Origin of the sequence: Tabrizicola sp., from assembly GCF_016792905.1 — a bacterium.
GTDB lineage: Bacteria > Pseudomonadota > Alphaproteobacteria > Rhodobacterales > Rhodobacteraceae > Tabrizicola.
The window spans coordinates 57,672-115,342 of record NZ_JAEULP010000056.1; the positions used below are offsets into that span (position 1 = coordinate 57,672).

Below are 57,671 nucleotides of genomic sequence, written 5' to 3' on the forward strand. Positions count from 1 at the left end.
CCAACTTCCGGGCGGCCCGGGGTCTTCGGGAAAGGGACGGATGGAACAGCACAACCGCTTCTGGCGCATCGCGCTTCTAGGCCTGCCGCTGGGGCTGTTCGGGCTGTTCGTGGTCTGGCCACTGTTCAGTTCGTTCTACTACAGCTTCACCGACTGGAACGGATTTGACACCAACTACAGTTTCGTGGGCTTCGACAATTTCGCCAAGATCGCCACCGACCGTCTTTTCCTGCAGGCAGCGATCAACACCACGATCTGGATGGCGGCTGCAATCATCCTGCCAACGACTCTGGGATTGATGCTGGCTTTGCTTCTCGATTCCAGGGTGGCCGGGGCGCGGGTGTTCAAGAGCATCTTCTACCTGCCGATCTGCCTGTCGGCCGTGATCGTCGGCCAGATCTGGACCTGGATCTACCAGCCCGACTGGGGCCTTCTGAACACGATCATTTCCCAAATAACGGGCGAGAAGTTCAAGTACGCATGGCTGGCCAAGCCCGACACTGCGCTCTGGTCGGTGATCGTCGCCTGGTCCTGGCAGCAGACCGGGCTTGCGATGGTGATCTATCTCGCCGGGCTGACCGCCATTCCCGGCGATCTCCTGGAGGTCTGCGAGATCGAAGGTGCCTCGCCCTGGCAACGCTTTCGCCGGGTGGTGCTGCCGCTGCTTGCGCCCTCGACCGTGGTCGTGGTGGCGCTTTCGGTGATCAACTCGCTGAAAGGGTTCGACATTCTCTACATCATGACCGGCGGGGGCCCGTTCAACAGTTCGGACACGCTGGCGATGCACATGTACAACGAAAGCTTCAAGAAATACCTGATGGGCTATGGTTCGGCGATTTCGGTCGTCCTGTTCCTGATAGCGCTGGCGATCATCGGGCTCTATTTCCGCCAGCTGCGCAAGGTTGATCGCATCTATGGCTGAGCCCCTGCCCGTGACCCGCTTCAACCCATGGCCCACGACCATCTTCACCATCCTCAGCGCTCTCGCGGTGCTGTTCCTGCTGCCCACCCTCGGGGTACTGCTCTCCTCGATCAAGACCACTCGCGAGATTTCGATGGGTGAGCTCTGGTCCTTGCCCGCAAGCCTTTTCCTCGGCAACTTTGCCGAGGTTCTGGGCAACCCTGCGGTCCATCGCTACTTTCTGAACACCCTTCTGGTGACGCTGCCCGCAACCGCAGTTTCAATCACGCTCGGCGCGCTGGCCGGCTACGTCTTTGCCAAGTTGCCGTTCCGCGGCTCGAATGCCCTGTTCCTGGGGATCGTCGCTGGCATGTTCTTTCCGCCGCAGGTCATCCTGGTGCCGCTGTTTCGCCTGTTCAACGGGCTGGGGCTGATCGACACGCTATGGCCGGTGATCATCGTCCATTCGGCGCTTGGCCTCCCAATATGCGTCCTGATGATGCGGAATTTCTTCGCAACCGTCCCGAATGCCCTGCGCGAGGCCGCGATCATGGAAGGTGCCAACGAATGGCAGGTTCTGACGCGAGTCGTCCTGCCCCTGTCGTTGCCTGCGCTGGCCGTGCTCGCCACGCTGCAATTCACCTGGATCTGGAACGATTTTCTCTGGCCACTGATTTTCACCCAGTCCGACAACAAGCGCACTATCATGATCGGCATCGTCAACCTGAAGGGCCAGTACTCCGTCGCCTGGGGCGTGCAGGGCGCGCTATCTCTGGTTGCCAGCTTGCCCACGCTTCTCGTCTTTCTCTTCTTCCAGCGCTTTTTCATCAAGGGGATGACCATGGGCGCAGTCAAAGGATAACCCATGGCCCAGCTTCAGCTTGCCAACCTTCGCAAATCCTTCGGCCAGGTCCAGGTGATCAAGGGACTGGACCTCGCGATTTCCGACGGCGAGTTCGTCGTCTTCGTCGGTCCGTCAGGCTGCGGCAAGTCCACCACCCTGCGGATGATCGCCGGGCTTGAGGATGCCACCTCTGGCACGATCCTGCTTGACGGCGGAGACCTGACCCGCGCCCGCCCCGCCGACCGCAGCATCGCCATGGTGTTCCAGTCCTACGCGCTGTTCCCGCACATGACGGTGGCCGACAACATCGGCTTCGGGCTTCAACTGAAGGGAACCGACCGCGCAACGATCACCGCCCGCGTCGCCGAGGTGGCAGGGACGCTGCATCTCGCCCCCCTCCTTGCCCGCTACCCGCGCGAACTGTCCGGCGGCCAGCGCCAGCGCGTCGCCATCGGCCGCGCCATCATCCGCAACCCCAAGGTCTTTCTCTTCGACGAGCCTCTTTCCAACCTGGATGCCGCCCTGCGCGTGCAGATGCGGCTGGAGATTGCCCGCCTGCACCAGCGCCTTCGCGCAACCATGGTCTACGTGACGCATGACCAGGTCGAGGCGATGACGCTCGCCAACCGGATCGTGGTGTTCAACGATGGTCGGATCGAGCAGGTCGGCACGCCGATGGATCTGTACGAACGTCCGGCAAACCGCTTTGTCGCCGGGTTCATCGGCGCACCCTCGATGAACTTCCTGCCGGTCCGCACCAATGGGTCTCTGATCGACTGGCCGGGCATCGCGCCACTTGCGCTGCCCGCCGGGAAAGCACAGGTGGTCGAGCTGGGAATCCGGCCCGAACATCTGGTGGCGGTGGAGGAAGCGGACGCCGACATCGCAGGCGACATAGAGATCATCGAGCGGCTCGGAGCCGAGACCTATGCCTATGTCCGCGTCGCGGGACAGCCCGCCGATCTGACACTCCGCCTTCCCGGCGAAACCGGCCATCGACCCGGCAGCAGGATCGGGCTGAAACTTGACTGGTCCCGTGCGCACTGGTTCGACGCGGATGGGCGGGTTCTCTGAAACTGGTTCGGGCTCCAGGTCAGCAAGCCGCGCCACCCCGGCGCCCGGCAATGCGGCAGCCTTCGCCCCCGGCCAAACCGGCAGAGCCTGGACCATTCCGTTCCCGGGAGATGTGCTTACCGGCGAGACCTTTGTGCAGCAAATCAGATCGGGATGTTCAGGCTGTTCTTCACCCTCTTTAGCGTGAAGCTCGTATAGATCGACTGGACGTTCGGCAGTTCGACGAGCGCGTTCTTCACCGTTGCCTCATAGTCCCGGACGCTGGGTGCGATGACTTGCAGGACATAGTCGAACTCGCCACTGAGCGAGTAGCACTGCAGGATTTCGGGTACGCCCGCCACGGCATCCTCAAACGCTTTCAGGCGCTCACGCTGATGGTGGGTGATCTTCACAAAGCAGAAGACAAGAATTTCGTAGCCGACCGCCTCGGGGTCGATGACGAAGCGCCGGGTGCTGACCGCGCCTTCGGCCTGCAACCTCTGCAGCCGACGCCAGCAGGGAGAATGGCTCATGCCGGTAGCCTCGCCCAGTTCGCGCATCGTCAGGTCCGGTTGGGCCTGGATCACGCGCAGAATGCGCCGATCCGAATCATCAAGCTTCATTCGCACCCCTATCCGGTTACACTATCGTTCATGGGTTCCGTCACCGGCACCAGTTTTGAGAATCCTGCGCATCTGAAGGTACATTGTATCCATTCATATGCTAACAAGGTCAACATTAGCGACCTTGTCCTTCGCGTTTCGGACTAAACTTCCGATGAGCACTGCACGCGGATCTAGGGAGGGAGACGCGGATGGCCATCACGCTCGACGACAAGTATGTGGCGGAAGCCGGGTCGGTCTACCTGACCGGCACCCAGGCGCTGGTCAGGCTGCCGATGACCCAAATGCGGCGGGATCGGGCCGCGGGGCTGAATACCGCCGCCTTCATCTCGGGCTATCGCGGCTCGCCCCTGGGTACCTACGACCAGCAGTTGGCCAAGGCGAGGAAGTTCCTTGACCGGCACGATATCGTCTTCCAGCCGGGGTTGAACGAGGATCTCGCGGCCACCGCCGTCTGGGGCAGCCAGCAGGTGCACCTGTCGTCAGGCGCGCGCAAGGACGGTGTGCTGGGCATCTGGTACGGCAAGGGGCCTGGCGTCGACCGATCCGGCGATGTGTTCAAGCACGCAAATGCCGCAGGGACCGCGCCGCATGGTGGCGTTCTTGCCATTGCGGGGGACGACCATACCTGCAAGTCGTCGTCCATCCCCCACCAGTCGGATCATGCTTTCATCTCGGCGCTGATGCCGATGCTGTATCCCTCATCGGTGCATGAATTCCTGGAGATGGGCCTTCTGGGCATCGCGATGTCGCGTTATTCGGGCTGCTGGGTCGGCTTCAAGGTCATCTCGGAAACCGTCGAGATCAGCACGGTGGTCGATCTGGCGCAGGAAGGTCGGCAGTTCGCCCTGCCGCAGGATTTCGAGTTGCCACCTGGCGGGCTGTCCTTGCGCTGGCCCGACCCGCCCCTGGTGCAGGACGAACGCTTGCAAGAGCACAAGGGCTATGCCGCCATCGCCTTTGCCCGGGCGAACAGCGTCGACACGGTGGTCTCCGACGCGCCCAATGCCCGATTTGGCATAGTTGCCTCGGGCAAGGCCTACGAGGACGTTCGGCAGGCGCTGGCCGAGCTGGGCATCGGCCCGGAGGAGCGCGCCCTGATCGGCCTGCGCTTCTACAAGGTGCGGATGCCCTGGCCCCTGGAACCGGAAGGAATCCGCGCCTTTTCGCAGGGCCTGGAAGAGGTGTTGATCGTCGAGGAACGGCGCGAGATCATCGAGAACCAGATCAAGCAGCAGCTGTTCAACTGGCGGGCAGATGTGCGTCCGCGTATCGTCGGAAAGTTCGACGAGGCCGGGACACCGTTCCTCAGCCTGTCCGCCGGGCTGACCGTGGCGCGAGTCGCCGGTGCAATCGCGGAACGTCTGCTGCGACTTGACCTGCCCGAAGGGCTGGCGAGCCAACTGCGTCGCCGCGCCAAGCATCTGCACGAAGCCGAAGCGCGGGGCAGCGCGCAGGTACCGCCGATCGTGCGCCTGCCGCACTACTGCGCCGGATGTCCGCACAACACCTCGACGAGGGTGCCGGAAGGCTCGAAGGCCATGGCCGGGATCGGGTGCCATTTCATGGTGCAGTGGATGGACCGCCGGACCGAGACCTTTACCCACATGGGCGCTGAGGGCGTACCGTGGACCGCGATCGGAAGGTTCACCGACGAAAAGCACCGCTTCGTCAATCTTGGCGACGGCACATTCTTCCATTCCGGCCATCTTGCCATCCGCCAGTCGGTCGCGGCAGGGGCGAACATCACCTACAAGATCCTATACAATGACGCCGTGGCGATGACTGGCGGTCAGCCGGTGGATGGCGTGCTGACCCCGCCACAGATCACCCATCTGATGTATCACGAACGCGTGGCGCGTATCGTCCTGATGTCCGACCGGCCCGATCTCTACTCCGCCGCCGACCTCGCCCCCGGCACCAAGATCCGCCACCGCGACGAGATCGATGCTGTGATGCTGGAGTTGCGCGAGGTGCCCGGTGTGACCATCATCGTCTTCGAGCAGACCTGTGCTGCGGAAAAGAGACGGCGGCGCAAGCGGGGTATGCTGGAAGACCCCGGCCTGCGGCTCTGGATCAATCCGGAGGTATGCGAGGGCTGCGGCGATTGTTCGGAAAGGTCGAACTGCATCGCGGTCGAGCCGGAAGAGACCGAAATGGGCCGCAAGCGGCGCATCAACCAGTCAATGTGCAACAAGGACTATTCCTGCCTCAAGGGCTTCTGCCCGTCCTTCGTGACCGTGCGCGGAGGCAAGCTGCGAAAGCAGCGGTCCGAAAACGGCCCGGATATACAGACGCTGCCGGAACCTCTCCTGCCAGCGATCGAGCGCGCTTGGAACCTGGCGCTGGCCGGGGTTGGCGGCACCGGGGTGCTGACCATCAGCGCAATCCTTGGCATGGCTGCACATATCGAGGGCAAGATTCCGATGGTGCTTGATATGGCCGGGCTGGCGCAGAAAGGCGGCGCAGTGATGAGTCATGTCCGGGTGTCCCGGCCAGACCGTCCCGTGGCCGCCCCGCGCATCGCGGCCGGCAGCGCCGACCTCCTGATCGCGGCGGATGGCGTGGTAGCGGTCTCGAAGGAGTGCATCGTCCTTTGTGATCCGGACCGGACCCAGGCAGTCCTGAACACCCGCGTCACCCCGGTTTCCGACTTCATCCGCAATCGCGATTTTGACTTTCAAGAGGCGGCTGTCGAACGCAACGTGGCGCGGGCGGTCAGGTCGGACCGTCACTTTCTGGATTTCTCTGCGCTGGCGGCACGACTTACGGGAGATGAGATCGGGGCCAACCTGATGATGCTGGGCTATGCCTGGCAACAGGGGATGGTGCCGATCGGGCGCGAGGCCATCCTGCAGGCAATCAAACTGAATGGCGTGGCGGTCATGGCCAACTCCGATTCCTTCAACTGGGGCCGGGTTCTGGCGCATGATCCGGGCCATGTCCGACGCCTGACCGCCGCAGAGGCGCGGCCCGATCTCGAGACGATGTCCACAGAACGCATCGTGGAGCACCGCGCGGCCCATCTGCGGGCCTATCAGAACGAGGCCCTTGCCAACCGCTATCGCACCTGGTTGTCGAAGATCGACGAGGTTGCGGCACCGGCGCGGGTCGGTGCCAATGACCTGAAACGTCAGGTCGCAAGCGCCTATGCGCGCGTCCTCGCCTACAAGGACGAATACGAGGTCGCCCGGCTCTACTCGACAGCCAAGTTCCGGGCATCGCTGGACAAGGTCTTCGACGGCGACTTCCGCATCGCCTTCAATCTTGCCCCGCCGATGCTGCCCGGCAAGGCCGCGGACGGCCGCCCGAAAAAACGCGAGTTCGGCCCCTGGATCCTGCCCGTATTCCGCGTTCTTGCACGCCTGAAAGGCCTGCGCGGGACTTGGGCGGATCCGTTCGGCCACACGACGGACCGCAAGCTGGAGCGGCAGCTGATCGTGGACTACGAGGATGACCTGGCGCTGGTTGTCAGGAAACTGACCGCCGAAAATCTTCCGCTTGCCCGCGAATTGCTGTCCCTGCCCGAGAAGATCCGGGGCTATGGTCCGGTCAAGGAAGCGGCCTACCGCCAGCAGATGGCCCGACGCGCCGATATCCGTGTCGCGCTGGATCGCAACGGGCCCATGGCCATCGCCGCAGAATGAGGAGTTGGTGACATGTTCAACGCTTCGATGAAGTTCGACCTGGGCGAAGAGGTCAACGCGCTGCGCGACATGGTGCACGCCTGGGCGCAGAAACGGGTGAAGCCGCTGGCCGCAGGGATCGACAAGGACAACGACTTCCCGGCAGCGCTTTGGCGCGAGATGGGCGCTCTTGGCCTTCTGGGGATCACCGTCCCCGAGGAGTATGGCGGCGCTGGGATGGGCTATCTTGCACATGTGGTTGCGGTCGAGGAAATCGCCCGCGCCTCGGCTTCGGTCTCGCTCAGCTATGGCGCGCATTCCAACTTGTGCGTGAATCAGATCAAGCTGAACGGAAGCGAGGCGCAGAAGCGCAAGTACCTGCCCGGCTTGATCAGCGGCGACCATGTCGGAGCGCTGGCCATGTCCGAGGCCGGGGCGGGTTCGGACGTCGTTTCCATGAAGCTCCGGGCCGAAAGGCGCAACGGCTATTATGTCCTGAACGGCACCAAGTTCTGGATCACCAACGGGCCGGATGCCGATACCCTGGTCGTCTACGGAAAGACCGACCCCGAGGCCGGGTCGAAGGGGATCACCGCCTTTCTGGTCGAGAAGACGATGAAGGGCTTCAGCACCTCGAAGCATTTCGACAAGCTGGGGATGCGGGGGTCGAATACCGCCGAACTGGTGTTCGAGGATGTCGAGGTTCCGTTCGAGAATGTACTCGGCACCGAGGGCAAGGGCGTCCGCGTGCTGATGTCGGGCCTTGATTACGAACGGGTGGTGCTGTCGGGCATCGGCACCGGGATCATGGCCGCCTGCCTGGACGAGATCATGCCCTACATGGCCTCCCGCAAGCAGTTCGGGCAGCGGGTTGGCGACTTCCAGCTGATGCAGGGCAAGATCGCCGACATGTACACCAAGCTGAACTCGGCCCGGGCCTATGTCTACGCCGTCGCCCGCGCCTGCGACCGGGGCCAGGTCACGCGGGCTGACGCCGCCGCCTGTGTGCTTTACGCCTCGGAGGAGGCGATGGTGGTCGCGCATCAGGCCGTGCAGGCGATGGGCGGCGCAGGCTTCATGAACGAAACCCCGGTCAGCCGGTTGTTCCGCGACGCCAAGCTGATGGAGATCGGCGCAGGCACCAGCGAAATCCGCCGGATGCTGATCGGGCGCGAGATGATGGGGGCGATGAGCGCATGACGATCCTGTCCTCGGCCATTTCTCTGCGGTCGGAGGCCTTTCGGACGAACCGTGAGGCCAATCTTGCTGCGCTGGAAAACGTGCGCGCGGCCGCCGCCCTGTCGCTGGCGGGCGGGGGCGACAAGGCGCGCGAGTTGCACCGGAGCCGGGGCAAGCTTCTGCCGCGCGAAAGGATTGCCCGGCTGATCGACCCCGGCTCGCCCTTTCTGGAAGTCGGAACCTTTGCCGCCCATGGCCTCTACGACGGCGCCAGCCCCTGCGCCGGTCTGATCACCGGGATCGGCCGCATCGAGGGCCAGGAAGTGATGGTGGTCTGCAACGATGCCACCGTGAAGGGCGGCACCTATTTCCCGATGACGGTCAAGAAACACCTGCGCGCGCAGGAGATTGCCGAAGAAAATTGCCTTCCCTGCGTCTACCTCGTCGATTCCGGCGGCGCCAATCTGCCGAACCAGGACGAGGTCTTCCCCGACCGCGACCATTTCGGCCGCATCTTCTTCAACCAGGCCAACATGTCGGCAAAGGGGATTGCGCAGATCGCGGTGGTGATGGGGTCCTGCACCGCCGGGGGAGCCTACGTGCCCGCCATGTCGGATGTCACCATCATCGTGAAGGACCAGGGCACGATCTTTCTGGCCGGGCCGCCCTTGGTCAAGGCCGCGACCGGCGAGATCGTTTCGGCGGAAGATCTGGGCGGCGGCGATGTCCACACGCGGATCTCGGGCGTGGCCGACCTCTTGGCGAATGACGATCTGCACGCGATTGCCCTTGCACGACGTGCGGTTGCCAACTTGAACCGCCAGAAGCTGCCACAACTTGCCCGGCAATCACCCGAAGCTCCGCTCTACGATCCCGAAGAGATCATGGGCGTCGTGCCCGCAGAGCTGAAGACGCCCTACGACATCCGCGAGGTCATCGCCCGCATCGTCGATGGCTCGCGCTTCGACGAGTTCAAGCCGCGTTACGGAGCGACCATCGTCTGCGGCTTTGCTCATGTCATGGGAATGCCGGTCGGCCTCATCGGCAACAACGGGGTGATCTTTTCGGAATCCTCGCTGAAGGCCGCGCATTTTGTCGAGCTTTGTTCCCAGCGGAAGATCCCGCTGGTCTTCCTCCAGAACGTCTCGGGCTTCATGGTCGGCCGCTCCTACGAAAACCGCGGCATCGCCAAGGACGGCGCAAAGCTGGTGACGGCGGTGGCGACGACGCGGGTGCCGAAGATCACCTTCCTTGTCGGCGGCTCCTTCGGGGCGGGCAATTACGGCATGTGCGGCCGGGCCTATTCGCCCCGCTTCCTGTGGTCCTGGCCAAACAGCCGGATTTCTGTGATGGGCGGCGAGCAGGCGGCGGGGGTGCTTGCCACCGTGCGGCGCGACGCGATTGAACGGAAAGGAGGCCAGTGGAGCGCCGAGGAGGAAGCGGCGTTCAAGCAGCCGACGATCGAAATGTTCGAGCGCCAGTCGCACCCGCTTTATGCCTCGGCTCGGCTCTGGGATGACGGGATCGTCGATCCGCGCCACACAAGGCAGGTGCTGGCCCTGTCGCTGTCCGCTGCCCTGAACGCGCCGATCGAGGAGACGCGTTTTGGCGTCTTCCGGATGTGAGGGGGCCACGATGTTTGCCAAGATCCTGATTGCCAACCGTGGTGAAATCGCTTGCCGCGTCATCGCCACCGCACACCGAATGGGAACGAAAACAGTCGCGGTCTACTCCGACGCCGACGCGGGTGCCAAGCATGTGGAACTGGCCAACGAGGCGGTCCACATCGGCGGTGCGGCAGTTTCCGACAGCTATCTGCGCGGCGAGGCGATCATTGCCGCTGCGCTGCGCACCGGGGCCGAGGCAATCCATCCCGGCTACGGTTTCCTGTCCGAGAACCCCGGTTTCGTCGAAGCGGTCGAGGCCGCCGGTCTGGTCTTCATCGGGCCGCCCGCCAGCGCCATCCGCGCCATGGGGCTGAAAGATGCCGCGAAAAGCTTGATGACCAAGGCCGGGGTTCCAGTGGTCCCCGGCTATCACGGCGAAAACCAGGATCCCGACTTTCTGGCGGCCGCGGCGGATGGGATCGGCTATCCCGTCCTCATCAAGGCGCGGGCGGGCGGTGGCGGCAAGGGCATGCGCCTTGTCGAGAACCCCGCCGGGTTCCGCGCAGCGCTGGAAAGCGCGAAGCGCGAAGCGCAGTCGAGTTTCGGCGACCCCGCCTGCCTGATCGAGAAATACGTCACCCAACCCCGCCACATCGAGATCCAGGTCTTCGGCGACGCCCATGGAAACGTGATCCATCTTTTCGAGCGGGATTGCAGCCTGCAACGCCGCCACCAGAAGGTGATCGAAGAGGCTCCCGCGCCCGGCATGCCCGCGCAGGTCCGCGCCGCCATGGGACTCGCGGCGGTCGAGGCGGCAAAGGCCATCGGCTATCGCGGCGCCGGAACCGTCGAGTTCATCGTCGACGGGTCCGGCCCTCTGCGCGAGGACGGCTTCTGGTTCATGGAGATGAACACCCGACTGCAGGTCGAGCATCCGGTGTCGGAAGCCATCACCGGGCTCGATTTCGTCGAACTGCAATTGCGGGTCGCTGCGGGCGAACCGCTGCCGATCCGGCAGGAGGAACTGTCGATCGACGGCTGGGCGTTCGAGGCCCGGCTCTATGCCGAGGATGTTCAAAAGGGATTCCTTCCGGCGATCGGCAGGCTGGACCACCTGTCCTTTCCATCCGGCGTGGCCTTTTCGCGCGGCGCGGTGCGGGTCGACAGCGGTGTGCGCGAGGGGGATTCCATATCGCCCTGGTACGATCCGATGATCGCCAAGGTCATCGTGCACGGCGCCAACCGCCCTGCGGCGCTCAATCTGCTCGCGACAACCCTGAGCGAAGTCCGGGTGGCCGGCACTACAACCAATCTGGAGTTCCTGACCGCCCTGGCCCGGCACGAGGGATTTGCCGCCGGAGAGGTCGATACCGGGCTGATCGGTCGCGATCTGGCCAGCCTGACGGCAAGGCCGCCCATGTCGACGGCGATCCCGGCCTTGGCGGCGCTGGCGGCCCTTGGGTCGTTGAATGGCGACCGCGGAAATGATCCCTGGAACCTGCTGACCGGTTGGCGCGCATGGTCGGACGCCGAGGATTTCGTCACGCTCAGGCTCGGTGAGCAAGTGGTCCACATGCGCATCCTCCACCTTGGGCAGCACCGTTATCAGGCAAGTGCCGACAACCTCGACTGCACGCTGACCATCGCGCAAAGCCGCGACGGCGTCGTGCATTTCGACAGCGACGGGTTGCGCTCGAAAGCCGAGATCGTGCCTCGCGCCCGATCGATTTCCGTTTTCCATGACGGCTACTGCGACAAGTTCGAACTGGTTGATGACCTTGCCGTCGCAGAAAGCAAAGTGGCGGGCGGAGATTCGATCATGGCACCGATGCCGGGCCTTGTATCGGCGGTCCGGACGAAGGTCGGAGCCGTGGTTCGCACAGGCGATCCTCTGCTGGTGCTTGAGGCGATGAAAATGGAACACATCCTGACCGCACCCCGCGATGGCGTGGTTGCCGACGTGCTCGTCTCGGAAGGGGATCAGGTGACGGACGGGCTCCTGCTACTGCGGCTTGAGGCGCAGAATGGGTGAGCGGGTTACGGTGTTCGAGGTCGGGCCACGGGACGGGCTTCAGAACGAGTCGCGCGTGATTGACACGGCAGACAAGATTCGCCTGATCGACGGCCTCTCTGCCTGCGGCTTCACCCATATCGAGGCCACAAGTTTCGTCAGCCCGCGATGGGTGCCGCAGATGGCGGACGCGGCGGCGGTTATGGCCGGCATCCGGCGTGCGGCGGGAGTGTCCTACGCGGCACTGACGCCGAACCTGCAGGGCTTCGAGCGTGCGCTGGACGCCCGAGCGGACGAAGTGGCTGTCTTCGCCTCTGCCTCGGAGGGGTTCTCGCAAAGGAACATCAACTGTTCGATCGCGGAAAGCCTCGAGCGTTTCCGTCCCGTGCTCCTCCATGCAAGGGCGGCGATGCTGCCGGTGCGGGGCTATGTCTCCTGCGTGACGGATTGCCCGTTCGACGGGCCGGTCGCGCCAGCGGCCGTGGCGCGGGTCGCCGAAGCGCTGATCGACATGGGCTGCTATCAGGTCAGCCTTGGCGATACCCTCGGTTCGGCCACCCCAGAGACGACAGGAAGAATGCTGGACGCCGTTCTTGAGCGGTTGCCGGCCACACGGTTGGCAGGGCATTTCCACGACACACGTGGGCTGGCCCTGCAGAACATCGCCCTCTGCGTTGGTCTTGGTCTGCGGACGTTCGACAGTTCGGTCGGCGGACTCGGCGGCTGCCCCTATGCGCCGGGCGCACAGGGCAATGTCGCGACCGAGGCGGTCGTCGCCATGCTTCACAATCGGGGCTTCGAAACGGGCATCGACGTCGAGGCGCTGGCCGAGATGTCACGATTTGCGCAAGACCTGCGGAGACCGCTATGAACTGGAAGACCCTGGATATCCGGACTGACGAACGCGGCGTCGCCCAGGTCAGGCTGAACACCCCCGAAAAGCGCAATGTCCTTTCCGCTCGGATGATTGCCGAGCTGACCGAAATGGCAGGCACCATCGGCAATGACAGCAGGACCCGGGCCATCGTCCTTTCCGGGGCGGGGTCCACATTCTGCGCCGGCGCAGACCTGACCTGGATGAAGGCCCAGATCGAGGCCGATCGGGCACAGCGCATGCGCGAGGCGCGAAAGCTTGCCGAGATGCTGCAGGCCATGAACACCATTCGTGCCCCATTGATCGGCCGCTTGCAGGGCGGAGCTTTCGGTGGCGGGATCGGCATGGCCTGCGTCTGCGACGTGACATTGGCCGACACCACGACCAAGTTCTGTTTCTCGGAAACCCGACTCGGAATCATCCCGGCAACGATCGGGCCCTATGTCCTGGCCAGGATGGGTGAGGGTAACGCTCGCCGGGTCTTCATGTCCGCCCGCGTTTTCGACGCGGTCGAGGCCGAACGCCTTGGAATCGTTTCCCGGGCAGTTGCAGGAGAATATCTCGACCAGGCCGTCGCGGCGGAAGTGGCGCCATATCTTCACGTCGCGCCGGGTGCCGTCGCCGCGGCCAAGAAACTGGCCCGCGATCTCGGACCCCGCATTGACGCCGAGGTCATCGACGACACGATCCGCCGCCTTGCCGATGCCTGGGAGGGACCCGAGGCCGAGCACGGAATTGCCGCCTTTCTGGACAAGCGTCCGGCCAAGTGGGCAGCGCCAATCCGTGGATGATGCTTCACGCAAATGAACGCGGCAGCTTTCTGTGCTTGGATGGACCGCGCTGACCAGGCTGTTGCGACCGCTGCATCGGTATTCTGAGCCGCGCGAAAATTGGTCTCTTCGTCCGCGGACGTGTGAGATGGCCCAAGCGTGCAGGAGGGCGTAGCAGGCCGCCTTACCAGGGGTCGACCGAAACTCCATGCCGCCGGGCTTCTGCTACGCGTGGGGGCAACCCTTCTTGACCCGGGTAGTTGGTGACGGCACCGCTTTCGATCAGAGCGACCGTACCCGCGACAGCCGAAGCGCGACCTTGTGGTGAATAGAAATCGCCACGCACCTGAATGGTCGCCGCAAGGAAGCGGACAAGGCATGCGACATCGGCTGGGTCGGGTCGGTTTGGCGTGGACCAAAAACCTTCAAGTGGTCCCTGATGGGTGACGCCCGGAATGTCGTAGGTCGCTATTCCAAGGCATTTCACCGGGCAACCAACTTGCAGCGCATGCAATCCGACGGTGCTGTTCACAACGATACACCCCATAGCGCCGCCCAGAAGGGCCCTGAGATCGCCACCGTCGATGAAATCGACTCTGTCCGCCAACCCGGCCTTTGCAGCGAGTGACAGAGTGACGGCCCGCCAGTCCGTCAGACCGTTGTCCATTGGGTGAAGTTTGACCACCAAATGCGAATTGCCGGGAGCATCAGCGGCGAAAGAGGCAATCACCTCCTGCAGCACGGGCCTGAGCCCACCATATCGGGAGTTTGCGCGGATCTGGTAGTCGTCTTCCATCTGCAAGGCCAATACGAAGAACGGATCGGCCTCGACAAGTCGCTCTCGGATGACGGCATTGGCATGGCGGGCATTGCGCGCCGCTCTGAGGTTTCGCGGAATGTAGGAAAGATACTCGACAATCGGATGGTGGGCGCGATCCGACACGAAATGCGGGAAAAATGGTCGGAAGATCGCGTTGCCAAGATGATACGCCACCTCGGCCAAAGCTTCTTGCCAGTAGGGGTGGCTGTAGCGGGGCCTCATGTCCGGCGTGGGAAGCGTCGCGGCATGCGCGCGAATGACCTCTAGCCGGTCGGGAAAATGCGAATGGACCGACTGGCCGCCAAGTTCGACGGTGATCCAGTCGGGGCGCAGGTACCCAAGCTCATAGGACAAAGGCGTGATCCCGCGACGCCTTGCCACCCGCTGCGCAACGACGTGATAAGGGTGGCGATCGGCGAAGTAGACCAGAAGATCAATCGCCTCCGTCACGACCAGCCGGTCAAGCCATGCCTCCCAGTCCTGCAGGCTGCCACGATAGCAGATCGCCCCGGCGCCACGCCAGAACAGCCAGTCGCCGACATTGAGCGTGACATGCCGGACCGTGTGTCCACGCCTTGCCAATTCCTGTCCAAGGTCCCGCGAAAAGAAGGATGGATGACCTTGCAGGAACAAGACCTTCATCGGCGTCACCCGACGGCCCCTTGCCGAAAGGGATATGATGCACCGGCATCAGTCATGTGCCTGGCCAAACTCCTGTGCCCAGCGTCCGCGGCTGCACAGCGCAGGCATCGCCTCCTGCCATCGGGCAGCGGCGCGCTTGCCTTCAAGTTGATAGCGTACAGTCAGGATCAGGGCGCGCACTGTGAGAAGGATCAAGAGTATACGTCTTGGGCGCAGGTGAAAGCAGCGGGTCGCGGCGGGATCGAGCGCACGCAGATACGACCGACCGAAGATAGCCAACGGCTCGGGTCGTCCCCTGAAGACAATCGTCGGTTTTCCCGTGCTGGGCACCAGAATGATGCGCAGGAAGATAGCTGCGAAGGCAACCACTTGGCCCGCAATGCCGACCCTGTACGACAAGGGCTGCACGAGAGGGAAGCTTTTCGGTCCGTGATCTGTCCAGACCTCTGGGGCAGTAAGGGCTTGCACACGGTCGCGCACGATGCGGTTTCTCAGTGCGCCATCGATGGCGAAAGTGACATCCGGCCCCGCAAGGTAGTCCTCGATGGCTATCAGGCAGGACAGACCGGCGCGGTAGCGATGGACCAGCAAATTGAACATGGTCCATCCCAATACCGTCAGGATTCCGGGAAGTCGGGCAAACCCGGGATGGAAAGATGCCATGATAAGCAAGTTTCGCAAATCATAATAAATTGCGAGGCCGACGTGCTTGTAGAGAATCGACGCGTGCCAGACCCCCAGGCCAGGAAGCGGCACGAGAGGAATGCCTGCCTCCTTGAGCCGAAGGCCATAGTCCACGTCGTCATTGTGTAAGAAGAAAGGTGCGGGCAAACCGGCCTGGCGTATCGCAGAGACCGGCAGGACGCAGAACCACCACCCGTTGTAGTCCACTTCGAAACTGTTGTTCCACAGTTCAAGGCACTTGCGGTTTGCCAGAGAGGCACCATTGCCAAATGGATGAAACTGCCAATCCTTGCCGACCATCGCACCAGCTTCATGCAGGCGCAGGCGATCCTCGAGATCAATCGACTGACCTCCCAGCGCGATGTCCTTTGCGCAGTAGCAAAGGAAGCGGATTGCCCTTTGCACGACACGGGCATCAACTCGGATGTCGTCATCCATAATGAGGTGATGGGTAACAGGCTCGGCGGCATCAAGCGTTTCGATCATGGTCCGGGCAAAACCACCGCTGCCGCCACGATTGGGCTGGCGAATAACCCTGATTCCAGCGGTCTTGTGAAGACTGGTCAGGATCGGATGACTGAAGGATTTCCCCTGATTGACCAGGATGATCCGACGCAAGGCCGGTTCTGTCCCCAGAAGGGGGATCAATTCGGCCACTGTCTCGGCAAGCAAGTCTTCGCGATTGAAGGTGCAAATACCAATCGAAAGGCTGACGTCGCGCAGCGGCGGGCAAAGCGTGACGAAGCTGAGTTCGTCGATCCTGCAAGTGTCCAACGCCGTCACCTCGACGTGCAAGCGGAGAATGTCCGGAGCCGAGCATCGGTCCCATGCCCAAATTGGCGTGCGGAATTCCGGATGGTCGTCCGGCACCAGACAATCCAGGAGAGTGACACGTTTTCCACCCGCGCGATGACCGATGACGCGAAGCGCCAAGCGCCCGGTCGCCCTACAGCGGAGGCCGACCCTGCCGATGTCGGTATGGGTGGCCCACCAAGCGAGATAGAGGCAGTTGAAGAAACCGTCGGCAATGATCTTCTGCCCGGAGGCAAGATGCATCAACCCATCACCCTTGGCTCGTGGTGTGGCGCTCGCAACGGCGAAGTACAACGCTGAAGGGTCCCCCGGCCTTGGGGCGATGATCTGTTGCAGTGGATATACCTGCACATCCGGCGCCATGGGTTGCCGAGGCTTCGGCAAAACCATCCGTTGCCCCTCGGACGAGTGGATCATGCGGAAAGTTCGCCGATGCAATTTCCGTCTACCAGCCAATGAGCAGCACCTTGTCAGTTGCAAGGAGAAGTCTGATGGCGACATCCGCACTTGGATTGCACAGGTTACAAGGCAGCCAAACATGCAGCCCGGCGAGCGTTCAGCGGTGCCCGGCTTCGCTTAGGTCACAGGCGATGACCCCGCACCGGCCTGCTCAAGCAATCAAAGTATCGAATGTGAGCCGGTCCGATCAAGAGCTTCGCAAGTTGAAAACTGACAGAGGCAACGCGCGACCAAAGCTCGCGTCGCGAAGTTGGGCAAGTTCCTCGGCGGCAATGCTCACAGCCTTGACAATCTGGAGCTCGCTGTGCAGCGCAGACAGGAAGAAACGCAAGCGCGCTTCTTGCATTGGGACTGCCGGGAACATCACCGGTAGAACATTCACTCCACGTTTGAGCAGTCGTTCGGAAAGCTTTGCAGCCAAGATTGAGTCGCCCACCATGACGGGCACGATGGCAAAGGGCCCGGCTCTTCCCGTATCCAGACCGGACTGTGCAGCAAGGCGCAGGAACAAGGCACAGTTATCCTGCAGCTTTCGCACGCGTTCTGGTTCATCGTTCAGAATTTCCATCGCGCGCAACGCCGATGCCGCCAGTGCAGGGGCCAGAGCGACAGAATAGACGTACCCGGACGCATACGCCCTCAACAGGTCGATCAGGGGGCGCGACCCGACGATAAAGCCCCCGGTCGACGCAAGTGTCTTTGACAGTGTTCCCATCCAAATATCGACGTCGGCCGCGTTGATGCCACAACCCTCGAACGACCCCTTGCCGGTTGCCCCGACACAGCCAATCGCATGGGCTTCGTCAACCATGAGCCAGCAGCCGTACTTCCGCTTCAGCGCTATCAGCCGATCGAGCGGAGGGATGTCACCGTCCATCGAATAGAGGCCCTCGACGATGATGAGCGCGTTACGAAACTGCGCGCGGTTCTCGATCAGAAGGGTTTCCAGGGCTTCCATGTCATTATGCGCAAAGCTGCGCCGTGCAGCGCCTGAAAGCTTTATCCCCACCTGAATGCTGTTGTGGGAAAGGGTGTCGCTAAGCACCAGATCGCCTTCGCCCATCAGGCAACTGATGGTTGAAACATTCGTGGAATGGCCGCTCACAAAGACCATAGCGGCGGGAAGGCCGTAGTGGCGGGCAAGCGCGGCTTCAAGTTCGTCGTGCACGGGTCGGCAGCCTGCCACCAATCGGCTGCCAGACGGCGAAACTCCATACCGGTCTATCGCATTCTTGGCAGCTTCAGAGACCCTCGGATCGGCGTTCAGGCCGACATAGTCGTATGAAGCGAAGTTCAGGACCTCGCGATGGTCGATAACTGTCGTGCTGGCCGCATGGCCCTCGTGCATCCGGAAGTATGGTTGCTGGACATCCATCGCCGCATTAACCTCACGGAGTCGCTCCAGAGTGTGATAGTCGGATAGTTGATCAAAAGGGACGGCCGCAGGCCATTGCGCAGTTGAACTATGCCCTGCGGCAGGTTCCCGGCTCTTGCGCCGTTGAGCCGCAAGACGAGCAGCAGAAAGTGCCACTTCGTTTTCCTGGTCTGGTTCCCTCATTCCGCAGCCTCATCGTGGTGACTGCCACTGTCCAATGCGAGGGATAGGTGCTGCATCGCGAGCTCGGCATCCGGACCCTCAAGCCCTTCTGACGATGTCTCTCCATGGATGTGGCGAACGATCCGGTCGGCGATGTCAAGAATGCTGAGATCATCCGAAACCGCCGTGATTGGCAAATCATGCCCCAGACTGTCCTGCATCGTCAGCCCGAGTTCGACGCCCATAAGCGAGTCGATCCCCATTTCCGAGACCGGCTTGGACACTTTGACCGCCTGCTCCGAGAACTGCAGGATGCGGGCGACGTGGCCAACAAGCCAGATGATCAGACGCTCCTTTGCCTTTTCGAAGGGCAGTCCGACCAGCAAACTGCGCAGGTCTTCATCACCAGTGGACACCTCCGCACTCCGCCCCAAATTCACAAGAAGCTTGAATGAGGGCGAACTGAGCGAGCGCAGGGTCGCGGAGACGGCATTCCACCCCATAGGGGTAATATGGATCACCGGATCGGCGGCGTCGCCTTGCGCAAGAATGCGATCAAGGGCGCGCATCGCCTGGAGGCTTGAAAAGTCGACGTCCCCGGACATGCGTCGCACGAGTCCCGCCTTGTCTTTGTCGCGCGAAAGGTAGCCCACATCGGAAATACCACCCCAGCCGATGGCAACGGCAGGCAGGCCCAACGCGCGGCGTCGGCGCGCGATACCTTCGAGGTAGCCATTGGCCGCAACATAACTGGACTGGCCGTGATTGCCGATCAGCGTTGCCAGCGAGGAAAAGAGGACAAAGTAGTCAAGCCTGTCTTCTCGGGTCAACAAATCCAGGTTCGCCCCCCCCGCGACCTTTGACGGCAATGTTCGGGCAAGGACGGCCACATCCACTTTGGTCATGGGCATGTCTTCAAGTACCATGGCAGAGTGGATTATTCCGGAAAGGGGTCTTTCTGTCCGCAAGGCTGCAAGCGTTTCCTGCAACGCATTGGTGTCAGCGACGTCGCAAGAGACAAATCGCACTTCTGCACCTTCGTCCCTCCAGCGACGGTGCCTTAGCAGAGCATCATCGGAAGGCTCGGCCCGTCGGCCGATCAGGACGACATGCCGCGCACCTGCGTCACCGATCAGCCAATCGGCGACCTCTAGCCCTAGCCCGCCCAGTCCCCCAACGACAACGTGGAAGCCGTCAGGGTCAGCGCGATATCGGGGGAGCGCAGCGGACAGTTCGCCCGCTTCCATGGGGCGGATCAGAATTTTTCCAATGTGACCCGACTTTTGCATCAGGCGAAAGGCAGCCCTCGTGTCAGCGCCGTCGAAGACGCGATACGGCAAGGGACGCAGGCCGCCGTCATGGAACGCGGCCATGATCTCGCTGAAGATTCCGGTCGCAAGTTCAGGCCGATGCTCCATCAACTGGTCAACATCGATCCCGTGATAGCTGATGTTCTCTTTCAGAGCGCGCAGGCCGATCCCGGTGTTGGAGTAGAAGTCCTGCTTGCCAAGCTCAAGAAAACGTCCAAACGGAGCAAGACAGGCAAGGCTGCGCTCCATCGCCTCGCCAGCAAGGGAGTTTAGAACGATGTCCACACCGCGCCCCCCCGTAAGCGACCGGATATCTTCGGCAAAGATCAGGGACCGGCTGTCGAGAACATGCGATACTCCTTCGGCACGCAGAACGGCGCGCTTGATGGCAGAGCCTGCAGTTGCAATGATCTTCGCGCCCTTGCGTTTCGCGATCTGGATGGCGGCAAGACCAACACCCCCCGCTCCGCCATGGATCAACACCCATTCGCCGGCTCGCAGTCCGGCAAGCACATCGAGGGCGTACCAGGCCGTAAAGAAAGCGACGGGAAGCGTGGTTGCCTCCTCGAACGAAGTGCCGTCAGGAATCGTTGCGGCAAGATCGGCACGCACGACCTGATGTGAGGCAAAGAGCGAGGGACCGAAAGCCAGGACTCGGTCTCCGGTCACAAGGTTCGTCACACCGGGCCCGACCCTTGTGACCGTGCCTGCGCACTCGATGCCGATGGTCGGTCCGGCAAAGCCGCGTTCGACCGCTTCCTCCGGCAAGAGGCCCATTGACCACATCACGTCACGGTAGTTCAAGCCGGTCGAGGCGATGGCGATCTCCACCTCTCCGCAAGATGGCGCGGGTCGCGCCTCTGACGTCCAACGCAGATCATCCAGCCCGCCAGCGATCGGAGCCTCAAGAAAACTGCGCATTTCCGACGGACCGGCTGACGAAAATCCACCCTGCCCGTGGATCACGCGCATGGCCATCGTGGCGCTAGGGCTCAGGACTACTTCGGTTTCGGCGGAAGCGGAGGCTTCAATGGCTGCGATACGATCCGCAGCCCTGACGGGCGGCGAATCTGGATGGATATCGTAGCAGGCGATGGGAAGCGCCGGGCTTTCGTTTGCTACGGTGCGCATCAACGACCAGAGCGCGGTCTGGCCAGGTTCAACCGGACCGTTCTGACCGGACCCACCGGGGATAATTGCCACAAGCCGTTTCCGGCTGGCAGAGATGTCGGCGCAGATATCCTTTAACGCTAGAAATCGTTCAGAAAGAGCGACGACTGGATCGGCATCGTTCGGTGCAGGCGGGAACAGGACAAGAGCGCGTTCGCTCCTGTCCAGCCGGTGAAAGGGCCGTTCGGACGTGGCACCAGCAGCAAGCAAGACGTGGATGTCACTCGCCAGAACAGGATCAGCGACCCCGAGCACCATCGGTACAGCTGCGGCATGAGCAACCAATATGGAAGCAGTACCGCAGCCCTCGGGCAAGGACGCGATCTGAACCTTGGCCAGTCCTGCCTGCGTGGCGAACGACGCAAGTCTGCCGAGGTCAAGATGACGGGCGGACGGACCATCCGGGGAGGTCACGTCGGAAAACCAACCCGGATTGGTGCCCGATACAAGGTCGGCAAAATCCGAAGGTGCGGGGTCAACAAGCGCAATCGTCCCAACCGGTGATAGTGTCGCCCCAAGGCTTTTCAAAAGGCTGGCAGGCGAAGGCATGCGGAACAGGAGACCGTGTACAAGAATCAAGTCGAACGCACCGGCCGCCGCCAGTGCTTCTGCCGTACCCTGGATCTGCGTCACGCGGTCGAGGGGCAAAGAGACGGGGGCCGCAGGTTCATCCACGGGTGCAACAAGGATTTCGTGAAACGTGGCAACATCAGCCGGGAGATCGCGCAACAGCTTTGGCAGACACCGGGCAGCTCCGTCTGTAACTTCAGCGATGCGAAGAATACATCCACGCTGCCAACCCTTCGCCATTCGCAAGACTGCCGACGACAGGACCGAAGCACTGCGCTGAAGAAAGATCGAGCCGTCGGTCAGATTTGCCAGTCCGTCACGCCCGAAGATGGATGTCGGCGTCGAATGCTCTTCGATGTCCCGCAGCATGTTTGGCAAGACCACGCGCAGATGTTCCAGCATGGCCCGTTCTGTCCCAAGCGTGGGATGGGCGCGGGCAATGTGGGACAGCAGCCTTTCAGGATTGCCGGTTGGTGGACGCTCAATCATGCGCCAGCCTCCCGGTAGCCGTTCGATGGCTTCGGCGCGTTCGCAAACGGCCAGCAGTCCGGCAGCATATGGCGTGGGCCAGCTCATCTGCGGCGGAAGCACTCCGGAGGCATCGGCGATGGCCCGAAATCCTTCAACCGCGACCGCTTGGGCGGCTGCCTCGAGCAGGAAGAAGGCTTCGTCGTCCGGGCTAAAGGCGGGCTCCCCAGCGATTGCTGCAACGGACTGTGTGTCCAAGGTTGCCACGCCAATATCCGCGGGATCGGTCGGCAAAAGAATCTGCCGGAACGAATGGTGTGCCAGGCTGATCTCGCGCTGCAGCCGCACAGCCTGGAACCTCACCCCTTCCATCAATGTGAGCCCGTACCCTTCGGCATCGAATAGGGCGAACCTTGCAACTACTGAACGTTTTCCGAGCCGCGTCACTTCGATCCGGGCCGAGGCGACACGGCCCCTTGGCCTCAGAAGCGTCAAGCGTTCAATGTGGACCGGGATATAGCCCATTCGGTCGGAAGCAGTCTCGGACCCTTCCAGGGCGGCGATCAGTCCATGAAAGGCAGCGTCGGTGCCGGGGATATCTAGCAGCGTCGAGATCTCTGCCTTGCCAGCCTGTTCGACAGGGTCAAGGAAAACCTCGACCATTCCGTCACGCACGGTCCGGACCCGTCGGCAAAGTGCAAAGCCGGGCCCGTAGTTAAGGCCGACCCGCCGTGCCGAGTGATAAAGTCTGTCACTGCCCCTGTCACCGGGCCGCGGTCTGGCATCAGGTGGGGGTTCTTGCGGGCCATCCGCTACCGCACGGAAGAAGCGTGTCTGCAAATGAGGCCGTAACGGTGCATCGGTCCCTCGTGGTCGTGCGGCGATCCGAATTGTGGCCTGTTCAGCATTTGCGCGGGTCCGCACTTCGGTCATTGTCGTCCGCGAAAGAACGACCGGAGCCAGCAAGTCTACGTCACGAAGCTCTATTTGATCGGTTCCGAGAGTGGCGCATCCAGCGAAAAGGGCCATTTCGGCAAGGGCTGTGCCGGGCAGGACCACCTTGCCCCCAACGCGATGATCACAGAAGGCAGCAAGGACATGCTGGTCGATCTCGCTATACCAGGTGCCGGTGCCAACTCCATCCTCGCGACCGGGCAACAGACCTCCACCGATGTCGCCATAGCGGTTCAGGATTGCAGGCGTCCGGTCGATCCGCAGGCCTGCATCTGCCCAGCAATAGTGCGGCAAGTCTCGCCTGATCCTGCGGGGCGCGGGATACAACAACCGCCGATCGATCCTCAGACCATGGGCCATTGCGCGCGCAAGGCACCGTTGGACCGGATTTATCCCAGTTGGTTCGGCCTTTTCGAAACCGTGCAGGATCGCGGGCTTTCTGTCGCTGTCCAGACATGCCGCCATGTAGCTGCCCAGAACGGGCGAAGGGCCAATCTCGAGGAATGCGCGCAAGCCCATGTCCTGCATGGTGCGAATTGCCGAAAGGAATGCCACCGGTCGGCGCATGTTGGCGCGCCAATAGGCTGCACCAAGGTCGGTTCCCCTGGCAAGTTGCCCGGTCACCGACGACACAAAGGGCACGCGGGCCGGGCCTGGAGCAAAGGCATCCAGATCGGTGTCCAAGGCGGACGCAACCTCGTCCACCGGCGAGCCGTGAAAGGGATATTCGATCGCAAGCAGAACCGCAGGCCAACGGTTGACCTGCCGCGAATAGCGCATGAAGGCCTCGATCCGTTCGGCCGAACCCACAACGGTCACGCTTTTCGGACTGTTCTCCGCGGCGATCTCGACCCCGCCGCCGAATGCTGCGATTGCGGCCACGACATCGTCCGCTGCGGCTTGAATGGCCGCCATCCGGCCGCGGCCGCGCAACCCTTGCAGCGCCAGGCTGCGACTGTGAACAAGCTTCAGTGCCTGATCCAGCGACAGCGCCCCCGAGGCGCATGCCGCGGCAACCTCACCGCCCGAATGCCCCATGACCGCCGCTGGAGCGAGGCCCCGATCCGCAAGCGACCAGGTCAGCGCCATCTGATCGGCGAAAAGCAGGGGTTGTGCCACTGCGCAGTCAAGCAGACCGACTTCAAGATCGGATGACTGCATGCGCGCAATGATCGACCATCCGGCAATCTTCCTGAAGGACCGATCAATCTTTCTCAGGCCGCGGGCATAGACCGGATCGGCGGCAAGAGCTGCCAGCCCCATGCCAGCGTACTGCGATCCGCTCCCGGAATACACAAAGGCAGCGGGCGCATCCGTCAGATCACTTTGCGCAAGGATCACGCGCGGGTCGGACCCACCCTCCGAAACTCGTGTCAAGGCGGCGACAGCAGCGTCGGAGGAATCGCAAATGACGGCGGCCCGATGTGGATACACACCGCGAAACTGCGCCACCTGGGACGCCAGCGCGGCAATCGGGGCGGAAGTTTTGCGCGAATCCTCCGCAATCAATTCAGCGTAGGCCTTCATGCTCTTGCCAAGCGACTCCCTGGCGAAAGCCGAAAGCAGCAGCAGTGGCTCTCCTGAACGATTGGTTGCGCTGGGCGGTGGCTCGCCCTCGTCGCGAACTTCGCGAAGAATGGCATGGGCATTGGCCCCGCCAAAGCCAAATGAACTGACACCCGCCAGTGCCGGCTTTGCCGACTTGGCAAAGGGCACATGGTCCTGAGCCACGGAAAGGTTGAGGCCTCGAAAATCGATACTCGGATTGAGCTCTCCTGCGTGAAGTGTCGCCGGGTAGCAGCGACGCTCCAGCGCGATGATGGCTTTCATCACACCGGCAATCCCGGCGGCCGGCTCAAGGTGGCCGATATTTGACTTGATCGAGCCGATAACCAGCGGGGTCTTGCGTTCGCGACCCAGGACCTGGCCGAGAGATGTTGCTTCGACCGGATCACCGGCAAGAGTACCGGTCCCATGCGCTTCCACGAAAGCCAACTCGTCCGGGTCTACTCCAGCCTCTCGGTAAAGCCGCCTCAGCAGGGAGGCTTGCCCCTCGACCGAAGGAAGCGCGACATTCAGTGTGCGCCCCGCAGTATTCGTGCCAACCGCCACAATCTCGCAATAGGCGCGCCGCGGCCAAATGGATCCCAGGTTCCTGCGTTCCAGAACCAACGCCACCGCGCCTTCTGACCTCGCGTAGCCATCGGCTTGAGCCGAGAATGGCTTGCAACGCCCGGAGGGCGACAACATCCGGGCAGCAGAAAACCCAACATAGTGAATGGGATCCAGGATGGCGTTGACCGCAGCGACGATGGCAAGGTCGACTTCACCGGCACGCAGCGCATCCTCGGCTTGCTTCAACGCAAAGATGGAAGATGAGCAGGCCGTGTCGATCGTGCTTGAGGGGCCCCGAAGGTCAAGCACATGCGAAATGCGGTTCGCAATCAGGGAAAGGCTATTTCCCGTCATCAGATAGGAATCGGTCAGGGTGGCGTCCTGTGCCAACCGCGTGGCATGTCCCATTGTCGAGCACCCGACAAAGACACCCACTTGCTTTCCGGCCAGACTGCCAGGGGGTATCCCGGCATCCTCCAAGGCTTCCCAAACGACGTGCAGAAGCAAACGCTGCTGGGGATCCATCTGCCCCGCCTCGCGCGGGGAGATCCCGAACACTGTTGGATCGAACGCCCAAAGGCTTGGAACGATCCCGGCGGCGAACGTGTAGGTCTTGCCCTTTGTTCCCGGCACCGGATGCAGGAAAAAGTCGTGCAGCCAGCGGTCCGCCGGAACGGACGTGACCGTATCTTGTTTTCCGAAGAGAACTCTTTCAAGTGCTGAAGTATCTGGCGCTCCAGGCAAACGACACGACCTGCCTGTAACGTAAATCTTCATGCGCTTCATGATCCCATTGGCAGCGCGAGAGCAGGCCTTCTTGAGCAGGACCTGTACCTGCACGTCGACGTATCGAACACTCGAACGAATGGGCAAACACGGGGGCCGGGAACCTGGCCTTCGGCGGGGATGGTCAGGTTGTATCGAGAAACAAGCACCACGCCAGTTGCGCCTTGTCTGGCGCATTCCAAGGGAACAGATTCACACTGTCTCACTCGTCATCGGGATCTTCGTCATCGGCCCTCAACCCGAGCGTCTGATGAAGAATGGCTTCATGATGCGCGATTGCCTCTTCCAAGTCATCATAAACATAGAGGCGGCCCAGATCCAGCACCGCGCCCATGGTACAAAGTTGGCGCAGCTTGTTCATTGAATGAGAAACGTAGACCGCACCACCGTTCCGCATACGATCCATGAACACCCGTCGGCTCTTGGCCTTGAACGCCGCGTCACCCACGCTGGTGGCCTCGTCAACCAGGTAGGTGTCAAAGCGGATGCCCATGGACACCCCGAATGACAGTCGCGACCGCATGCCTGAGGAATAGCTGCGGAAGGGTTGATAGTACTGATGCCCCAGTTCAGCGAAATCCTCGACGAATGCGCTCAGCTCTTCGGTATCGACACCGTAGATGCGTGCGATGAAGCGGATGTTCTGCGCTCCGGTCAGGTCCCTGTGAAAGCTGCCGCGAAATCCGACCGGCCAAGAGATTGTGCCGTTCGAAACGACCGAACCCGTATCCGGTTCAAGCGTGCCGGCGATCATCGACAACAGTGAGGACTTGCCTGCTCCGTTGACGCCCATCAGCCCCACCCGCGCGCCGGTCGGGAAGGTGGCGGTGATGCCGTCGGCCACAACCCTGGGTTCGCCTCTGACCCAGAAGGTCTTGCTGACGTTGTCTAACCTGATCATGTCGGACCGCCCTCTTGTTGATCAGCGCCGGTCACGAACCGAGTAGTAGATCAGCGCACCGGTAGCCCAGACCAGAAAGGCAAAAAGCACGAACACAGCGAGGATAACCTCGCGCTGTGGATAGCGCGAAGTTTCTGCCAGCGTAGGCCTGATATGAACAGCCAGATAGCGCGACGTGCGCTGTGCCGAAATCAAGGCGGCATCATAACTCGCTTGCGCCCCCGTATAGGCTGTCTCGGCAAACTGGAGGTCGACCTCCAGCCGTTCGAATTCGCCGACCATCGTCGCGTAGTCTTCACCTCCCGGCCCCTCACCTCCGGCCCCGAAGCGCGAACGTTCATCGGTGATGCGGCTGCGGATCACCTCGATACGGCGTTCCAAAGTGCGAATGCGCGGATCATCCGCATCGGTGGTCAAGCGCAAGAGATCAATGTCGATCAACGCCGTCGCGAGTTCGGCCTGCAGCGTGTTCAAGAGCCCCATCCGTCCCTGGATGTCGAGAGCAGGGTCCACGATCTGGGTCTGCATCCGGAATTGCGTCACGGCGAGGCGGGCCTGGCGCAGCCGGTCGAGTGCAGCGTCGAGCTCATCCCGGGCATAGCGCGTGGCGTCAGCCCGTGCGATGGCCGAAAGCTCGTTTATCCGCAGCGTGCTTTCGTTCAGGATCGCCTGAGCAATGCTCCGGGCATCTTGGGGTGTGAAGGCCCGGGCGGTGATCTCCATTAGCCCAGTGTTGGGGTCATAGGCAATCTTCACCATCCGTGCCCAATATTCCACCAGATCCTCGATTGAACCTGCAGGGTCATAGGAAAATACCGGATCATGCTCGATATTGCCGGAGTAGATCCGGGTCAGATCGAGATTGGCATTGATCCGATCGACCATTTCCTGGCTCTGGATGAATTCGTACAGGATATCTGTATCCGTCGAACTGGCTCCGGAAAGTTGCCGGAATTGTCCCAGCAGATCGGGAGTCGGGCTGGTTTCTTCGGACCGGACTGAAAACCCCACCACCGAGGAGTACTGATCAACCGCGACGGCCCAGAGATAGGCCGCGACCAGAGCCCCCGGCACGACCACCAGGGCGACAAAGCTGAATAGGAGCATCCAGTGCCGCCGCCGTGGCCGGGCTGCAGCTGCGGCCGGGCGGATAATGATAGGTGCCAACTCACCCATTTCCTTGCCGACGCGTCCGCGCTGTCGGCCAAGTCCTCGATTCACGGTCGTTGTGGGCAAGGTTGTGGCAGGCGGACCGGAATCCCCAGCCCCGTCTCCGGCTGGCACTTTCGAACGATTTTTCGCGTCACTCTCGCTGGCATTCCCGGTACTGGTCACGTCATTCTGATCATCTTGCGCATCCGGACCTTCGCTTAGACCTTTTCGGCTCCGCCGTGCTGCCTGACGCTGCGCCCTCAGGGCGACGGTCGTCGGATTCATTGAACCACCGCTTTTCGGACCTGCAGCGTTGGCCCGCTTCACCGGTTCCATGGTCTGGCTTGCTGAAACGCCTGTCTCTGCCGCGACAAGCGTAAGTCTACTCGCCGGGCCGGTTCTCTGATATTTCTTGTCCAGGATTAACGTCATTGTTCGGCGTACAGCTCTGACGATTTCTTCGAACGACAGTTCGGGCATAGAGGCCCGGGGCACTGACAGGGCCGTACATCGCCACTACATCAGGATCAGGCGAAACCGTTGTCAGGTCTTTCGCGAACCTGTGTCGCCTGATAGAAGTGCGCTCATCGCGGCACCTTTGGTCTTGACCCTTATCTACAGAAGCTGAACGGAAAAATCTAGTGCCCCGCTCCGAAGATTTTGGCAAAGCGCAAACCAGTTCGCGCGCACCGAGCGACAGAACGGGGCGTTGGCAAATGCTGCGGGGTGATGAAACGGCGCCAGATGATCCGCACCGACCTGAGCGCTTTCCACAGTTTCCAGTCCCGCGCGCGCCTCGCTACCGCACCTCTCGATCCGTCGTTGCGTTGATGCTGCGCGAGATGTCCACCACCTATGGTCGCTCGCCGGGCGGGTATCTTTGGGTCATCCTTGAACCTGTGGGCGGGATCGCGCTGTTCTCCTTGGTGCTGGCGTTCGGGCTGCGGGTCAAGTCACCTGGGCTAGGTACCAACTTTCCACTGTTCTACGCCACGGGCACCCTGTGCATGATGATGTACCAGCGGGGCGCAAGCTCGGTGTCCAGGTCGCTGGCATTTTCCAGCTCGCTGCTGTTCTATCCCGGAGTGAGCTACATCGATGCCATCTTGGCGCGATTTCTGGTACATTTGCTGACCTATCTTCTGATCAGCTATCTGGTTTTCGGCGGCGTGCTGCTGTTGTTCGAGACGAGGGCTGCGCTGGATATACCATCGATCATCCTGTCATTGATCTTGGCTGCCCTATTGGGGCTCGGAATTGGCTGCCTGAACATTTATCTCTTCTCGACCTTTCCGCTGTGGGAGTCGCTTTGGGGTATAGTGACCTTCCCGCTTCTGATCTTGTCGACTGTGTTTTACACGTTTGAGGCACTTCCCGCGCAGGTGCGGGACGTGTTGTGGTACAACCCGCTGGTTCACGTGATCGGGATCATGCGTCGCGGGTTCTATCCCACTTACGGGGCGACCTGGACCAGCTCGTCCTATGTCTTGGCGTTTGCCATGGTTCCACTCGTCATCGGGCTCTTCCTCCTGCGCCGCTATCACCGCGACATCCTGAACCGCTGACATCCACCCGGGTGCCATGCACGTCTTTGGCGCCAGAGGGGCTAGTGACCTGAGCCCCTGAACCTTCTAGACTATTCTTGGAGTCCGTCCATTTGAGGAGACGGACCAGGAAGCAATCGCGTTTCCGCGTGCACACGGGCCTCTGCGACCTCGACCACCGGAGTTTCTCAAACGGTCGGCAAATGACTAAGCTTAACAAGAGAGTCAATTCCTGAGCGTACCCCACGAGGGCATGACATGAAATTCCTGATGGTCGGCGCAGGTTTATCCGGAGCGGTGATTGGCCGACATCTGGTCGAGGCTGGCCATGACATCACGGTCGTCGACACGCGGCCCCATGTGGCAGGCAACTGCCACACCGAGCGCTGCGCCCAGACTGGCGTTCTGGTGCATGTCTATGGGCCCCATATCTTCCACACCGATGACACCGAAGTCTGGGACTATGTGAACCGTTACGAGACGTTCAGGCCCTACAAGAACCGGGTGAAAACCGTGTCAGGCGGGCGGGTCTACTCGCTTCCAATCAATCTGCACACCATCAACCAGTTTTTCGGCAAGGCAATGAACCCCTCGGAGGCACGCGCCTTCATCGAGGCTCAGGCCGATACCACGATCGCCGATCCGCAGACCTTCGAAGAACAGGCGCTGCGCTTTGTCGGTGCGTCGCTCTATGTCGCCTTCTTCAAGGGTTACACGCAAAAGCAATGGGGCTGCCATCCATCGGAACTGCCCGCCTCGATCTTGAAGCGGCTTCCGGTGCGCTTCAACTATGACGACAACTACTTCTTTCACAGATTTCAGGGCATGCCGGAGAATGGCTACACCGCCATGGTGGAACGCATCCTCGATCACCCCGGCATAACCCTGCGACTGAATACCCGGTTCAGCCGCGATCAAGCGGGGACTTACGACCATGTGTTCTACACCGGACCGCTGGATGGCTGGTATGACTATGACATAGGCCGGTTGGGCTATCGAACGCTGGATTTCGAGCGCTTCACCCATGACGGCGACTATCAGGGCTGCGCGGTGATGAACTACGGCGATGTGCAGGTGCCCTTCACGCGCATCACGGAACACAAGCATTTTGCGCCATGGGAAACCCATCAAGGCTCGGTCTGCTACCGGGAGTATTCCCGTGAGTGCGGCCCCAACGACATTCCCTATTATCCGGTTCGCCTGATCAAGGAAAAGGCGCTGTTGACCGACTACATGGCGCGCGCGCAGGCCGAGAAGAACGTCACCTTCGTTGGGCGTCTGGGCACCTACCGCTACCTCGATATGGATGTGACCATCCGGGAGGCGTTGGATTGTGCTCGCTCCGTCTTGGAGCAGATCGCAACAGGCGGCGATCTGCCCGTGTTCAGCAGGACGCCCATGTGATTGGCGCACTAGGAGAGTCGGCGGGGCATTTGATATCAAGGTGGAGCTCAAGGTCGATGTCGTCCCAAGAGGCAAGCACACGAAACGGGCAGCACCGCGCTGCAGGCGAATACCTAAGTACGCACCTGCCGAAATGGGGTAATGTCCTCAAGAGTCGGCTGCGATCTACCCTTCGGGCTTGAAAGGACATTTTCCAGGGGCTAACCAGATCAGGCAGACTGCCATCGATGCAACTCCAAACCATGGTTGCCCCTTGATGCATGTTCTTCAGACGACGCTGCTGCCCAAGACCGGTCTGCCAGAAGCGCTCTACTTGCGCCTGAGCAACCCGGCAAATCGCCCTGCCCTGCCGCTGCCGACAGCCCGCGCCAATCTGGGCATTCCGCTGGAAAAGGGCGACCTGCTGTCGACCGACACCTTCTTCGGTTCGTTTTATCACAGTTACTGGAAGGCTTTCACTTCGATCGGCGATGTCGCGGTGGTGGTGGGGTTTCGCGGGCGCGGAAAGGTACGGGTCTTCGAGGATACTGGCGACGAGATACTGCTGCTGTGCGAGTACGAACTGCTGGCTTCCAAACCGCAGCGCCACTTGATCCGCTTTCGAACGGCGGGCATTGATACCGGACTGATCAACGGCGCATCTTCCTGTCGGCTCTACGTTGAAGTCGAGGCGCAGAGCTCGTCGGAAGTGCAGTCCATCGACTTTGTGACCGAGATTGCTGTCTCGCGCGGTGTCCATCTCTCGATAGGAATATCGACATTTAACGACACAAACAGCGGTGCGGGCAGTCAAATCGCCACCATACTGCCAGCCCTTGTGCGGCTGGCCGAAAGCGACCCCACCCTCAACCCCGTTCATCTGGTCAATCACGGGCCCCCGTTCACACAGCCTGCCATGTTGGCGGCGCTGGACTCACCCGCGGTGCGGCTCTCCTCACCCGCGGCAGGCCCCGAGGCACCGGGCGGGCTGGCACGAACCCTCGCGACGGCGCGTGCCGCACCCGAAGGTGCCACCCATCATCTGGTGCTGGCTGATGACATCCTGCTGGACGAGCGGCTGATCCAGCGCGCGCAGCGCTTTCTCGACTATGCGACCTCCGACCTTGTGCTCGGATCCGCGATGCTGGACGTGCAGTTTCCGGTTCGCCTGTGCATGTCCGGCGCGATGCTTGCGGCAAATGGGCAGCTCCGCATGAACGGCCAGGAAACCGACGTTTCGATGGTGGGCGGACTGAGGCAGATCACCACACCGACCCGCGTCGATTACTGCCCCTGGTGGTTCTGCATCCTGCCGTTGGCTCCGGTTGCAGCCACGCCTCTGCCGCAAGGCCCTTTTCTGCGCGGCGATGATTTCGCATATGGCCTAGACCAACAGCAGCGAGGCATCCCCAGCCTGTGTCTGCCGGGCCTTGGCATCTGGCGGAACAGGGCGATGACGCTACCGCAAGGCTGCCAGACAGGTCCGTCCACCGACGACGATGATTGCACCTATGATCTGGCCAACCGCTTCATGCCGCTGACCAGCGCGCAGGGCGTGCGCCGCAATGGCGCCACGTCAGGACGACTGCACGTTCTGCAGTCCACTCTGCTTCCCAGAGAAGACCTTCCCGAAACACTTTTTCTGCGCGCCATCCCGCCGAGGCGTCACGGCGATCTTGTTCCGCGATCCGTGAAGTCAGGCACCGCTGCCATAAGGCTCGACCCCGGGAACATCCTGTCGACCGACACGTTCTTCGGTTCCTTTTACCGGGCCTACTGGCAAGCCTACACAGTCGTGCGCGACCTTGCCGTGATGGTGGAAATGGCCGGTACCGCTCGCGTGCGGATATTTGAGGAAACCGGGCACGGCGCGAACCTGATTGCCGAAGACAGGTTTCGTTGCGCCACGCCGTGCCGATTTCTGGTCGACATCAGGTCATCGGAGGTCACTCAATGGCCCGGCGAGGCCGAGATCTGGCCCAGTCGGCTGTTCGTAGAGGTAGAGGCGGACGAGACCACCGATGTGCATGCTATCGACTTCATCACATCCGATGCGCCCAAGCGCCGCGTTACCCTGTCGATCGGGCTGTGCACCTTCAACCAGGAGCACTTTTTCGCCCGCACGCTCTGCCGTGTGGCTCGGTTGGCGGCAAGCAGCGATGCCATTTGCGCGGTACATGTGGTCAACCAGGGCGCACCGTTCAAATCAGATGCGATCCGCGCCCTGCTGAATGCTCCCAAGATCCAGGCCATAGAGCAGCGTAACCTGGGTGGCTGCGGGGGCTTCACCCGCACCCTCGTCGAGGAACTGGCCAACCCTGCCCCGGCCAGCCACCATCTGATGATGGACGATGACATAGTCCTCGACGAGCGGATGATCTTGCGCGCGCTCCGCTTCCTGAACTATGCCGACCGCGAAATCGCCCTTGGCGCGGGCATGTTCGACATTTTGCGCCCCCATATCATGTATGAGGCCGGTGCCTTCCTGAGGACCGACAACTCGATCCATGCCTATTGTCACGACGTCGATCTCTCGGACCCTGCGCAGCTTTGGCACTTCAACACACCGGTCAAGACCGACTACAACGCGTGGTGGTTCTGCATCCTGCCGGTAGAGCGGTCTCGCACGCTGGCACTGCCTGCACCAGTTTTCATCCGGGGTGACGACTTCGAGTATGGCCAACGCCTGGCGCTCGACGGAGTGCCCACGGTCACCCTGCCCGGCATCGGTGTCTGGCACGAGCCCTTCTACGCCAAACCCTCAGGGTGGCAGGAATACTACGACCTGCGCAATCGGCTGATATTCGGTGCCACCTATGCCGACAAGGTTCGGCAGCTGCCGCCACTGGACGTGATCGGCATGATCACCGATGCGATCCTGACGCACAACTACATGGCGGCCGAGCTGCGCATGAAAGCCGTACAGGATTTCCTGCGCGGCCCACGGGCCCTGTTCGCCCGCGACACCGAACAGATCCATGAAAGTGTCATGTCGCTGGCCAAAGGCAATGCCCCCGAAAAGCTGGATGCCAGCTGGAAGCAACGCCCTCTGACACCGCGTCGGCCGCGTCCAGGCTCGCTTCGAGGTCTGGTCATGGATCAGGTGAAGTCCGCATTGCGAACCGGCTTTGGCCCTTTGTGGCGCAACAGCGATGCCGTGTTGATGGACGTCGAGGCGCATCCGGGCAATACGGCCGGACAAAGCTATGTGCTGACCAACGGACCTCGCAGTTACCATCTGCGCTTTGTCCCACGGCGGTTCCGGATGTGGGGCCTGATGTTGCGCGCGGGCCTCCTGGCCCCGCGCTACAAGGCGCTTCGGGCGTCCGTCGGGGCAGATTGGGCTGCCAATATCGCTGCCTACCGGTCCCCGGACTGGTGGGCCGCAACCTTCCGTCGCCCAACGGACCAAGCCGGATCTGCCGCTACCGCCCCGACGCCCTTTCCAGACGCCATTGCGTCACCCCAGAAACAGGCAGAAAAGATATGACTCCATGAAAGTGTACATCTACACAATCCCCAAGGCAGGAACCTATTTTCTCGCCGATTTCATCGGACGTCTGGGGTTTCACAACACCGGGTTTCACGTCAACCAAAAGAAGTTCCTCAATACTGCCAAGTTCGACTTGGAGACCAATGCCCGCTTCCCCTCGCGCGCGATGGAGCGGCAGTCCTTCATGAAGACCCTGCGCGACATGAACGACGGCGACCTGGCCTTCGGCCACTTCCCGGTGCCGCTTATGGCTTGGATCTTCCCCGATTTCTTCTTTGTTTGCTCGTATCGCCACCCACGCCAGACTCTGGTGTCGGAGTTCATCGACTTCCGTTTTCGCCGCGAGGACGTCAACTGGATTGCGCGTGATCAGATCCCAGACGATCGCGAAGCCTTTTGCACCTACCTGGAACGGCATGGCCAAGGGCATATGGCGGTATTCTCTCAGATGCTCGCGATCACGGTGCTGCGGAACGAACCACTCTGCGGCCGGTTCCAGACTGAGCAATTCTACATGCTGAACTTCGAGACCTTGCTGAAGTCCCCGCAAAGCGCAGTTGATCTGGCCGGGCGACTGGGTATCGCACCCGACAGGGCCACCGAAGCGCTGGAACAGACCCGAAATGCCGAAACCAAGACCAAAGCTACCGGGCTGGACATCGACCGCGCCGCTCTCTGGTCGGACCGAGCCGAAGAATTGTACAGTTCGATCAACGCCGAAGACTATGTGAAGCGCGGGCGCGAACTTGGCTGGACGATATGAGGTGGCACTTCCCACCACAGCGCTGAGGGACCAATGGCCAACCAGGGTGGTCGACGAAAGACCGGCCGCGACATGGCCGAAAGCCGAGGTCTCGGTAAAGGCGAACCGTTACCGCAGAGCCAGAGATGGAGGCCGCTTCTTGCATGACCAAGACTGCGTTCATTACCGGAGGATCCAGCGGCATCGGTCTCGCGATAGCCAAGGCTCTGACGGCGCGACACCCTGATATCCGCCTTGCCCTCTTTGCCCGGGATCAAGACCGTCTGTCCGCCGCCGCAGCGGAGTTGCGCATTGCAGCGCCAGTAGCCGAAGTCCGGACTTTCGCAGTGGATCTTGCCCAGGTCGACTCTGCCAGGATCATGATCGACACTGCAGTAAGCACTCTGGGACCGCCCGACATGCTGATCCTTTCGGCGGGAATGACTTTTCCCGCCCGCTGGGAAAACGTCAGCATGGCGACGTATCGCGCGGTCATGGAGATCAATTTCTTCGCCTGCCTTTCGCTGGTTGCCCAACTTGCACCATTGATGACCGCAGGATCAGCCATCGGCCTGATCGGCTCTGCGGCGAGCCTTTCGGGTACATACGGCTATGCCGCGTATACTGCCTCCAAATTTGCCCTGCACGGCTTGGCTGAAACGCTGCGGATAGAACTGCAACCAAGAGGGATAAACGTCACGCTTTGCCTGCCGCCGGACACCGATACCCCGATGCTTGCGGCCGAACGGACTTTGCGACCAGCCGTCACCAGCCGCACGGCGGCCAAGGCATCGGTCCTGGCTCCCGAGACGGTGGCGATGGCCCTGTTGCGCGGAATCGACAGGGGTCATTTCCTGGTCCTGCCAAGCTGGCCGATCAAGCTGCTCTATCTGTTTGGGCCCTGGATTTCGCCGCTGCTCCGCAGACAACAGGTGGCCCTGATCCGACGTCTCGGCCCGGACTGACCAAGACCTCGACTGGCGATCAACCGCCTGGCTTTGTAACTGATCGTCGACAGTCAATGCCAGTCAAGGCGCAGACCGGCGGCAGGGTGTTCAAGACCAAGAGCGGCACTGTCCACACCTTAAGGATCAAGAAATTGACAACGCCAGTACGCTCATTCGAAAGCCTTGAGTGGAGCGAAGGCAAGGTCCTCGCTCGTGTCAGACGCGGTGGCTGACAACGGCGGCGCGAAGGACGAAAGCGCCGCCGCTTCGACCGGGTCTGCCGACAGGTAGATCTCAGCCTGCGTGCCGGGCACCGCGTCGGCGATCATCATTGTCAGGAGTCCGCCCACAGCTGCGGCGCGGCAGTCAGTCGGCACCCCGGCGAGATCGAGCATCAGAATATCCTGCCCAGGCACCACCTCAGCCTGGCGCGCGTCGCCGCAGGCCGGGAAGTCCGCAGTCACGGACACCCTGCCGTCAGGCCCGAAGCTGCGCGCCGAGACATAGACCCGGTCGGGAAGGTCGCCGTAGGCCGCCGTCACCCGGGGCACGGCGCCGCCTGCGCCCTGGCCGAGGTAGGCCACGCTGCGGACCGCATCGTAGAAGCCGTAGGTGCCAGTATTGCGCCCGCAGCCGGTGACGCCGGGCAGGCTCCGTCCACGAGCACAGCTGTCTGGCACGCGATCGGGGAAGGAGGTCGTCTGCAGGAACCGCGTGCGCGGGCCGTCGCCCGGGGGCTGCAGCGAATGGCGTCGCGCCAGTGGGTCGGCCACGCCGGGGGCCGCGAGCTCGACCAACGCCACGCCATGTGGAGGCAGCGCGACAACGCCGCCGGCGAAGTCCTGTTCCTGCGGCTCGGCCTGCCCGTCGGCCAGCACCGACACCCGAACTGTCCCCGCCTGATGCGCGGCCGGCAGCCCGGCAAGCGTTAGCGGCACCTCCACCGCGCTGCCGGAGCCGTTCCAAAGGAGAACTGCTGCCCCTCCCGCATCAAGACCGGCGAGCCCGCCGATCCCCTGCCCTTCCAGTACGCCCAGGTCGAGCCGGGTGCGCATGACCGGAAGCTCCATGAACATCCGCAACGCCATGTACCGGGGCGTCGGCACGAGCCCGCCGTTCCGCGCCTGCAAAAGGCCGTAAGGTCCACCAATCCAGTAGGACAGGCAGACATGCTGGACGTCGGTCGCCCTCTGCAGCTGCGCAAGGTCCTGGAGCATGGCGACGGCGGCCTGCATGGGCGTAGCGTCCGTTCCGGCTTGCTTGCTGGGTTCGCCATCCTTGTTGGTCTTCAGTATCTCGGGGGCATATTGCGTGAAGATGATCATGCCGAATGACGCATCCTCGCCCATCACCGCGCGGACACCGTTCAGGATCACCGACCAGCCACCGTTGAAGCTGTTGAATGTCAGGAAGTCGATGGGGGCATCGTCCGAACCGCGGCGCAAATCCTGCACTACCTCCTCGAAGTAGATGCCGCCATCGCCGGTGACTTTTTCGGCATGGAAGTTCGAAGCGATAAAGCTTGCCAGGCCGAACCGCGAGCGCGGGTGGAGGTGCGGGCGCATTGCCGCGCTGTAGCTGAAGAATAGGTCGGCGATCACTTCAGCGCTTTTATCCAGAACCTCGTCAAGCGCATCGCGAGGAGTCTTCGCCTTCTCGGCCTTGTGCTTTGCTTTGCCCTCCTTCTCCTTCTCGGCTTCACGTGCCTCCTTGCGTGCCTCCTTGCGTGCTTCCTTGCGTTCGGCCTTTCGCTCGGCCTTGCTTTTCGCGGGGTCTTCCGCAACGGGTGCTGCCGTCGGCATCGTGGCGTCCGCTCCGTCCCAGGCCACGAGAGTGTGGTTTGGCTCGTTCCACAACGACCACAGCACGGGATACGGGTGGCGGTCTGCCGCCGTCCAAGCGCCGATCAGCGCGGCGGCGCCGTCAATGTCGGTGGGCGCGGGGTGGATTGCTGGCTTTTGCGCCTCCGCGGGCTGGAACTGTGCGGGCGCACCTGTCAGCTGGAAGAGTTGCGCCACGTTCATCTCACCGAGCATGCGCTCGTAGTCCGTCAGCCACTCTGCTGGCCGGTCATGCAGCACGGCCGGACGGCTGGTAGCGTCGCCCGGAACGGTGAAGTCCTGCAAAAGCGCTGCCATGGGTTCTCCTGGCCACTTGAACCAGTAGTCGAATTCGATGTTCGAGCACATCAAGCCCGGGCCAAGCTCGTCGATGAAGCGGCCCGCCTCGGCAAGCTCCTCGCGCCTGATGTTGGTGGCGAGCCCGATCTTCGACTTCAAATTGGGGAAGTACTCGACCACGGAGAAGTCGGCGACCGCGCCGGTCTCGACCCGGAGTAGCCGCTCCGGCATCGACTCCGTACGCATTGGTGGCGGCAGCGTCGAACCAACGATGACGACGAAGACACCGAAAATGGCGATCATCTGCATGGCGCAACCTTAGCATGCGTCCCGACGGCACCCAAACGATTGTGGCTGCCCGGCGGGGTTTTGCCAAATCAGTCGGTGGAGGTGTCTAAGGTTGACTTTGCAGAGGTGCTGGTGTTCGATCCGATGCCAAAGTTGCGTCACGAAGGGAAGCCCGTGATGTCCGAAGACAGCCTTGATACCGCGGAAGACGCCGGAGAAGGCGATGGCGAGGGCAAAGGCGCAGTAGGCAAGGCCGCCCGCATCATGGCGCGGGCGCTCTGGCTGGTGGACTGGTCCGCCGCACATCCCGATGCCACGTCCGAAGAGCGCAAGGCCGCCTGGAAGGCCGGCGTCGAAGGACGGGGTGCCAGGGTGAAGCAGGCGCGAAAGGCACTGAAGATAATGGGCAAGCGCGGCGTTACCTTCATCGTGGCACCCGGAGCTGGCAACGACGAAGACGACGGCGACTGACCCAGGGCACCAGCCACGCGCTGGCTCAGCGCGCTTGCCGAACCGCCGTTCTACGGCCAGCCAGCACTCGTGCAAGTTGTTGTGCCGCGGCTTCCGAGGGCAGCGCGATTGGGTCGTCGGGTTCGTCCGGCAGGTCGGCGGGAAAGGTCACGCCGTGACGAGCGGCAAGTGCATCATTCGCTGAAGCGACACGTTGCAACAGTTCGGTTCGTAGCTGCCGTCCGAGCGCACGGCGCGCCATCAGGGCAGTGTCATCGGCATGCAGCCTGTTTACGGCCGATTCCACCCGCTTCCAGGCGAAGCCGATGCCAAGACGGCTCAGCACGGCCATGTAGGCCGCACAAAGCATGCTTGGGCTGACGTTGCGGTCCCGCGGCGCTGTCGGCAGCGAGATCCCGGCCGCAGTCGCGAAGGACTCGGCCACGCCATCGCGCCGGGCGGCCTCGAAGCCCACGGCGACCACCCGGCCGACCTCTGCCCAGGGGGCGAGCATCGCTAGATAGTCCATGTGTTTAGCCATCCGGGCGCCGTTCACGAAGGCCTCGATGCCGTCATATTCGTTGCCCGCCTTGCAGCGCTGGTTCCACAATGATTCCGCGAACGTGTCCTGCCTGCGCAGGAAGCAGACGGCAGTAAGGTCGAACGCGCCGGCGAGCGCGGCAAGCGCCGCTGGATCAGGGCGCATCGTCGGGCCTGAAAGGCCCTCGCCGCTCATCAGCACTTGGTCGCAGCCCGAAGCCGCAACCTCGGTGCGAAGGTCGGCCAGCATCGCCTCGAAGGCGGGGCCCCCGTCATGCAAGAGCCGCGCCAGGAAGGCATGTTTGCGTCGGCTGCGTATCGGTAGCCGGTCGGTACTGGGGTAGAGGATGCCCTCGGCCCGCAACTGGCTGCGCTGGCCGACCATCAGCGCCTGCAACGTGCTCGTGGCAGTCTTGTGAGTGCCGATATGCAGGATCAGGCGTGGCTTCATGGTGACGTCGCCCCGGGCTTGGCAGCCGGGCGATCTGCAACTCGGGGCGCATTGGCAGGGTCCCGCTCAGCTGTGTTCGCGGTCGCGGCCCCACGCGCCTGGCGCACATCGCGGAGTCGCGTCTGCCGCCTCATCTTGCGTTTGCTGTCGCCCCCTCCCTGTTCAGCCAGCGCATCCAGATACCGCTCCACGTCCTTACTGCCTGCTGCGGGAATCGGATCCGCGTCTTCTTCGGGCAGAGTATCGGGAAAACGCACACCATAGGCCGCAAGAAGTGCCGCATTGTGGTCGGTGAACTGGGCCAGTATCTCGCCGCGCAGTCGTGCACCAAGCGCATGTCGCGTCGGGTCTGCACCCAACACTTGCTCGATCCATCGGTGGCTGTGCGTCACGCCGGCCCTGTTCAAGGCGGCCATCAATGCGGCATGGCGCATGCCGGGGCTGACGTTTCGGCTTTTCGACGACGGCGGCAGCGAGATGCCGACGGCGGCAGAGAACGCCTCGACCACGCCAGTTTCGCGCGCGGCCTCGAAGCCGATCGCTGCGACCCGGCCAACCGTAGCCCACCTGTCGAGCATGACCTTGTAAGCCATGTGACGCCGCACGGCCGGCAACTGCACGAAGTCGGTGATGTGTCTGTTCGTGCGGCCGTTCTTGGATCGCTGGTTCCACAGGGATTCGACGAAGCTGTCCTGCCGACGCAACAGGCAGACGACCAGCACGTCGAAGCCGTCCGCTACCGCGCGCAGACGGTCAAGCGAACTGTCCAATGACTTGGCCGGACCGGACAAACCCTCGGCACTCAGCACCAGCGTGTGGGCACCCGAAGCGTCGAACTCGTCCCGAACGCGCGCCCATTCCAAATCAAAGGCGGCGGCGTCGTGAATTAACGCCTCAGCCAGCGCGATGTGCTTGTTCTGATCAATAAAGTCGGGATGGTCAGTGCGCGGGTAGCAGACACCGGCCTCGCGCAGGTTCTTCCGCTCCGCGGCCATCAGTGCCTGCAGCGTGCTGGTCGCCGTCTTGTGCGTGCCGATGTGCAGGATCAGACGTGGTCGGGCGGTCATCGCTATCTCCTCTGCCCGCCCAAGGACGGGACTTGTGGTATTGCCAGAGCAAGAGAGGCAATTCGTCGCTTGGGACCCGCTGCTCTGAGCGAACGGTCAAGTCAACTTTGTGCTTGGCTCTTGCGAAGCAGGCCGACAGGATAGGCGCCGAAGTTCCGCACCGAAGTCTAGCAGAACCGATTCCTCTGACAATGCCGTCCCGAGGTGCTGTGAGACGAATGCGAACCAGCCTCCGTTCCTCCTGCCCCGTCCAGGTGCCGCTGCCAGTGGCGATGCGCGCGCATTGCCTCCACGCGCTTGCCGCGGATCTCGCCAGCGAACCTCGGGCCGAACCTGTTCCAGCAGTACCGCACCGTCTCGTGACCGACTTCGACGCCGTGTTCATGCTGCAGGTCCTCGACGTTTCCGAGCGAGAGGGAAGCTGGATGTAAAGCATTACCGCCAGGCGCATGATGTCGGGGCTGGCGTTGGAGTGGTGGAAAGCGGAGCGACGGGTCGTGCGGCAGGCTGGTTGACCGCCCTGGACACCTCAACACAATTCCTCTGACCACACCCGATGTCCGGCATGCCACCTACCGGGCCATCTGGCCAAGGCTTTTGGTCTTGCGAAGGCGACTCGATCCTTGCATTGATCACGGATGGAGCGACGGAATTGTCTGAAGTGCGGGGCAGATCTGGGCGAAAGCTTCCGTTGGGCCCGCATGGTCAACTGCGACCATTGCGGGACCGCGCATGTCTTGCGCGACGCCGTCTTCACTGTGGCGGGCAGCTCCGGCGTCCTGCACGAGACACCAGGGCTCGTCCATATGTTGCAACCTTTCGTGACCCCGAAGGGCACATTTGACCCTGTAGGCATGGTGCGCTTCTCTTATGGGCGCGGTGCCTGGGATGAGTTCTGGGCTTTGGACGAAGCCGGCTCGGGCGCCTGGATTTCGGTCGACGAGGGCGACATCGTCCTGCAGCGCCCTACCAGTGATAAGGATCTGCCCCACTTCCCTCCTGCCCTGGGATCGACCATCGGCCATGACTCGGAAGACTGGACAGTCACCGAGGCTGAAACCGCGCGTTGCATTGGGTTCCGCGGCCAGTTGCCCGAGGCATTCGAGCTGGATGAGGTCTTCACCTTTGTGAATGCGTCCTGCGGGGACGGGCGGCTTCTGTCGGGCGAGTTCCATGCTGGCGCCGCCACCTGGTTCATCGGGCCCTGGCTCGATTCGTTCGAACTGGGCAGGCCGGGATGAGGGGCGAGGTCGCAGCGGTCTCGTGCCCCTCCTGCGGTGCCGGGCTCATGGCGCTCGGTGGCGGGCGCGTCGTTCTACAGGTCTGCGCCCATTGCGGAGCGGCGCTGGATGCGGTCGACAACTACCGCCTGCTCAAGACCTTTGCCGACAGACGTCGCCCGGCGTCGCCTTTCCAGCTGGGCATGAAGGGCCAGATTGCAGGCATCGACTGGACGGTGATAGGCATTCTCGGCTGGGCGGAGACCTGGAAGGGTGAACGCTGGAATTGGACCGACCATCAGCTCTTTTCACCCACGCATGGCTATGCCTGGCTGACGCTGGAGGACGGCCATCTGATACTGACCCGCGCCTGGCGCGGTCCGCTTGGCCCGAACTGGATCACCTCGCAGACAGTCGAATTGGCAGAACACCCCCCGACCATCCGCGCTAGGAACCGGACCTACACCTACTACGAGACGTCGGACGCGAGAATTTCATATGCCGACGGCGAATTCTCATCCGTTGCCATGGTGGGCGACCGCGTCCAGTCGCTTTGCTTTCTTGCCGAGGACGAAATGCTGACCCTGACGCAGACCGGGACCGAGCGCGAGGTGGAGCTGTCAACCTGGCCCCAGCAGGCAGAGACGTGGGCCAGCTTCGGCCTGACCTCTCTTGGCAAGCCCTGGCGCGTGCATCCTCTGCAACCCTACCGACCCTGGCCAAACGAGCGGTTCCTTGGTGCGACTGGGGCGGTTCTGGCATTCGTCTCGCTGATCATGGGCCTGCTCCTGCTTGCTCAGGGCGAAAAGGTGCAACCGGTCATGCAGCCTGGCGCCAGCCGGCTGGCCTTCGAGGCAGAGCTGCCGATCACGCATACCCGCGGCCTAATTCGACTTGTCGTGCAGACCGACCTCTACAACGCCTGGTCAGGGATCGACGTAGAGATCACCGACCCGGACGATGCGCCGGTGTTTCAGACGGCCCGTGAGGTCGGCTACTACCAAGGCGTAGAAGGCGGCGAGTCCTGGTCAGAGGGCAATCAAACCCTGTCGATCTCCTTCCGTCCCGAGGTCGCGGGCAATTATCGCGTCAGCCTTGACGTGCCCGAGGGCGGCAGCGGCGAGGGAGTCGAAGGCTCTCCCATCCGGACAATGCAGTTCCTGGCCTATCAGGGCGAGGCTGCCAGTTTCTGGATGTGGCTTGTCTTCGCCATCTCGCTCCCCATCGCCGGACTGACGCCGCTGCGATCCTGGCTTCACCACAAGGCGCGCTGGCGCGGCAGCGACTGGAGCGAAGAGGACTGATGACCCCCGCTCGCATCATCATCGTCCTGTCCGCCGCCGCGACGCTTTCCGGCGCCTGGTGGCTCTCCGCGAATGGCGTCTGGGGCGAAAGCACCGACCTCGACCGCTCCATCCGAACTGGCAGCGGCGGAAACACCTTCACCCAAACATCCGTAAAATGAGGGCACAGATGTTCGAAGCAATCCAACTTGCCGAAGTCGTCAGCACGATCTTCTACACTGTCCTTGGCGTCTGCCTGATGGCGCTGTTCTGGTGGCTCCTGACCCGCATGGCGCCGTTTTCTGTCATGCGCGAAATCGAGCATGACCAGAACATTGCTCTGGCCATCCTGATTGGAGCGATCTTCCTGTCCCTGGCCATCATCATCGCTGCGGTTCTGCACTCGTCATGATCCGGGAAGGCAGCGGCCAGCGCGAGGTCTGGCTCCTGGTTGCGACCTTTCTGGTAGCCCTCGCCGGACTGATCTACGAGCTGATCGGGGCGACGCTCTCCAGCTACCTCTTGGGCGATTCCGTCCGGCAGTTCTCCTTCGTGATCGGCATCTACCTTGCGGCCATGGGACTGGGCGCCTGGGTGTCACGCTTTGTCTCGGACACGCTGGCAGGGTTCATCTGGGCGCAAATTGCTCTTGGAATCTTCGGCGGATTCATGGCGCCAATCCTGTTCTTCTCCTACGCGTTCATGGGCGAGGTCAGCCTTCCGCTCCTCCTGAATCTTGTCATCGTGGGCTCGCTGGCGGGTATGGAACTGCCGCTGATTGCGCGCCTGCTGAAAGAGATCGGCCTACCTCAGTTCCGCTTCGAGAATGTGCTGAGCTTTGACTATGTTGGCGCCCTGGTCGCCTCGCTGATCTTTCCTCTGCTGATCGTGCCACAGCTAGGCCTCATGTCGGCAAGCCTTGCCTTTGGGGCGCTGAATCTCGGCGTGGCGGGGCTCTCGCTCTGGGTCTTTCCGCAGGCAGCGAAGAAAGGCACCGTTGTCGCGTTGGGATTGGCCATGGCCGCAACGCTGACGGCCCTTGTCTACTCCGAACGCCTGGTCTCGGTCAGCGAAGCGGCACTCTTCGAGGATGACGTGGTCCTATCGCAGGACACCTCTTATCAGCACATCACGCTAACCCGGTTCCGCGACCGCTTGCGGCTGTTCCTCGACAACTCCATCCAGTTCGATAGCCAGGACGAGTACCGCTATCACGAGATGCTGGTCCACCCGACCATGACCCTTGCGCCACGGCGCGCGCAAGTGTTGATCCTGGGCGGGGGCGATGGGCTTGCCGCGCGCGAGGTATTCCGCCACCCCGACGTCCAGGCGGTGACGCTGGTGGACCTCGACCCCGGGGTTACCGAACTCTTCCGGTCCCATCGCGACCTCGTGGCCTTGAACGGAGCTGCGCTGAACGATCCGCGACTGACCATCGTGAACATGGACGCCTGGAAGTATCTGGAAATCGCGCAGGAAAGTTTCGACGTGATCATCGCCGACCTGCCTGACCCGAAATCCATCGCACTGTCGAAGCTGTATTCGGCCGAATTCTATGCGCTTGCCGTCCAGCACCTCTCGGCGCAAGGGGTAATGGTCGTGCAGTCCGGCTCGCCGCTCTTTGCCCGGCAGGCGTTTTGGTCGGTGGCCCATACGATTGCCGCAACACGCAATCCGGTGGCGCCAGGCCAGAACCTTTGGACCCTGACCTATCACACCTGGGTGCCAAGCTTCGGCGACTGGGGATTCGTCATGGCGGCGCTCCGCTCGCCATCCGACCGACCGCTTTCTCTGCCCGAGGGCCTGCGCTACCTGACGCCCGAGATCTGGGCCCAGGCACAGGTCTTCGCCCCCGATAGCTCCGACATTCCTGCCGAGCTAAATTCGATCCGGAGCCATGCGCTCGTTGGCTTCTACAATGCCGGCTGGGACGCCTGGTTTCGCTGACCGCGCGCCGTGCGGGTGACACGGCAGCTTGCCGGGGCCAGCGCGGTCTCCAGGGCCCGGGCCGCCGCCTCAATGTCAGCAGATCCGCACATGAAGATGTCCAGCGCGGCGAAGTTCAGCTCGGGCCAAGTATGGACCGAGATATGGCTTTCCGCCAAAAGCAGCACCCCAGTTACTCCACCTCCCTCGGGAAAGTCATGCAGCTGCGCCGACAACACTCGTGCGCCCGCTGCATTGGCCGCCGCGCGCATCGCCAATTCGAGCGCCGCCGCATCTTGCAGATGCTTTGCGCCATACATGTCCAGCAATAGGTGCCATCCCGGCACTGGCAACGAAGTCATGGCCGGAGATTGGCTGATCCAGCAGCCAGCGCAAGGGTTCTGCCAGAGAAAAGTGGGAGCTCGTCGTCGGGCGTCCGCAACCTTCTCGCAAGTTGATCTGGTGTCGGACCTGCCCCCCGGAAGTTCCCCCGCCGTGATGTTTCTGGGTTGGTCGATTCCAAGCACTGGTCCTGTCAGAACAGATGCAGCGGCTCCTTTTCTATGATCCGGTGCCGTGCAGCCTCAGACAAATCTCTTTGAAAGCTTGGCTGTTGCCCCGCTTGCCGCTGCGAGTGTCACCCTTGAAGCTCCCTCACGCCTCTAGCGACTCGCTTCGTCTGGCAAGACCTGCAGGACGGACCGGAGATCAGATCTTTCGAGCTATGATCAACGCGTCGACGGCCTGGGAACCCGTGGCAGTAACGATGACCGGGTTCACTTCCATTTCAGAGATCTGCACGGCCAAGGCGGCGCTGGCTCGTGAGAAGGCGCTGAGTGCCTGGGCGGCGGCAGCCAGGTCGCGGGGTGGTTCGCCGCGCACGCCTTCCATCAGCCGGGCAACACGCAGGCGACGAATCATCGCCTCGGCCTTGGCGGTCCCGAAAGGGGCGCGCGCAACCTGCCGCTCGTCAAACAGTTCGACCAGAATTCCGCCGGGTGCCACCATGACCAGCGGGCCGAAGTCTTGGTCGACGACGCAGCCAAAGGCAAGCTCGATACCCTTCTCCGCCATCTTCTGCACGATCACGCGAGGCCCAAGGCGTGCCGACAAGTCAGCGTAAGCGTCGAGCAAACCGTCAGTATCCCGAAGGTGCAGGACAACACCTCCGGCATCGCTCTTGTGGTCGATGCCGGGGGCGGCGGTTTTCAGGGCCAGGGGGAAGCCAATCTCGCCTGCGGCGGTCTGGACGGCCTCGGCTGTGTCGCAGACTCGGCATTCGACGGTCGGCAAACCAAAGCCGCGCAACAGTGCCAGGCTGGAAGCTTCGTCAAGTTGTTCCGGCAGAGCAACGCCCGTGGTTGTGACCGTATCCGGCGCGCAAGCATTCCAGTCTGCCCAACCCTGCAAGTTGCGTGCCGCCGCCAGCATCATCTTTGCGCCGTTCATGACCGGTAGGCCGAGATCGGCCAGCTCGTCAGCCAGACGGCGGTTATGCGTCAGGCCAAAGCTGGCATAGAGGAAACAGGGCTTGTCGGTCAGACGGGGAAGGGCTTTCGCCAGGGTAAGCAGCCGATCCTCATAGATATAGTCGTCGCGGACATCGGCCTCGAGCCCAAGCATCGACACTTCCGGCGCCGCAGAAAGCAGCCTCAGGCCAGTTTCGAAGGTCTTTGCGAAGTCGTCCGTCAGGTCGGCAGCGCAGTCAAGCGGGTTGGACGGTTCAAGGTCAGGCGGCAATTGGGCCCGCAGCGCTTGGCGGGTGGACGCAGATAGCCGGGCCAGCGGAGTGCCGCTCTCCACCGCAAGATCAACCTGCAGTTCCCGCAACCCGCCACTGTCCGTGACCAGACCGAGCCCGCCCGGACCGGGCACTCGCCCTGTCGCGCACAGAAGTGCGGTACTCATCATCTCGTCCACGCTGTCGACCACGATCGCACCGCATTCTTCGAACACCGCGGCGTAAGCTGCATTCGACCCCACGAGTGCCCCGGTATGCGACCGCGCGAGCCGGGCGCTTTCCTCGGTGCGTCCGACCTTGCATACCACGACCGGGATTCCCCGCGCCCGTGCCGCCTTCAGGCTGTCGATCAATCCTTGCGGATTGCGCGCTGCTTCCATGAAGAGCGCAATGGCGCGGGTCGTGTTCCGACTGGTGGCAAAGGCGATGTACTCGTCGATACCTGCCCCGATTTCCTGTCCCGGCGAGACCATCAGATCAAAGCGGAAGCGTGGGTCGTTCATGCCAAGGACGGTGAACACGCTGCCAGAATGGGCGATCAGGGATATTCCGCCAGATTTCAGGTGGCCGGCCGGGTAGAAACTGGCCACAGCGCCCGAGCGGGTGTTGATGAAGCCCATTCCCGACCCGCCGCATACTGGAATATCGGCCTCTGCTGCGATAGCCCGCAGCCGCGGAAGCAAAAGGTGGCCATTCGCAGTCTCGCCATGGCAACTGTCAAAGATCACTGCGGATCGCGCACCCTTCGCGATTGCATCCAGCAGCGCGCGCTCCAGGTTGGCACCGCCCACGCCCAACACGGCAACGTCCGGAACATGGTCCAGGTCAGCCAGGCTTGGCAGTGCCGTCCGACCGCAGATCTCGCCGCCCCTCGGATTGACGAAGGTGATCTGTCCCGGAAATCGCGCCGACATGGTCGCCTTGGCCAGACGGGTACCAAAGGAACCGGGCCGTGCAGATGCGCCGACCACGACCATCGACTGCGCATCCAACATCGGGGAAAGTCGATGGGTCACGATCTACCCCTTGAATGCCGGATCGCGCTTCTCCGCAAAGGCGACTGACCCCTCGCGGAAATCGTCGGACCGGATCATCTGCTCGTAATGCGGCATGTCGCTGCGACCAACCCAGGCACGGCGGACCGCCGCATGCGCCTCTTCGACCGAGACATGGGCATAGCGGCGCATGTATTCCTTCAGCGCGACCGCGACCAGCGGGGCGCCCTGGGCAATGATGGCAGCGACGGTGCGGGCGTGTTCCAGCAGTTGGTCGGCCGGTACGACATCGCGCACAAGGCCCCAGTGTTTCGCCTCGTCTGCAAACATCTTCCGGCCGGTCAGGATCAGCTCCATGGTCACGTTGAAGGGAATGCGGTGATGCAGCTTCTGGATCGCACCGCCGTCGGGCAGGAAGCCGCGCTGCATTTCCGGCAGCCAGAAGTAGGCATCCTCGGAACAGACGATGACATCGCCGCCGAGGGCCAGTTCCAACCCGCCACCGATTGCTCCACCAGCGACTGCAACGACGACGGGTTTGTATAGTCCGAAGTACTCCGGCAAACCACCCAGACCGCCCGGCCCGAGGTCGAAGCCTGTCTCGTCGTTCTGGCTTTCACCGGCTGCGAAGGCTTTCAGATCCCAACCGGCCGAGAAGATGTTCTTGGCATTGCCCTCGCTGTAGAGAAGCCCGACCCGAAGGCTGTCATCCTCGTTCAACCGCTTGAAAGCGTCATACATCTGTCGGCTGAGGGTGAGATTGATCGCGTTGACCGGCGGGCGGGCCATGGCGACTTCCATGACGGCACCGCTGACCATCACATTCACCTGGCGTGTTTCACTCATCTTGGGTTGCCCGAGCATATGTCCAATACCCCTATTTCCACGAGCAAACGCAGCTGGCACAATCTCGGATCGAGTCATTCTGTCATGAAGGAAATTCATGTTGAGATACTGGAAGGACATACCGCCGCTGAAATCGCTATTGGCGCTTGAAGCGGTCGCCCGGCACGCCAGCTTTTCACAAGCGGCGGAAGAATTGAATGTCAGCCAGTCCGCCATCAGCCACGCGGTCAACACGGCGGAATCCTTCCTGGGGGCGGTTCTGGTCGACCGCACGACCCGGCCGGTCAGTCTTACGGCAGACGGTCGGACCTACATCGCGACGCTGGCAAGCTGCCTGACCCAGCTTGCCACTCAGGGCCGCGCGCTGCGCCCGGTGAAACCACGCAACACGCTGACGATCTCCTGCAACCTCGCCTATGGAAACTACTGGCTGATGCCGCGCCTGAAGTCCTTTCACGAGACCTGGCCAGATCTTCAGGTCAATCTTGTGACGACATACCAGGGACTTGCCTCACTGGACGACGGCATAGACATCGCCGTGCGTTTTGGCGATGGCAACTGGCCGGGCTGCATCTCGCATCTGTTGCTCCGCGAACGTATCCTGCCAGTGGCGACTCCGGACTACATTGCCCGGCACGGGAAAGTGCGGGAGCCGTGCGACCTTCTGGTCCACAACCTTCTGCACGCCGTATCGGTGGAACGGTCCTGGTATGACTGGACACAATGGTTTGAGCACTTTGGCATTCAGAGCCCTGCCTTGCCGGGGCCAAGTTTCGACAACCACCTCTTGATGATGCAGGCCGCACTCGCCGGGCGGGGCGTCGCCCTGGGCTGGGTTGGCACAGCATCAGACTTTCTCCAACATGGGCAGTTGGTCAAAGTTCTGGATCAACCTGTCATTCTGCCCACTGGTCTCTATGCCGTCACCCGCGCGGGGCGCGATCCTCACGTCGCGCCCTTTATCGAGTGGATCACGGCTATGGCGACCGCGGAGGCGGAAGGGATCACCTGCCCCTTCCTTTAACAGACAAGAACCCTCTGGCGCTGGATTGGAAAGAGATACAATCCTGTCCGCTATCGGCCCGCAGCTGCCTCTCGATGGTCGACAGTTCAATTGCGGCTTCGCGCCCAAGTACCGGCTTGCCGGTGCCGCTCGTGCGGCAACAAATCCTGGATGCTCCGCTCCTGCCGAAGTTCGAGCCGTGCGCCAGCAAGCCAAGGCCGATCTTCACAGAGGGACCCGCAGATCGGGACATCAAGTCATTCCAGCCAGTACAGTCAGCACCGGCCTGTTCTTGGGGTGCTGCTTCCCTGATCTGGCAAATTTGCTTCCCTGATATGCCGATTGGTTTCCCTGTTCCCGGCGAGCAGCGAAGTTGCTCGTAAGTTACGGAATAGGCGCGGTGCTTCAGGACGAAAGGCGCCCGAAGGGCCCGCAAACTTCGACTTTCCCCGTCATTTCCCTGTTCTTGCGATCGAGGCAACCGGAACGGGGCTTGGTGTCAGCAGAGACTCGATTGGTGTTCTGCGGGATTATTGGTAGCGAATGGCGTCTCCCTCGCGAATTGACCATGGCAACCCCCGAAAAGGGGGGCAAATATCCTGGTGGAACGGAAAGAGCAGAATAATCGAGGGGTGGCTGGCGGAGGGGATGGGCCTGACATCCAACCTTCTCCGTCTGCTAAGTCATTGATTTGCAATGACACACCTTAGTCCAATTCTGAGCTTCACTCTGCGGCTGACATAGTTTGCTGCGCCCAAAACGCTGAACGAAAACAGCCGCGATGCTCTCATAAGTTGTTGTAGATCGCCCGACCTCGCGGCTAGTCTGTTCTTCGTGAAAAGGGCGTTCTGGAACATTTAACGCGGATGTTCCCATTTGATTTCTTGAGGCGTGCATGGATGTTCGCAACCACGAAACCGAACTGAAGCAGCTCGCCGAGTTCGTTCACGACGAGTGCCGGAAGCGCCTTAAGGCCTACGAAGCGCAGCCGCGAGACGCGGCCGAGCATTTCGAGACCGAGAACGAAGTTCTGTCTGGGGGATACGCATACCGTCAGTTGTACGAACTGGTGCAGAACGCAGCCGACGCGATCCTCGAGGCCGCGGAGCCGCAAGGACGAATTCACGTCCTTCTCTCCCCTCACCGGCTTGAGGCAGCCAACACCGGGGCCGCTCTGGACGAACCGGGGATTGTTGCGCTTCTTAATGCGCGCAGCTCACCAAAGCGCGGCAATCAGATCGGTAGATTTGGGATCGGGTTCAAGTCGCTGCTCAAACTGGGCGGTCGCGTTGACCTGACATCCAAATCAGTAGGACTGCGCTTCGACCCCGAAGCCTGCCGTGATCGCATTCGTGGACATCTTGGTTTTGGCAAGAGCGCACCCGCCCCCGGCATGCGACTTGCCGAGGTACTGGACCCATCTGCCGAAAGCAGTCCACTGTTCAGTACAAACAAGTGGAGCTGGGCGACCACGGTCGTCTCGGCGGAGATATCGGATGACGCAGCATTTGATCGACTGAGCCAGGAAATTGCCGATTTTCCGGCAGAGTTCCTGTTGTTCTTACCCTCGGCTATCACCCTCGAGCTTGAAGTTGAAGGCGCTGCACCCCGTCTCTTGACGAAACGGTTTGAAGACGGTTTTGCCGTTGTGGGCGATGGAACCAATGAGGCCCGTTGGAAGATATTCGAGACTTCGGTCAAGGTCGACAGCGAGGCTGCGCGCTCCGATGCAACTCACATCCAGGCGAGGGAACAGGTGCCATTGGCTTGGGCAGTGCCGGTCGGTGGTCGTGAACAGGCTGGTCGCTTCTGGGCGTTTTTCCCGACCGAAACGCAGAGCCGAACTTCGGGCATCCTTAATGCTCCCTGGAAGCTCAACAGCGACAGGACCAACCTGATCAGGGGACCATGGAACGAAGCGATAATGCAGGCAGCCGCTGATCTGATCAGCGGCTCACTCACTGCGCTATCGACACCCGAGGACTGCGGGGCCGCAGTAAGTGCGTTCCCGCGTCAACCGGAACGGCAGGACGAAATCGCCGTCCCCCTTGTTCGGTCTCTTTGGGACAAGATCGTTTCGTCCGAGGTCCTGCCTGACGTGAACGGTATCCCGCGCAACCCAAGCAAGCTCGTTCGGCATTTTGTTGAGAACACGGAAATCTGCAGATCCTGGGCCGACCTAGCAGGCGCGGATGCGAGAGAACGTTATCTGCATCCAGACTGCTACTCCTCCGAGGCAAGGGTCTCGCGTTTGAAGGCGCTCGTCGAGGAAGCAAGACGCCGGGAGATGCAGGTCCTCGCGAAGCCCCCCGCCGATGAATGGCTGAACTGCGTCGCGAATACCGATCTCGCTCTGGCGAGAAATGCCTTGGCGTTCGTTGGCCGCCTCCTGCAGGAAGGCTATAAGCACGGGTTGTTCAGCGTTCCTGAGGCCCGCCTGATCCCAACTACTGAGGGGAGGCTGGCCACCCCCTACGAGGCAGTCATCGTATCCGGATCGGCTCCTCCCGCAGGCTTCCGAGCAGTCGCTGAAGAAATCGCTTCGGACAAACAGAGCCGAGACATCCTGATAAATCAGTTGCACGTCACCGAACTGGCGGCAGCGGCATGGTCCGACATCCTGGAAACATCTCTGACGACAGCGGAGGAATCAGATCAGCCTGAAGACTGGGAGAACTTCTGGCACAACATTGCCTCTGCACCGCAGGAGGCGAGGCAAGAATACATTGATGACCTTGATCTGGATCGGCTCAAGTTTCGTGCGACTTCGGGAAAGTGGACAAGCCGGAACCTATTGATCGTACGGGAGAACCCAGAGGGTTTTCCCCAGGACCATGTCATGAGTCCGCAGTTCTCGCAGGAGATCAAAGCCACGGCTCCAAATGAATGGCTGACGGAATTCCCCTGTGCCGAGGAGTCTGTGGATCGGGGCGATCCAAATCTAACGGACTACTTCCGCTTGTTGAGTCCTGCCTTCGATGAAATCTGCAGGAAGCACTCTGGCAGCACGCCGCGATACTTGCCCAAAACTTCCAGCTACTCGCTTCGAATGCCAGCCGGCTGGCGGCTTCTCCCTTTGCTGCCTGCAGCAAGCTCCGCTAAATTGAGCCAGGTGCTCTTGAGTGCAATCACGCAAACTGCCGAAAGTGCGTTCAAAGTTACTATCGTCCACCCGACACGTCCGGATTCATACCCAAAGGTGACAGCGCCGCATCCGATCTACTTCTGGCTCACGGAGCATGGACGGATACGTGTCGGCAATCTCGTGGTGCCGTTGAAGTGCATCTCCCCCAAAATCTCTAGAGCCCTGGTTGGAGCTGAAGTCTCCGGCCTTAAGGCTGTAGACGGCTTTCTCCAAGAGAGAGACGCTGAGACGGACCTAGGATCACGCCTTGCTTGGCAAAGGTCCAAATTCACGCGCGAAGCCGCTGCGCGTTTCTGGGAAGAGGTGTTCAAATCACTCGCGGAGCGAAAAAGCGACTTCAAGGCACTACGGCCAGTTTGGGAGATAGCGCATGCTGACGGAGCTATTCCCGCTACCTTGCCCAGCGCCGACGGCACGCTCCCATTGTCGAAAATCTATGTGACGTCCGATCCGAGCGTAAGTCACGATCTCGACGATGGCAGGATTGTCTTGTTGTCCCAGGATGTTGCTTCGGCATGGGTAGCGGCCGGCGCAATCGAGCTTGGCACTGGACTCTCGATGTCATTCGAGAAGCGTATGTCCGTGCCGTCCTACCTTCTAGATCTTATCCCAGAGTTGGTGGCAGCACCGGAAGGCGCTGAGGCCCTCAGGACGGTACTGGCAGTCTGGGTAACTGGCCTTGAAGAAATCGTAGGGCCCTCGAAGCGAGCGGTCACAGTCGGTATGGACGCCGACGGCGCATTACTCATCGATCGTGAGCAGTTTGGCAGTCGTGGCCGGAAGGAAGGCATCGAACTGGTGCTTCGGTGTCTTGCGCGCCACGGGATCGTCCGGGACGGGGTAGATCTGGAAGAAATCCTTTCCCGGATAATGGATCGGCGGTCAGACGAGGCACGCAAGGCAGTTCGAGATGAAAGAACCCTTGAGCTCAGGTTGCTGAAGGCGATCGGAAGTGATCTCGGGTGCCTCCTCGAGACCCTCACTCCTGCTACCCGTCAAGCCGTTGGGAACGATCTTGATCCGGAGAGCCTTGCCCGACTGGCAATGGCGGTTCACGGACCGACGCTGCTCAGCAAGCTCAGGAACGCACTCGAGCTTCAAGGACTTGCACCTCCCAATCGATGGGGCGGTGAGCAATCGCGCATGTTTGTGCAAGAACTTGGCTTCCCGATTGAGTTTGCTTCTTCGGCCGGCGGCCGCAGAGATGCAGAAGTCTCCGTAAGTGGGCCGATCCACCTTCCAGCGCTTCATGATTACCAGGAAGATATCTTGACGAGCATAGGCACGCTTCTCGGCACAGGCACTGGCCGCCGCCGAGCCGTGGTCAGCCTGCCTACAGGCGGAGGGAAAACGCGTGTTGCTGCTGAGGCTGTCGTGCGGCTCGTCTTGAAGGGAGAGGGACGCCGAATTGCACTCTGGATAGCCCAGACCGATGAACTGTGCGAGCAGGCTGTCCAGGGCTTTCGCCAGCTCTGGGTCAATGTGGGAGAGCCCGGCGAAGATCTTCGTATCGTGCGGCTATGGGGTGGTCAGCGAAACCCGTCACCGCCGGAGGGGGACGAGCCAACCGTAGTGATCGCAAGCATCCAGACCTTGATCAGCCGTAGCGGTCGCCCGGAACTGGCATGGGTCGCTCAAACCGGGATCATCGTCATAGATGAGTGCCATCACGCGATAACCTCGAGCTACACCGACCTGTTGCGATGGCTCGATGTTCAGGTCGGCAGCGAGCGAGCACGGGAGCGTGAAGCGCCCGTTCTCGGCCTCAGCGCAACGCCTTGGCGCGGATACGATGAGGACGAGTCCGAGCGGCTTGCAGCGCGTTTTGACCGTCGCTGGTTTCCGGCCGACCAGCCTGGCCTTCACGACAAGCTCTCCAAGATGGGCGTGCTCGCCGACCGAAGCTATCGCCCCCTTCGTTACGACAGGCCGATTACCCTGACAGAACGCGAACAGCAACACGTCGATACGTTTGGGGAGCTTCCTGACAGCGTCGTGGATCGGATGGGCGAAGACTCCGACCGGAACGATCTGATCATTGATGCAATCGCGAACAGCAAGGCAGAGTCTATCCTCCTCTTCGCCAACTCCGTCGCCCACGCACAGTACCTTGCAGCGAGACTACACTTGGCGGGTTGTCCTGCAGCCGCTGTCAGCGGTCAGACGGACCGACTTGCGAGGCAGCATTTCACGCGACGGTTCCGTGCCGGCGATCTTCGAGTGATCTGCAATCACAGTGTCCTGACGACAGGTTTCGATGCACCAAAGGCGGACATGGTCCTGATCTCAAGGCCCGTTTTTAGTCCTGTTCTTTACATGCAAATGGTGGGCCGCGGTCTTCGGGGCCCAGCGAACGGTGGCACCGCTCACTGTGAAATCATGACAGTGGAAGACAACATACTCAATTTCCGAGATCGCCTTGCATACCACTTCTGTAGGCGCTTTTTTGATGCTTGATGCAGCGCGCGACTGCCCTGCAGGAAGGAATGCCAATGATCGCCGGAGCAAGACGCTTGCCCACCATGCATGTTTCAGTTCGTGTTCCATGGCACGACGGTGGCTGGGCAGGGAAAACTTGCGCAAATCCGCGTGGGAACACGTCCTGCCTGATCCTGCCGAGAGTAGCAGAAAGCAAGGACGACAATTTCGAGACGAGCATCGCTGGTGCCGCTTGGGATCCCGACGGCGCTCGGCTACCGGCATGTGCCGCAGAACGCGGGGCATTCATGGCGCCCTTCGGCTATGCTCGGAAGGTGCGTCATCCCTACAGTCACGACCCTAGATACAAGCACTTCCAGGAAAGCTACTTCCACCATCCGGCCTATTCCGCTGCGGCAGTTCCTTTCGCCTGGATGATGAAGAATTCGGATGACGGGATCCCTGATCGTGCCAAGGCCTACAAGATCGACTTCCGACCCGAACTCGAACCCGACCTCGAATTCGATAAGCTCTGGGTTCAGGAACGCCGGAACCAGCTTGCGATGCTCGACACGTTCTTCGGCGCAATCACACCCGAGGAATCTCTTGTATTCTTCTATGCCAAGCGAACACCGCTGACGGATGACGGGCGGCGAGTCATTGTCGGCATGGGTCGCGTTCTCAAGGTAGACCCTTCTGTCGAGTACATCTATGAGAAGGGCGCGCCATCGGACGCGATGCGCTGTGTCCTGTGGGAGCGCAATCTGCATCATTCGATACGGCCAGACATCAAGGACGGCTTTCTTCTTCCCTATCACGAACTGATTGATCTGGCCGAAAAAGACCCCAGCATCGATGTGTCGAGCCTTGTGCTTCATGCGCCCGAGGAACAATGGGACGCATTCTCAATGGGCACCGAGCATGTGACGCATGATCAAGCGATCACGGTTCTGCTCGCCTGCGCGTCACTGCTTGAGCGGCTTGAACGGGTAGTTCCAGGCAATTGGTCCGCCGCTCGGGGCTGGGTCGACACTCAGCTGAACAGGATCTGGCGGCTTCGGGGTGCCTTTCCCGGCCTTGGCTCAGCACTGACAGCTTTCGGATTGACTCACGGTACTCTCGTCGCACACGCCGTTGGTCAACAGCTGCACGCCGACGGCTCCCAGGAGGTGCGCGATCCTTGGCCGCTCGTTGAAAAAGTGCTTCACGAGCCGACCCTGCTCGCTCTCGATTTGGCAGCGACAATTGGTTCGACCGCGGCAAAACTCTGGGGCAGCCTGAAGCCAGAGCGGCGGGCGCTGCTCAAGCTGCTTGCCAGATTCGAGATTACTGCCGATCAGGCGACCCGGTGGTTTGTAACGGAAGAACGCACGCGGGTTGGCATCACAGCTACCGACGCAGAAATCTTAGCCAACCCGTATATTTGCTTCGAAGACGACCGAGGGCGCATCGACCCAATTTCGGCAGCAGTGATTGATCGTGGACTTTTCCCTGACGCGACAGTCGCGACGGCGGTACCCCTGCCGGACCCCTCCCGCTGTCGGGAAGCTATTGATCCCCGTCGTGGCCGAGCCTTGATGATTTCGACGCTCGATCGCGCAGCGGGTGAAGGGCATACCTTGCTGCCCCAATCTTGGCTCGTGCAACGGGTCCGCGACCTCGATGTCTCACCCCAGTGCGCAATCGGTGCCGATTGGGTCGAAGCATTTGGCACATTCCTAAAGGCCAGGATAGCCGTCTCCCTTATGGCGGATGGCACCCCAGCATGGCAGCTCCAGCAGTATGCAAAGTCACGCGACCTTATATCGGCCCGTGTGAAACGACGCCTTACGGGTAAACGACATCCTGGCGAGCACGACTGGCGAGCACTTATCGACCAACAGCTTCCGCCGTTTGCGGCGGCGAGCGACCCCGAGACGGAGGAGCTTGCGCGGGTCGAAAAAGCCAAGGCGCTAGAGGAGATATTTCGGTCTCGGTTTTCGGTTCTGATTGGGCCTGCTGGTACTGGCAAGACGAGCCTATTGACGGCCCTCCTGTCTTTGCCATCGGTCGCTGCCGGAGGGGTACTCCTGCTCGCCCCGACAGGGAAGGCGCGGGTTCAGATGCAGAGGCGGGCCAAAAATGCGCAGGCCTACACACTTGCGCAGTTCTTGCTGGCACTCGGCCGCTACGACCCACTGACCGGAGCGTATCGAGTTAC

Annotated in this window: 36 protein-coding genes (1 of these 36 only partly in view); 23 read left to right on the forward strand and 13 right to left on the reverse strand. The window is 61.6% G+C overall.

All coding sequences use genetic code 11. The annotated features are described in order from the left end of the window. Positions 1 to 40: 40 nt before the first annotated feature. The 3 genes from JNL31_RS11790 to ugpC are packed head-to-tail and all read left to right on the forward strand — an operon-like array spanning position 41 to position 2,819. On the forward strand, positions 41 to 922 hold the full coding sequence (locus JNL31_RS11790) for a carbohydrate ABC transporter permease (protein ID WP_294973462.1): 882 nt from the start codon (positions 41 to 43) through the stop codon (positions 920 to 922). Beyond that, a complete protein-coding gene (locus JNL31_RS11795) occupies positions 915 to 1,763 on the forward strand; it encodes a carbohydrate ABC transporter permease (RefSeq protein WP_294973464.1) in 849 nt (282 codons plus the stop codon). The genes JNL31_RS11790 and JNL31_RS11795 overlap by 8 nt, the downstream gene beginning before the upstream one ends. 3 nt (positions 1,764 to 1,766) lie before the next feature. Beyond that, entirely contained in the window at positions 1,767 to 2,819 is a 1,053-nt protein-coding gene (ugpC, locus tag JNL31_RS11800) for a sn-glycerol-3-phosphate ABC transporter ATP-binding protein UgpC (RefSeq protein WP_294973466.1), read from the forward strand. 143 nt (positions 2,820 to 2,962) lie between these two features. Here the strand turns inward: ugpC and JNL31_RS11805 are convergent, their stop codons facing one another. Continuing rightward, positions 2,963 to 3,421, reverse strand: a complete 459-nt coding sequence (locus JNL31_RS11805) for an Lrp/AsnC family transcriptional regulator (protein WP_294973468.1) — start codon at positions 3,419 to 3,421, stop codon at positions 2,963 to 2,965. A 191-nt stretch (positions 3,422 to 3,612) separates the two neighbouring features. On the opposite strand from JNL31_RS11805, the gene JNL31_RS11810 reads away from it, so the two are divergent. From JNL31_RS11810 to JNL31_RS11835, 6 genes are read left to right on the forward strand one after another with little or no spacing between them, the layout of a single operon-like run. Then, the gene (locus JNL31_RS11810; RefSeq protein ID WP_294973469.1) at positions 3,613 to 7,068 is read left to right on the forward strand and encodes an indolepyruvate ferredoxin oxidoreductase family protein; all 3,456 of its coding nucleotides are present in this window, start codon (positions 3,613 to 3,615) and stop codon (positions 7,066 to 7,068) included. Between the two features lie 12 nt (positions 7,069 to 7,080). Further along, on the forward strand, positions 7,081 to 8,247 hold the full coding sequence (locus JNL31_RS11815) for an isovaleryl-CoA dehydrogenase (RefSeq protein WP_294973471.1): 1,167 nt from the start codon (positions 7,081 to 7,083) through the stop codon (positions 8,245 to 8,247). Continuing rightward, positions 8,244 to 9,851 (forward strand): carboxyl transferase domain-containing protein, encoded by a 1,608-nt coding sequence (locus JNL31_RS11820; RefSeq protein WP_294973473.1) that lies wholly within the window; start codon positions 8,244 to 8,246, stop codon positions 9,849 to 9,851. The genes JNL31_RS11815 and JNL31_RS11820 overlap by 4 nt, the downstream gene beginning before the upstream one ends. A gap of 10 nt (positions 9,852 to 9,861) precedes the next feature. Beyond that, the gene (locus JNL31_RS11825) at positions 9,862 to 11,865 is read left to right on the forward strand and encodes an acetyl/propionyl/methylcrotonyl-CoA carboxylase subunit alpha (RefSeq protein ID WP_294973475.1); all 2,004 of its coding nucleotides are present in this window, start codon (positions 9,862 to 9,864) and stop codon (positions 11,863 to 11,865) included. Continuing rightward, positions 11,858 to 12,715, forward strand: a complete 858-nt coding sequence (locus JNL31_RS11830; protein ID WP_294973476.1) for a hydroxymethylglutaryl-CoA lyase — start codon at positions 11,858 to 11,860, stop codon at positions 12,713 to 12,715. The genes JNL31_RS11825 and JNL31_RS11830 overlap by 8 nt, the downstream gene beginning before the upstream one ends. Next, on the forward strand, positions 12,712 to 13,509 hold the full coding sequence (locus tag JNL31_RS11835; protein ID WP_294973478.1) for a crotonase/enoyl-CoA hydratase family protein: 798 nt from the start codon (positions 12,712 to 12,714) through the stop codon (positions 13,507 to 13,509). The genes JNL31_RS11830 and JNL31_RS11835 overlap by 4 nt, the downstream gene beginning before the upstream one ends. Before the next feature lie 163 nt (positions 13,510 to 13,672). On the opposite strand, the gene JNL31_RS11840 is transcribed toward JNL31_RS11835, so the two are convergent. The 6 genes from JNL31_RS11840 to JNL31_RS11865 form a co-directional block, all read right to left on the reverse strand. Next, on the reverse strand, positions 13,673 to 14,950 hold the full coding sequence (locus JNL31_RS11840) for a capsular biosynthesis protein (RefSeq protein WP_294973480.1): 1,278 nt from the start codon (positions 14,948 to 14,950) through the stop codon (positions 13,673 to 13,675). A gap of 48 nt (positions 14,951 to 14,998) precedes the next feature. Continuing rightward, complete coding sequence (locus JNL31_RS11845) at positions 14,999 to 16,810, reverse strand: glycosyltransferase (RefSeq protein WP_294973482.1); 1,812 nt, start codon at positions 16,808 to 16,810, stop codon at positions 14,999 to 15,001. Between the two features lie 283 nt (positions 16,811 to 17,093). Further along, positions 17,094 to 18,464, reverse strand: a complete 1,371-nt coding sequence (locus tag JNL31_RS11850; protein ID WP_294973484.1) for an aminotransferase class I/II-fold pyridoxal phosphate-dependent enzyme — start codon at positions 18,462 to 18,464, stop codon at positions 17,094 to 17,096. Continuing rightward, the gene (locus tag JNL31_RS11855; RefSeq protein ID WP_294973486.1) at positions 18,461 to 25,816 is read right to left on the reverse strand and encodes a type I polyketide synthase; all 7,356 of its coding nucleotides are present in this window, start codon (positions 25,814 to 25,816) and stop codon (positions 18,461 to 18,463) included. Before JNL31_RS11855 ends, JNL31_RS11850 begins: the two co-directional genes overlap by 4 nt. A 202-nt stretch (positions 25,817 to 26,018) precedes the next feature. After that, a complete protein-coding gene (locus JNL31_RS11860; protein ID WP_294973488.1) occupies positions 26,019 to 26,717 on the reverse strand; it encodes an ABC transporter ATP-binding protein in 699 nt (232 codons plus the stop codon). 21 nt (positions 26,718 to 26,738) lie between these two features. Further along, entirely contained in the window at positions 26,739 to 28,205 is a 1,467-nt protein-coding gene (locus tag JNL31_RS11865) for a sugar transporter (protein WP_294973490.1), read from the reverse strand. Between the two features lie 305 nt (positions 28,206 to 28,510). On the opposite strand from JNL31_RS11865, the gene JNL31_RS11870 reads away from it, so the two are divergent. From JNL31_RS11870 to JNL31_RS11890, 5 genes are all read left to right on the forward strand, one after another. After that, the gene (locus JNL31_RS11870) at positions 28,511 to 29,434 is read left to right on the forward strand and encodes an ABC transporter permease (RefSeq protein WP_294973492.1); all 924 of its coding nucleotides are present in this window, start codon (positions 28,511 to 28,513) and stop codon (positions 29,432 to 29,434) included. Positions 29,435 to 29,671: 237 nt separating this feature from the next. Beyond that, positions 29,672 to 30,817, forward strand: coding sequence for a UDP-galactopyranose mutase (glf, locus tag JNL31_RS11875; protein ID WP_294973493.1), 1,146 nt, complete (start codon positions 29,672 to 29,674; stop codon positions 30,815 to 30,817). Positions 30,818 to 31,073: 256 nt separating this feature from the next. Continuing rightward, entirely contained in the window at positions 31,074 to 34,286 is a 3,213-nt protein-coding gene (locus JNL31_RS11880; protein ID WP_294973524.1) for a glycosyltransferase, read from the forward strand. Between the two features lie 4 nt (positions 34,287 to 34,290). Further along, a complete protein-coding gene (locus tag JNL31_RS11885; RefSeq protein ID WP_294973495.1) occupies positions 34,291 to 35,052 on the forward strand; it encodes a hypothetical protein in 762 nt (253 codons plus the stop codon). Between the two features lie 143 nt (positions 35,053 to 35,195). Beyond that, positions 35,196 to 35,996 carry an SDR family NAD(P)-dependent oxidoreductase gene (locus tag JNL31_RS11890; RefSeq protein WP_294973497.1) on the forward strand — a complete coding sequence of 267 codons (801 nt, stop codon included), beginning with the start codon at positions 35,196 to 35,198 and terminating at the stop codon, positions 35,994 to 35,996. Positions 35,997 to 36,148: 152 nt separating this feature from the next. Here the strand turns inward: JNL31_RS11890 and JNL31_RS11895 are convergent, their stop codons facing one another. Beyond that, positions 36,149 to 38,407 (reverse strand): hypothetical protein, encoded by a 2,259-nt coding sequence (locus JNL31_RS11895; RefSeq protein ID WP_294973499.1) that lies wholly within the window; start codon positions 38,405 to 38,407, stop codon positions 36,149 to 36,151. Positions 38,408 to 38,512: 105 nt separating this feature from the next. Here JNL31_RS11895 and JNL31_RS11900 point away from each other — a divergent pair, with 105 nt between their 5' ends. Next, positions 38,513 to 38,857 carry a hypothetical protein gene (locus JNL31_RS11900; protein WP_294973501.1) on the forward strand — a complete coding sequence of 115 codons (345 nt, stop codon included), beginning with the start codon at positions 38,513 to 38,515 and terminating at the stop codon, positions 38,855 to 38,857. A gap of 25 nt (positions 38,858 to 38,882) precedes the next feature. Here JNL31_RS11900 and JNL31_RS11905 read toward each other — a convergent pair whose 3' ends face one another. Further along, positions 38,883 to 39,827, reverse strand: coding sequence for a hypothetical protein (locus JNL31_RS11905; protein WP_294973503.1), 945 nt, complete (start codon positions 39,825 to 39,827; stop codon positions 38,883 to 38,885). After that, complete coding sequence (locus JNL31_RS11910) at positions 39,824 to 40,894, reverse strand: hypothetical protein (RefSeq protein ID WP_294973505.1); 1,071 nt, start codon at positions 40,892 to 40,894, stop codon at positions 39,824 to 39,826. The genes JNL31_RS11905 and JNL31_RS11910 overlap by 4 nt, the downstream gene beginning before the upstream one ends. 737 nt (positions 40,895 to 41,631) lie before the next feature. On the opposite strand from JNL31_RS11910, the gene JNL31_RS11915 reads away from it, so the two are divergent. Genes JNL31_RS11915 through JNL31_RS11935 form a run of 5 tightly spaced genes read left to right on the forward strand, consistent with a single transcriptional unit; the run spans position 41,632 to position 45,344 of the window. Beyond that, positions 41,632 to 42,135, forward strand: a complete 504-nt coding sequence (locus JNL31_RS11915; RefSeq protein WP_294973506.1) for a DUF4178 domain-containing protein — start codon at positions 41,632 to 41,634, stop codon at positions 42,133 to 42,135. Positions 42,136 to 42,182: 47 nt separating this feature from the next. After that, on the forward strand, positions 42,183 to 43,418 hold the full coding sequence (locus tag JNL31_RS11920) for a DUF4178 domain-containing protein (RefSeq protein WP_294973508.1): 1,236 nt from the start codon (positions 42,183 to 42,185) through the stop codon (positions 43,416 to 43,418). Beyond that, positions 43,418 to 43,579, forward strand: coding sequence for a hypothetical protein (locus tag JNL31_RS11925; RefSeq protein WP_294973509.1), 162 nt, complete (start codon positions 43,418 to 43,420; stop codon positions 43,577 to 43,579). Before JNL31_RS11920 ends, JNL31_RS11925 begins: the two co-directional genes overlap by 1 nt. A gap of 8 nt (positions 43,580 to 43,587) precedes the next feature. Then, positions 43,588 to 43,809 carry a DUF350 domain-containing protein gene (locus tag JNL31_RS11930; RefSeq protein ID WP_294973510.1) on the forward strand — a complete coding sequence of 74 codons (222 nt, stop codon included), beginning with the start codon at positions 43,588 to 43,590 and terminating at the stop codon, positions 43,807 to 43,809. Then, positions 43,806 to 45,344 carry a polyamine aminopropyltransferase gene (locus JNL31_RS11935; protein ID WP_294973512.1) on the forward strand — a complete coding sequence of 513 codons (1,539 nt, stop codon included), beginning with the start codon at positions 43,806 to 43,808 and terminating at the stop codon, positions 45,342 to 45,344. The genes JNL31_RS11930 and JNL31_RS11935 overlap by 4 nt, the downstream gene beginning before the upstream one ends. Here JNL31_RS11935 and speD read toward each other — a convergent pair. From speD to JNL31_RS11950, 3 genes are all read right to left on the reverse strand, one after another. After that, positions 45,311 to 45,685, reverse strand: coding sequence for an adenosylmethionine decarboxylase (speD, locus tag JNL31_RS11940; protein ID WP_294973513.1), 375 nt, complete (start codon positions 45,683 to 45,685; stop codon positions 45,311 to 45,313). The genes JNL31_RS11935 and speD overlap by 34 nt on opposite strands. A 346-nt stretch (positions 45,686 to 46,031) precedes the next feature. Then, positions 46,032 to 48,080: an acetate--CoA ligase family protein gene (locus JNL31_RS11945; protein ID WP_294973514.1), complete on the reverse strand. Its 2,049-nt coding sequence runs from the start codon at positions 48,078 to 48,080 to the stop codon at positions 46,032 to 46,034. Between the two features lie 3 nt (positions 48,081 to 48,083). After that, positions 48,084 to 48,905, reverse strand: a complete 822-nt coding sequence (locus JNL31_RS11950; RefSeq protein ID WP_294973516.1) for an enoyl-CoA hydratase-related protein — start codon at positions 48,903 to 48,905, stop codon at positions 48,084 to 48,086. Between the two features lie 100 nt (positions 48,906 to 49,005). Here JNL31_RS11950 and JNL31_RS11955 point away from each other — a divergent pair, with 100 nt between their 5' ends. From JNL31_RS11955 to JNL31_RS11965, 3 genes are all read left to right on the forward strand, one after another. Next, positions 49,006 to 49,929, forward strand: a complete 924-nt coding sequence (locus JNL31_RS11955; protein ID WP_294973517.1) for a LysR substrate-binding domain-containing protein — start codon at positions 49,006 to 49,008, stop codon at positions 49,927 to 49,929. 874 nt (positions 49,930 to 50,803) lie between these two features. Further along, positions 50,804 to 55,510, forward strand: a complete 4,707-nt coding sequence (locus tag JNL31_RS11960) for a DEAD/DEAH box helicase family protein (RefSeq protein ID WP_294973519.1) — start codon at positions 50,804 to 50,806, stop codon at positions 55,508 to 55,510. 269 nt (positions 55,511 to 55,779) lie between these two features. Beyond that, positions 55,780 to 57,671, forward strand: the 5' portion of a protein-coding gene (locus JNL31_RS11965) for an ATP-dependent RecD-like DNA helicase (protein WP_294973520.1). The gene runs 1,693 nt beyond the window's last position; the window shows 1,892 of its 3,585 coding nt (coding positions 1–1,892); the start codon lies at positions 55,780 to 55,782; its stop codon lies beyond the right edge, outside the window.

Coding starts and splice junctions, on each gene's coding strand:
- JNL31_RS11790 (WP_294973462.1), top strand. CDS start 41: ATGGAACAGCACAACCGCTTCTGGCGCATCGCGCTTCTAGGCCTGCCG.
- JNL31_RS11795 (WP_294973464.1), top strand. CDS start 915: ATGGCTGAGCCCCTGCCCGTGACCCGCTTCAACCCATGGCCCACGACC.
- ugpC (WP_294973466.1), top strand. CDS start 1,767: ATGGCCCAGCTTCAGCTTGCCAACCTTCGCAAATCCTTCGGCCAGGTC.
- JNL31_RS11805 (WP_294973468.1), bottom strand. CDS start 3,421: ATGAAGCTTGATGATTCGGATCGGCGCATTCTGCGCGTGATCCAGGCC.
- JNL31_RS11810 (WP_294973469.1), top strand. CDS start 3,613: ATGGCCATCACGCTCGACGACAAGTATGTGGCGGAAGCCGGGTCGGTC.
- JNL31_RS11815 (WP_294973471.1), top strand. CDS start 7,081: ATGTTCAACGCTTCGATGAAGTTCGACCTGGGCGAAGAGGTCAACGCG.
- JNL31_RS11820 (WP_294973473.1), top strand. CDS start 8,244: ATGACGATCCTGTCCTCGGCCATTTCTCTGCGGTCGGAGGCCTTTCGG.
- JNL31_RS11825 (WP_294973475.1), top strand. CDS start 9,862: ATGTTTGCCAAGATCCTGATTGCCAACCGTGGTGAAATCGCTTGCCGC.
- JNL31_RS11830 (WP_294973476.1), top strand. CDS start 11,858: ATGGGTGAGCGGGTTACGGTGTTCGAGGTCGGGCCACGGGACGGGCTT.
- JNL31_RS11835 (WP_294973478.1), top strand. CDS start 12,712: ATGAACTGGAAGACCCTGGATATCCGGACTGACGAACGCGGCGTCGCC.
- JNL31_RS11840 (WP_294973480.1), bottom strand. CDS start 14,950: ATGAAGGTCTTGTTCCTGCAAGGTCATCCATCCTTCTTTTCGCGGGAC.
- JNL31_RS11845 (WP_294973482.1), bottom strand. CDS start 16,810: ATGGCGCCGGATGTGCAGGTATATCCACTGCAACAGATCATCGCCCCA.
- JNL31_RS11850 (WP_294973484.1), bottom strand. CDS start 18,464: ATGAGGGAACCAGACCAGGAAAACGAAGTGGCACTTTCTGCTGCTCGT.
- JNL31_RS11855 (WP_294973486.1), bottom strand. CDS start 25,816: ATGAAGCGCATGAAGATTTACGTTACAGGCAGGTCGTGTCGTTTGCCT.
- JNL31_RS11860 (WP_294973488.1), bottom strand. CDS start 26,717: ATGATCAGGTTAGACAACGTCAGCAAGACCTTCTGGGTCAGAGGCGAA.
- JNL31_RS11865 (WP_294973490.1), bottom strand. CDS start 28,205: ATGGAACCGGTGAAGCGGGCCAACGCTGCAGGTCCGAAAAGCGGTGGT.
- glf (WP_294973493.1), top strand. CDS start 29,672: ATGAAATTCCTGATGGTCGGCGCAGGTTTATCCGGAGCGGTGATTGGC.
- JNL31_RS11880 (WP_294973524.1), top strand. CDS start 31,074: ATGCATGTTCTTCAGACGACGCTGCTGCCCAAGACCGGTCTGCCAGAA.
- JNL31_RS11885 (WP_294973495.1), top strand. CDS start 34,291: ATGAAAGTGTACATCTACACAATCCCCAAGGCAGGAACCTATTTTCTC.
- JNL31_RS11890 (WP_294973497.1), top strand. CDS start 35,196: ATGACCAAGACTGCGTTCATTACCGGAGGATCCAGCGGCATCGGTCTC.
- JNL31_RS11895 (WP_294973499.1), bottom strand. CDS start 38,407: ATGCAGATGATCGCCATTTTCGGTGTCTTCGTCGTCATCGTTGGTTCG.
- JNL31_RS11905 (WP_294973503.1), bottom strand. CDS start 39,827: ATGAAGCCACGCCTGATCCTGCATATCGGCACTCACAAGACTGCCACG.
- JNL31_RS11910 (WP_294973505.1), bottom strand. CDS start 40,894: ATGACCGCCCGACCACGTCTGATCCTGCACATCGGCACGCACAAGACG.
- JNL31_RS11920 (WP_294973508.1), top strand. CDS start 42,183: ATGGCGCTCGGTGGCGGGCGCGTCGTTCTACAGGTCTGCGCCCATTGC.
- JNL31_RS11925 (WP_294973509.1), top strand. CDS start 43,418: ATGACCCCCGCTCGCATCATCATCGTCCTGTCCGCCGCCGCGACGCTT.
- JNL31_RS11930 (WP_294973510.1), top strand. CDS start 43,588: ATGTTCGAAGCAATCCAACTTGCCGAAGTCGTCAGCACGATCTTCTAC.
- JNL31_RS11935 (WP_294973512.1), top strand. CDS start 43,806: ATGATCCGGGAAGGCAGCGGCCAGCGCGAGGTCTGGCTCCTGGTTGCG.
- speD (WP_294973513.1), bottom strand. CDS start 45,685: ATGACTTCGTTGCCAGTGCCGGGATGGCACCTATTGCTGGACATGTAT.
- JNL31_RS11950 (WP_294973516.1), bottom strand. CDS start 48,905: ATGAGTGAAACACGCCAGGTGAATGTGATGGTCAGCGGTGCCGTCATG.
- JNL31_RS11960 (WP_294973519.1), top strand. CDS start 50,804: ATGGATGTTCGCAACCACGAAACCGAACTGAAGCAGCTCGCCGAGTTC.